A 57,519-nucleotide genomic window follows, 5' to 3' on the forward strand; every position below is an offset into this window, starting at 1 on the left:
CGAAGGCATAGCACGATGAGATCATTCCTGTTCGTTCCCGGCGACAGCGTCCGGAAATTCGACAGCGCCAAGAAGACCGCTGCCGACGCGCTGATTCTCGACCTCGAGGATTCGGTGGTGCCGGACCAGAAGGTCGCCGCGCGAGGCATCACAAGGCAGATGCTCGACAATCGCAACGTCGCGCAAAAGATCTACATCCGGGTCAACGCGCTCGACACCGGGCTGACGCTCGGCGATCTCGCCGCGGTGATGCCGGGGCGTCCCGACGGCATCGTGCTGCCGAAATGCGCCGGCGCCGCCGACGTCAACCATCTGGCGCTGTATCTCGACGCCTTCGAGGCGGCGTCCGGGCTCGACCAAGGTTCGACCCGAATCGTCGTGGTGGCGACCGAGACCGCCTATGCGGTGACCAAACTGTTCGACTTCGGTGGCGCCAGCCCGCGATTGTGGGGACTGATGTGGGGCGCCGAGGATCTCGCCGCCTCGCTCGGCGCCTCGCGCAACCGCACCGGCAACCGCTATCATGGCCCGTTCCTGCTGGCGCGCGATCTCTGCCTGATCGCGGCCGCGGCGGCCGGCGTGGTGGCGATCGACACCATCGCCACCGACATCGATGATCTGGCGGCGCTGAAGGACGAGGCTATCGCGGCGCGGCAGGACGGTTTCCTCGCCAAGGCGGTGATCCATCCCAAGCATGTCGACGTCGTCAACGCCGCCTTCATGCCGACGCCCGAGGAAATCGCCTGGTCGCGCAAGATCGTGCAGGCGTTCGCCGACAACCCGAACTCCGGCGCCGTCAAGGTCGACGGCAAGATGATCGACAAGCCGCATCTGCGCGCCGCTGTGAAGATCCTGGCGGTGGCGGAAAGCCGCGGGTAGTCTCCTATCGGGGCAATCAGAGCCGCCTCCACAGAAGTCCGTCATTCCGGGGCGCGAGAGCGCAGCTCGAGCGAACCCGGAATCTCGCCACAGACACGGGTGCATTCCCGCATAGCAAGATTCCGGGTTCGCACGCGGCTGGCGCCGCGCGCGCCCCGGAATGACGCGCGCATTTAACGCAGAGCGCCGCTCTGTGTCAGCGCGTCGATCTCGGACTCCGAAAAGCCCTGTTCGCGCAGAATCTCGGCGCCGTGTTCGCCGAGCCGGGGCGGGGCACGGCGAATCGAGGGCGGGGTCTTGCTCCAGGTCGCGGCCGGGCCGGCGACGCGGAGCGGGCCTTCGGTCGGATGCTCGATGGTCTGGATCAGCCCGACCGCGGCGAGATGCGGATCGTCGATCAGCGCGTCGAGATCGTGCATCGGCGCGAACGGAATGTCGGCGGCCTCGAACAATGCCATCCACTCCGCGCTACTGCGGCTCTGCATCATTTCAGAAAACCACTGATAGACGAAATCGTAGTTGCGGGTCCGCGCCGAGATATCCTTCAGCCGCGGATCGCGGGCCTCGACGTCGTGCAGGCCGACGGCATCGAAAAACACATCCCAATGCTTGTCGGTGTAGACCAGCGCGCAGAGATAGCCGTCGCTGGTGCGGTACGGCCGGCGATCCGGCGACAGCAGGCGCGAGTAGCCCGCGGGCCCGATCGGCGGTTCGAAGCTGCGCCCGGCCATGTGATCGCCGAGCACGAATTGCGCCATGGTCTCGAACATCGGGATCTCGATCGCCTGGCCCTCGCCGCTGCGGTCGCGATGCAACAGGGCGGCGAGAATCGCGTGGGTGGCGTTCAGCCCGACGATGCGGTCCGCCATGGTGGCGGGCGAGTAGCGCGGCTCGCCGGTGATCTGTCCGGTCAGCGCCGGCAGTGCGGTCATGCCCTGGATCAGATCGTCATAGGCCGGGCGGCCCGCATAGGGGCCGGTCTCGCCGAAGCCGTGCAGGCTGGCATAGACCAGCCGCGGATTGCGCGCGAGCAGGTCGTCGGCGGAGAGTTGCAGCCGGCGCATCGCCGCCGGGCGGACATTGTGGACGAAGACGTCGGCGGTGGCGGCGAGCCGCAGCAGCGCGTCGCGGCCGCCCGGCTGCTTCAGTTCCAGCGCGATCGAGCGCTTGTTGCGGTTGCCCTGCAGATACATTGCGCCCATCAGCGGATGCTTCATCGGCGCGGCGTAGCGCATCACGTCGCCGTCGGGGCTCTCGACCTTGATGATGTCGGCGCCGTAGTCGCCGAGAATCATGGTGGCGTAAGGCCCCATCATGACGCTGGTCATATCGATGACGCGGACGCCCGCGAGCGGACCGGCGCGGACGCCGGCCGCATCCGGAGCCGTCGTCATTTGCTCGCGGCGACGGCTGCAGTGAACGCTTTGAACACTTCGGTGCCCGGCTTGCCGCGCTTGTCGAGTTCCTTGGCCCAGTCGTCCGACACCTTCGCGAAGGCGTCGGCGAAGATCGCCTTGTCGGCGGGACCGAAATTGATCACCTTCATGCCCTGCGCCTTGATCTTGTCGGCAGCGGCCTTCTCGCCGTCCTCGAAGCGCTTGCAGGATTCCCTGGTGATCTGTTCGCCGGCGTCGGCCAGCGCCTTGCGGACGGATTCCGGCAGCGACTTCCACTTGGTGTCGCCGATCGAATAGGTGATCAGCGCGGTGCCGAAATTCAGCCCCTCGGTGCCGGACTTCAGCTGCTTGCCGAGGTCGTAGGACACCGCGCTCTGATACGAGAGGATGACGCCGTCGAGCGTGCCGCGGCTCAGCGATTCGTAGATTTCCGGCGCCGCCATCCGCACCGGCACGCCGTTGATCGAGCGCATCATCAAATCCATCGCGCCGCCGGCGGTGCGGATCTTCAGCCCTTCGAGATCCTTGGCGCTGGTGATGGCGCGGCTGTTGGCGAGCTGGATCTGGTAGGCGGGCAGTGCAATGGTCACCAGCGGACGCAGCTGATTGGGCGCGAACTCCTTGGTCTCCAGGATGCCGCCATTGTGCGACAGCTTGTAGAACGCCAGCGACCCCTGGCATTCGGTATCGTACAGGCCGGGCAGTTCGCTGACCGCTGTGAGCGGATATTTGTCGGACGCATAGGAGGGCACGATATAGGCGAGATCGGCGACGCCGGCGACGGTGAGCTGCGCCATGTCCTTGGCCTTGCCGAGCTGCTCGGCCGGGAAATGCTGGAAGGTAACGTCGCCGTTGGTCATCTTGGTGACCAGTTCGGTGAACGGCTTGCCTACCAGTTCATGGATCACGTGGCCGTTCGGCAGACTGTCGGCGAGCCGCAGCGTGATCTTCTCGGCCAGCGCGGGCTGCGCCAGGATTGCCAGCAGCGACGCGGCGGCAGTTGATGTGAGCAGACGGCGCTTCATGAGGGTCTCCCTGGATATTGTTTTGATAGTCAGTAGCCCATTTTCACCGGCAGCCACAGGATGATCTGCGGCCACACCACCAGGATGGCGATCGCGATCAGATGCGCGACGAAATGCGGGAATACGCCCTGGAAGACTTCGGCGACCGGCCGGCCGGAATAGCGCGCCACCACGAAACAGTTCAACCCGACCGGCGGCGTGATCATGCCGACCTCCGCGGTGACGATCTTGATGACGCCGAACCACAGCGGGTCGTAGCCGAGCGACTTGATCAGCGGCAGCACGATCGGAACCGTCAGCACCAGGATCGCGATCTGGTCCATGAACGAGCCGAGGATGATGTAGCCGAACAGGATCAGCACCAGGATGATCCAGCGCGGCATGTCGAGTCCGCCTACGAAAGCGACGAGGTTCTGCGTCACCTGGGTCAGGGTGAAGAAGTAGCCGAAGATCGAGGCGCCGAGCAGGATCATCGCGATCATGCAGGTGCCGTGCGCGGAGCGCAGTAGCGCCGAGCGCAGGCTTTCCGGATTGATCTTGCCCTTCCAGATCGCGAGGCAGAACGCGCCGAAGGCGCCGAGCGACGACGCCTCGGTCGGCGTCGCGATGCCCGAATAGATCACGCCGGTGACCATGCCGAACAGCAGCAGCATCGGGCCGACCACCTTGAGCATCCGGAATTTTTCCCGGAGCGGCACCGCGGGCGCGGCGGGCGCGCGGGACGGATCCTGCCAGGCCAGGAACCACACCGTCGCCATGATGGTGATGGTGACGAGGATGCCGGGAATCACGCCGCCGACCAGCAGCGCGCCGATATTGACCTCGGCGAGCAGACCGTAGATCACCAGCGCCACCGAGGGCGGGATCAGCATCGCCAGCGTGCCGGAAATCGCCACCACGCCGGCGGCCATTTTCGGCTCATAGCCCTGCTTCAGCATGGCGGGAAGGCTGGTCGCCGACAGCGTCGCCGCCGAGGCGGTGCTGGTGCCGCAGATCGCGCCGAAGCCGGCGCCAGCCAAAGCCGTCGCCATGCCGAGGCCGCCGGGGACGCGGCCGACCCAGGCGGCGGTGGCGCGGAACAGATCGTCGGCGATGCCGGAGACCAGCACGAACTCCGCCATCAGCAGGAACATCGGGATTGTGATCAGCTCGTAGGAGGTGACCGAGGACAACGGCGCGGTCTGCAGGATGCCGGACAGCATCGACATGCCGCCGATCAGATACAGGCCGAGCACGCCGGAACCGGCCATCGCGAAGCCGACCGGGGTGCCGATCGCGAGCAGCGCGAACAGCACCACCATGGCAAGGGTGAGGATCATTCGTAGGTTTCCGTGCTGGTGGCGTGCGAGGCCGGCAGATCGATCAGGCTGCGGCCGGTGACGAGCGAAGCGACGTGCGCCAGACCGTGCAGCACGAGCCGAAGGGTCAGCAGACCGGCGCCGAATGGCACCAGCCCGATCGACGGCCACATCGGCCATGGAATCGCCCCGGCCATCACGTCGCCGGCATTGAAGGCTTCGATCGTCCGCAACAGGCCGAGCCAGCCGATCAGCGAGAACACCACGATGCCGACCAGGCAGGTGACGATCTCGGTGACCCGGATCATGGTCGGCGAAAATCGCTGCTGCAAAATGTCGACGCTGACATGGGCGTTCCTGGCGTAGGCCTCCGACAGGATCAGGAAGAACACCCCGGCCATCAGATACAATGCGATCAGGTCGTAGGCCCAGGAGAACGGCCGGTTGAAGGCGTAGCGCATCACCACGTCGCTGAACACGATCACCATGATGGCGAACATGAACACCGCGACGATTGCCGAGGCGACCCTTTCGATCGCGTCGACCGCCTTGAGCAGCGCGACAATCACATCGACCTCCTTCGGGTGCGCTGACCGCGCGCCGCTGTTGAACTGGAATGATCGGCGAAACTATTTCGCAGGTATCGTGGCGACCAGCTCATCGAACTGCTTGAGTGCGTCACCGCCGTGCTTGCCACGACCGTCCAGGCCATCGGCCCAGGACTTTGCGACACCCTTCATCAGGCCACCGAATTTCGCCTTGGCTTCGGGCTGCAGCGCTTCGAACTTGACGCCGACGGCTTCCAGCTTGGTCTTGGTATCGGCCTCGGATTTTTCGACCGCCTTGCAGCCGGCCGGCACCAGTTCTTCCGCGGCGTCGACCATCGCCTTCTGCACGTCGGGGGTAAGCTTGGTCCAGGCGGCGTCGCTGATCGAATAGGCGACGACAAAGCTGCCGAAGCCGATGCCGTCGGTGGAGTATTTCACCAACTTGTCGGTACCGTAGGCGACTACGCTTTCGAGCGGAAACAGCAGACCGTCCATGGTGCCGCGCGACAGCGATTCATAGGCGTCGGGCGCGGCCATCCGCACCGGCACCGCGCCGATCGCCCGCAACGTCAGATCCTGCGCACCGCCGGTGGAGCGCAGTTTTAGGCCGGAGACGTCGGCGACCTCGTGGATCGGCGCTTTCACCGTCAGGATCCGATATTGCGGCAGGACCACCACCATCAGCAGGCGGATCTTGTTGCCGGCATAATCCTGGTCGGCAATGATACCCTGGCGCGCCAGTTTCCAATACGCCAGCGTGCCCTGGCAGGCATTGTCGAACGCGCCCGGCAGCATCGCCACTTCGGAGACTGGCATCTTGTCGGACGCATAGCCCGGCGCGACGTAACCGATGTCGACCACGCCGGTCTGCGTGAGCTTCAGCATGTCGGTGGCCTTGCCAAGCTGCTGGGCCGGATAATAATCGAACGCCACCGCACCGTTGGTGCGCTGTTTGACCTGCTCCATCCACGGATCGAGCAGCAGCGTGACCAGATAATGACCCTTCGGGAAGGAATCGGCGACCCGCAGCCGAACCGGCTCGGCGGCATTCGCTGCGCCGAGCGAGGCTAGCCACAATCCAAGAGCAGCCAAGGCTTGACCTGCGCGAACCATTCGATCCTCCCGTATGACGACCCGGCATCGCGGGGGATACGCCGCGGCTCGTGTTCACATTTGTGAACATCGTCGCACAAACTGAATGGGGTGGTCAAGACCGACGGCGCCGCGCGAACCCGGACGCGGCCGACATTCACCGCCTGGGAAGCGGGTTCACCATGCTGGTATTGGCGCATCGACAGCGCCCCGCGCCGGTCCCCGGGCATCGCCGGATTTTGCGGCAGGCCGGTTTAGGGACCAGCAGATTTCCAGTTGAATCCTGCCTGCTTGCAAGTGTGAAGAAGGCTTCGAAGGTCGGTCGAGCCACGCGATCGCGCGCGGAGCATCCATTGGCCACTCCGAACCGTTCGAGCACAGCGAAAAGGCTTGATGCAATTGCTGAAACGCTGTTTGAGCGCTGGCGATCCCGGCATGACTCGAACATGCGACCTACGGTTTAGGAAACCGTCGCTCTATCCGGCTGAGCTACGGGACCGGAGACCCGCGGCAACCGCGGGCGCTCGAGACAATTCATATCAGAGCAACCGGCCGATCGCTAGTCCGGCGGCCGCGCGGGCGCTGTCGCCTGGCTTGGGCTCGCGACGCCCCGGAGGCGCAACCGATACCGCAACATCTGCGATATCGATTTAGATGTTTCTTAAGTGGCCCTGACTAGCATCGCTCAATCCCGACCCTAGGGGCGTTGCCGTGCCAACCTTATTCACTCGTCACCTCGACCGCTTCCGTCGCGACGCGCGCGGCAACATCGCGGTGGTTTTCGCGTTCGCGCTGCTACCCGTGTTATCGGCGATCGGTTGCGCCGTCGATTACAGCCGGGCGGCACAGATCCGCGGCAAGCTGCAGGCCGCGGCGGATGCCGCCAGCGTCGGCGCGGTCGCCAAAACCGCGCCTGCCTTCGTCGCCGCCGGCGCAATGACCACCGACGGGCCGATCGCGGCCGGGGCAACCGACGCCACCACGATCTTCAATGGCAACCTGTCAGGCGAGTCCGGTTTCACCCTGAACAGCGTGACTGCGACGGTCGCCAAAGCATCGGGAGCGGTGACCTCGACGGTCCAGTTCTCGGCCACCGTTCCGACCACCTTCCTCGGCGTAATCGGCAAGCCCAACCTGACCGTCGGCGGCAGCTCGACCTCGACCGCGTCGATGCCGAATTACATCGACTTCTATCTGCTGCTCGACAATTCGCCGTCGATGGGTGTCGGCGCGACGCCGGACGACGTCGCCATCATGGTCAACAACACCCCCGACGCTTGCGCATTTGCCTGCCACGACCTCAACGACAACAAGAACTACTACAAGCTGGCCAAGCAGCTGAAGGTCACGACCCGGATCGACGTGCTGCGCGACGCCACCGCGCAATTGATGGACACCGCCGCCGCGACGGAGACCTACAACAACCAGTTCAGGATGGCGATTTACGACTTCGGCGCCTCGGCGCAGAGCGCGGGACTGAGGAACTTGTTCTCGCTGTCGGGCAGCCTAAGCAGCGCCAAAGCGGCGGCCGGCAACATCGACTTGATGACGGTGAACGGCCAGAACGACAACAACGACCAGGACACCGGCTTCACCGCCATCCTTCCCGCAATCAACAGCGCGATCAGTGCGCCCGGCGCGGGCACTTCGGCTGCACCGCTGAAATATCTGTTCTTCGTGTCCGACGGCGTCGCCGACGAACAAAATGCATCCTGTCTCAAGCCTACCAATGGCGCGCGTTGCCAGTCGCCGATCAATCCCGCGCTGTGCACGACAATCAAGAACCGCGGCATCAAGATCGCCGTGCTCTATACGACCTATCTCGCGCTGCCGACCAACGCCTGGTACAATAGTTGGATCGCGCCGTTCAATACCGGGCCTTACGGGCCCTCGCCGAACAGCGAGATCGCCAACAATATGCAGAGCTGCGCGTCCCCCGGATTGTATTTCGAGGTCAGCCCAACCGACGGCATCTCGGACGCAATGACCGCATTGTTCAAGAAGGCGATCGCCGACGCCCGGATCAGCAGCTAATCGCGCGCGCCCCTGATCTGCTGCGGCGTCAACCCGGGAGAACCTTTGCCGGCGGCCTCGGCTGCCCTGATCGGCGTTACCACGCGTTCCGACAACGGGGCACGCAGCCCCCGCCGCCGGCAACGGGGCACGCAGCCCCCGCCGCCGGGCAATCTCGACGATCACACCCTGCAGATAGTCGATCTCGGTGCGGCGGCCGCGCTGCAGATCTTCCCACATCGACGATCGCGCATTGCGATCGATCTTCATCGTGCCGCCGAGCTTCACCTTCCATTTGTAGAAGTTGGCGTCACTGACGCTTTACTTGCGGTACGGATCGGCGACCGAAGCGCCCGACTTCATGCTCCTTCAAAATCCCGATGATCCGCTCTTCCGAAAAGCGGCCGCGCTTCATGCTCTGGTCCTCGTCTTGGGCCAGAGCGAACTTCATCCTGGATTGGGCCGCGGGGGCAACGTCACCATAAGTGAGGGCGAATTCAGGCAGTCAGACCGTGCGGGGAATTGGGACACCCTCGGCTCAACCTGGCGTTGAGACCAACTTCGCTACTGTTGGCCACGCTGCATGCAGGACTGCACGTAGCCTTGGAGACCTCCGGCTTTTCCTGGAGCTAATCCCATTTGCTGTCCTTGCCGCTTGCATCGTTGCATTTTTGCGGCGGCTTGCGGATGGTTTCGACTGACGCACGAAAAGCGCGCGGGACCGGCAGGCAATTGTCGGCAGTCTTCGGCAAATGCAACCGAAGATGAGCATATCGACAGAATAACTAAGAAAGCTCGTGCAATCATGGTGGCTTCTCCTTTAACCAGTTGATTTGTCGGGCGTCAAATTCGTCAGCTCAAATTTCTCAGAATCGTCTATTAGGATCGCGAGAATTCCCTGGCCACACCAACTCCCAAATCGAACACATGGCGAGAGTGTCTTGTACTTGTAGAAAAAATACCAAGATAACAACTATTCAGCTGGAAGCGTCACTGACTTCCGCTCGAAAGGTTTGAAATCCGGATCATCCGTAGTTCGGGTTGTCCGCCGCGCAGCTACCCAGGACGCGGCCGAGCCCAAAATCTGAAACACCGAAAAGAACACGGCGATAACCACCTGCCCTGTAACCAGCGTCGGATCGTTCGCCAATTGAGTAAACAAACCGATCGACAGAACTTCGGGTTCAAGGCCTCCCCCTGGGCGAATGAAAGCGATACTCTTGGCTTCGGTGGTCACGCGGACGTCGAGACCAAATGAGTTCGACGCGTTCGGGAGGGCAAAGCCGACCCACGGAGCCCGGCCTTCCTGTGGACCACCGAGGGTCACGCGCGAGCCGGGAGGCACCGTGATTGAGGAAGAGGTCGCAGGATAAATCCGGGGCTCGCGGCGCGTGAACGGAACGGGGATGGCACGGGCGAAGATATCGATCGTTCCTTCAAGCAGGGTCCCAAAGCTCGGTCTTTCGCCGCTCGTCCATGGCCTGATCTCGGAGCCGATGTCCGCCAGTCCGTGGACGGGTAAGCGCGTCAATGCCTTGCCAGGACAGGCCTTTTTGCTCTTGTCATCGTCATCATCGTCTTTGGGAGCGACAAGCCTAATCCAAGTCGCTTTCTGAAGCGTTTCCGGAACAATCCCTTTGGAGATATCGAAAGCACCAATTGCTTTTCCGTCATCGCGCCGCAGCTCTATCGCGACCGGATCGGATCCGAATCTCTCATACGTGACGTTAGTTCCGGGCTCAGGCGTAATCACGCCTTCGAGGCATAGCGCGCGGGAGGTAGTCTTGGATTTGAGGACGCGATCTTGGGTCCCAAATCCTAGATCTGTCGCCGGCGCCTCGAAGGAAAGCGCATAGCCTCGTAGCGAAAGACGGGCCATTTCTGGAACAACGACCTTAAAGCTCATCGATTCCACCGTTGCGCTTAGCACAGCAATGGAAGGTACCGACGGCATGAAGTAGAGCAGAAACATCGAGCCCGCCACGATCGGAAAAATGGCCGCGATCCGGAACAGCAAAACAAACCGCCTCGCATCGTCCGGTGGATTTGTTTTGGCGCGGTGCTGCCAAATTCTCATTTGGTGGAACCGACCACACCGTAGAGCATGAGAGGATGGGTCTTGACAGCGATTTCTCCGGTCGATGCGGTTTCGCCGATTGACAGTTGGTAGGCTCCCGCCAAGATGTCCGGCGGAAGATCAATTCGGCACTCCTGGGTGAAACCAACCCGGACTTGGTCCGCCACCAATTCGCACAGAACTGGTTGGGTCAAGGCCTTACTATTCTGCCCCAACTGAGCACGAATTCGCGCGTTTCCGCCGTTCATTAGCACCACGAGTTGGCGTTGCCGGCTCCCCCCAACGTCGATGGCAAACAGCGTGCCGTCTTTCAGATTGTCGCATGACGTAGCGCTACGCGCCGATATCGCAATGTCTGAGGATTTGTAAGCGGTCAAAAGCTTTTCGTAGGCTGTCTTGGTTTCCAGTACCGGCTCCCCTCCGGCCCCGGGCACCAGCTTGTAGCGCGCTTCGGCGGAGTAACGCCCATCCCGCGAAATGTAACGGACGCAAAGAAAATCCTTGGCGCCTTGCGCAGAACCCAGCAGCACCCGGACACTTTTTGGATTGAACTCGGTCGCCTGCGACTGATAGCGAAGCCCAACGATCGACGCGCCCACTACCCCACCGCGCCAAGAGGCTGGCGGCCCATCGAGCAGCATCTCGCGAAATGAGCCCGAGCCGGCGAGCTGAAGCACACCGTCTTCACCCAATGCTGGCTCAACGAACGATAAGGCAGACGCAACGGAAACGACCAGAGCGGTCGTGAGCGAGGCAAACAACAGTTTGCGTCGTATTCGAAAGCTTGGCAACGGCATCAATCACTTCTCTCTCTGACGTTTCGCGAAAGTGGACCGACTTGCGTCAATTAGGAACGCAGTGCCTTTGAAAGCCTTTCAACTCGCTACCATCATCGATCACCTCCATCTCCGATGATGGTATATGGCGCCCAAAATAGCGGATGCGCGTAGGCAAACGCCGTCTTTCCTCCTGCTCCCAAGTGGCCTGGCCCATCGGCCAGCGCCATCATTGCCTGCCGAAGCGCCTCGCCTCGAGACAGCCTAGGGTTGTCATACTGACGCTTGAACAGGTCGGTAACCAACTGACGGGCCGATTGCGAATGAACCGACCAGTTCGTGACCAATAGCGCTCGGGTACCTGCGTAGAAGAATGCGCGACCGAGCCCCGAAGCGGCTTCGGCTCCAGCCCCGGCACCAGTGCCCGTGTTACATGCCGACAGGACGATCCAGTCGGCATCGAGCTTAAGCCCGAGAATTTCTTCCATTGTCAAAAGGCCATCACCTTCATCCCCCGTCACCTCAGGAGATGACAGCGCCAGCGCAGGTTGATTGAGACCGTTCAGTTCTCCAGGAACCAACCCGTGCGTGGCAAATGCGAGCACCTTGAACCCCGACAGGCTCATGGTCTTGACGAGTTTCTCATTCGCATTCTTTCCGAGATTGAGCGCTTTAGTTGGATCTGCCTCCAACGCTGCCGCAATCGATCTCAATTCCTCGGCCGTGTCCGGCAATCGCGGCAACATGGCCAAATCGGCGCTATTGACTCCATCGAGCTTCGGGCTGCTCCTCCGCTGCAAGGGCAATCCACGCATGACGGTGGTCGAGGCGTCAGCGACGATTACGCCTGCAGCCGGTGCTGTTGCCTCATCGAATTGAGCCTTGCTGAAGTAAGGGTCGCCGAATGCAACCAAACTTCCTCTGTCGGGGTTTCCAGCTGGAAGCTGGCGCAGCGTTCGAAGCGCCGTTACGGACGGGACAGACGTCACCGTGTGGGTTCGTGCTAGCCAGGCGACGTTCCGGTAGGACGAGAACAGCGGCTCGTCCGCCGCTGGAAGCTCGAAGGGCTCTGTCGGAAGCAACGACAATGGGAGCAGCCCAAGAGCACCATTGGTGACTACGATCAACGATTTGGCTGATTTCCACGCACCTTCAACCGGCTTCAGAAGGATCGAATAAAGCTCATGCGCAAGCGAAAGATCAAAGGGAGGAATATCGGAGATCATTGCCGCTTCTGGTTCAAGCGCCTCCCGCAGCTTGCGGATTCTGCTCTCGATGTCCCCCCCTGTCGCTCCGATGGTTGCGAAGGCCACAGAACCGGTCTTTGGGACTGCCCAGAGGAAGCCGTCGTTCTGACCAAAATAGAACGAGAGCAGAGCTTCGCCTTCTTTTAGTGTCGCTCTGACATCATCGATAGATGGAGACTTTGGGGACACGAGATCTGCATATGCTGGGAACCGCTGACCGATCTCCTGCCGAAATTTGTCGCGCGCACTCCGCAAGGCACCGAGCGATTTATTCAGTTCTAAGACGCCCTTTTCGTCGCGTTCGCTCGAAGGCAGAGATAGAACGTTGTTCAACACGCCAAGTTGGGCATTGATTTGCTTGCCGAGATCCTGTTCTCGTCGCACAACGTCTGCGAGAGCCGGATCGCTAGCTGCCCCGCGTACGCTTGAGGCCACGAGCGCCTGCTGTACGGATCGACCGCGGAGCGTGTCCGCGAGAGCAAACGTCTCACGCGCCACCGCTTCGGGAGCCTGCGTTTTGTCGCGCGCCAGAAGCGCAAAATAGGCCTCGACCACCGCCTGCAAGCGCTGACCACGGGCCGCAACCACCGTTGCGTCATCGTCGTCGGCGCTTTCCCGCGCTACCGACAGCAGGATCGGAATTGCTCCCCTGAACTCACGGATCGCGTCAGTATCGCGGCCAGCCTGCATCAATCCTACCGCCAAGAGACCGCGAGCCGCAGCAGCGTCGAAATGATTCTCGCCGACGCGCTCGACTTGGACGCGGACCAGCCTTTCGGCCGCATCAAGACCGGCTTTGATCTGTCCGGATGACAGCAATGTGAGGATTCGCGAGCCGTTCAAATCGAAATACTGCCGACGTTGAGGCTCCCAATCCGCCAGTATCTTATCCATCTCCACATACACATCGGCGGCTTCGCGCTGTTTGCGCTGGAGGTTCAAGACCCCCCCAAGTTGCAAGAGCAGACTCGCATTCGAAGGAGACGTCTGCGGAACGCCAATTTCGCGATTTACGTCGAGAGCCGCACGAATGAGCTTCTCCGCCTCTGGATATCGACCTTGTTCCAACAGAACAGCCGCCAGCCCGGAGATAAACCCTGGCGTAGCAGGATTATACTTCCCTCTGTCGCGTAGTCGCGACAATAATGCGCGTCGTGCATCGACCTCCGCTTCTGCAAGGCGCCCTTGACGTGCCTCAACACGCGCTTGGCTCAGAATGTTAATGTCGATCGCTTGGAGCAGCACGGTTTCGGGGGGAGGTCGATCCAAACTGAGCATCGCCTTCATACTGGCGCGTTTGCGCTGTTCGACGACTTTGTAGGAATTTTCAGCTTCTTTGAACCGACCTCGCGCTTCGGCGATCATGGCTTGCCCAAGTTCAACATCGGACTCCCATGCCTGGCCAAATCGGTCATAGCTCTTTCGCCAGCCCGGAAGGCCGCTCGTTCGCGCCTCCTTTATCAGTGCTTGGCTCCGCCGAATGACGGCCTCAGCCTGTGAAACATCACCCATCCGCAGCAGAATTTGCGCAATCAATCGGTTAGTACTGAACTGATAACCTTTGGCATCTTGGCCGGATTCTCGAACGTTGCGCTGGTGAATTTCTAACGCTTTCTTCGGATCTCCCGCAACTGAGTATTGGAGCGCGGCGAATTGCGTCACTGCCGCCAACATTCTGGGGTCCATCACCCCACGACCGACCTCAAGCGCTTTATTGGCGTCTGCGATCGCTTCGGCTGTTCGACCAAGTTGAGCACGAGCACTCCCGCGCTTGAAATAGAGTTTTGCCAATTCGTCGCGTGACTCGCCGCCAATTGGCAGCACGTTGGCTTCAGCTTTGCGTTGCTCGATTTCTCTTTCGTCAGGCTTTTCGCCGTCCAATATTACCGTGATGTCAGCGATCGTTCGCGGCGGCGCAACGAGCGACGCGGCAGAAGCTGATTCTGGACTGGAGCCGGAAGCCGAGTCTTTCGGAATTGCCATTGGGACATTGTCACGACCATTTGCGGCATTCAGCGCCGCCATGACACATGCCTTCACACGGGGGAATGCTCGTCCTCGGCACGCTTCAATACCTCCTCCTCCACCACGCAGGCAGTCCATGACGATCGGCTTTCCAACAGTCGATCGGCATTTTGCCATTGCAGCTTCCTTGCTGAGAGCGAGCGCGGGTGCAATCGGAAAGCTCATCAGCATTGTTGCTGCGAACGCAGCAACCAACACCCTGCGCGCAATTAGGAAAGGGCTCAGGGATCCTATTGGCATCTCCCCTCCAACAATTCTTATTTGCAATAACCGACCATAGCAGTCTGGCTCGGTACCTGTCAGGACTATCTGCGCGTCGCCGACGATCTCGAGGATGCTGCACCGCAACTTCGGGAATTTGAGTTTTCTTCGCCGGCATCAGCTGTTCAGAGAGACGGTTCGTAGTTCCCTGGTCAGGGTCCGGATGTGGCAGTAATGCCAATTCGTTTCCCCTGAATCTGTTTGATTTTCAGACAGCTGCGCGCACGTAGCCGCAGCTCATCTCGCCTAGGAGTTTCATTCAACGGCCCGTCTGTTTTCAGAATACCGATTTACCTTCGATTCGCTCGACTGGTTTTTCGGCCTTTGACCTTTAGCTCCGATTCATAGTCACTACAGGGAATCTCATGACCTAAGGGGGACGGCCGGTTCGTGCCCAACAATAGAGCCGACCACCAAAATCCAAAATGGACGGTCAGGCTGATGATCCCGGCCGTCCAGGGCTTCATCGTCAAGTCGATCAAGACGGCCGATGAATTCGAGGCCCGAAGGTTTGCCGAGGACCTCTGTTACCGGCTGGAGGGTGAGGCGAGACGACGCGAACCGATCAATTCGCCGACGTTACAGGAAGGCCTTCACCGAATGTGCCGGTGATGGGCCAAGTCTCTCGAACGGCCAAGCATGTGAACGGCATCGCCCGCAGGGTGAAGATCTGGGCTCTCCAGTATTTCGCCAAACTCACCATCGACCGTGTGACCGACTTGAAGCTCGCCGACTATGGCCCCGCTAGACACCTGGGAAAGGACCAATTCGTCCTCAACTACGGGCTTTGAGTTTCGACGGGGAGGTTTCGGACGTTTCAAGAGTGCACCCTTGCCAAGACAAGAGACCAGTCGGACAGGTCTTCGACCGCAAAATCTGATTCGCTCTGAGTTTACTGGCGCCCGCCTATGGTAAAACTCATTCCAATTCAACAACCTGGTATGAAGTAATATTTTCAGAAACCGTCGCTCTATCCGGCTGAGCTACGGGACCGGAGACCCGCGGCAGCCGCGGGCGATCGAGACAATTCATATCAGAGCAACCGGCCGATCGCTAGTCCGGCGGCCTTGCGCGGGCGGTCGCCTGGCGTGGGCTCGCGACGCAATCAACAGCGCTATCAGTGCGCCCGGCGCGGGCACTTCAGCGACGCCCGGATCAGCAGCTAATCGCGCGCGCCCCCGATCTCCTGCGGCGTCAACCCGGGAGAACCTTTGCCGGCAGCCTCGGCTGCCCTGATCAGCGTTACCACGCGTTCCGACAGCGGGGCACGCAGCCCCCGCCGCCGGGCAATCTCGACGATCACACCCTGCAGATAGTCGATCTCGGTGCGGCGGCCGCGCTGCAGATCTTCCCACATCGACGATCGCGCATTGCGATCGATCTTCATCGTGCCGCCGAGCAGAAGGTTGAACAGACCATCCGGCAACCGCAGCAGATGCGGGGTCCAGCCGGGCGGCAGCGGCGTCGCCGCCACCGGCCTAATGCCTTCCGCCTTGATCGCCGCCAGCCCCTCGGCCATCTGATCGGCGAACAGCCGCCGCCAGGATCGCTGCGCGAGTTGATCGCGCAGCGGCAGGCCGGACAGCGCGTTGAGCGCATTGTTCAGATTGACCAGCAGCTTGCCCCATTGCACGCCGACGATATCGTCCGATAGCCGCATCGCCAGGCCGGGCACGCTGAGGCGTGCGGCGGTGTCGGCCTTGTCGCGTTCGACAATGATATCGCCAGAGGTGGAGCGGTGATAACGACCCTCGCCCATGGCCACGACATTGAACGGCACCATGCCCGCCAGCACGTTGCGTCCCGGTAGCCGCGCACGCAGCGCGGCGACATTACCAATACCGTTTTGCAGACTGATGACGACGGCGTCGCCTGGCGCGTGCCGCGCAATTGCCTCGGCGATCTCGGCGGTGTCGGCGCTCTTGACCGTGACCAGCACGATCGCGGCGTCGCGCAGCATCGCGGGGTCATCGGAGAACTTCACTTGATCCGGCGCGATCAGCCGATCGAGCCCCTCGAAACTGGTCAGCCGCAGCCCGTGACTTTCGACCTCGGCAATCACCCGCGGGCGCGCCAGCAGTGCGACATCGCGACCCGCGCCGGCCAGCATTCCACCGACGAAACAGCCGATGCTGCCGGCGCCGGCGACACTGATAGTCCCGCTGTCGTTCATTCTTCACCCGCGCTGGTTCTGGGTCTGGTGATTAGCAGGGCAGAGGTCGGATTCCCATCCTGAATACCGCGGCCCGGAGTGCGCCTTGTAAACGTCATATGCCAGCCCTATGTTTTCGCCGGCTGGTGTCCTCAGGGAGATGAAGATGGGCTTGCTCGACATACTCAACGGCATGCAGAACGGCCCGCGCGGTCCGGCGGACCCCAACGACAAGAGCGGCGGGATGTCGAAGATCACAATGGCGATCCTCGCACTGCTTGCCTACAAGGCCTACAAACACATCAATAGCGGCGGCCAGCCGGCACCCGGCCCGGCCGGCAACCGGCCGATGCCGATGCCACCTCCGGTGAATGCCGGGTTGCCCGGCAGCGGCGGTCTAGGCGATCTGCTGAAGGGCGGCCTCGGCGGCTTGCTCGCGGGCGGCGCCGCGGGCAGCATTCTGAGCGGCGGGCTCGGCGATCTGCTCAAGCAGTTCCAGCAGAGCGGCCACGGCGACACCGCCAATTCATGGGTGGGTCCCGGGCCGAATCGGCAGATCGCGCCAAACGATCTGGCGAACGCGCTGGGCGCGGATCAGATCGAGATGCTGACGTCGCAGACCGGCCTGTCGCGCGAGGAGCTGTTCGAGGGCCTCAGCCAGCAACTCCCGGAAGTCATCGATCGGCTGACGCCGGATGGCCGGTTGCCGACCGAAAGCGAGGCGTCGCGCTGGATCTGATTCACGTCCGAATTCGTTGCTGATTGCCGCAATCTCAGGAAAGGACGACCGCCATGAGTGGCATTCTCTGGATCATCCTCGTCGGCTTCGTCGCGGGCATCATTGCGCGACTGATTTCTCCCGGCCCGAACAATCCCGCCGGTTTCCTGCTGACCACCATGCTGGGGATTGCCGGGGCGTTCCTCGCTACCTTCATCGGCCAGGCGATCGGGCATTACGGCCCGAATCAGGGTGCCGGCTTCATCACCGCAACGCTCGGCGCGCTGATCGTGCTGTTCATCTGGAACCGGCTGGTGGCCCGACGGATGATCTCTGATCCCGGTAACAGGTAAGCCTCTCAGTCGTCATTGCGAGCGAAGCGACGAAGCAATCCAGGAGCCGAGCGCCCGGTATCCCGGATTGCTTGGCTTCGCTCGCAATGACGGATTCAACCGCTCGCGCGCCGAACGCTCAGCCCACCAGATGCAATCCTGAATCCATCCGGACCAGCTCGCCGGTCATGTTGCTCGATTGCGGCGTTGCCAGGAAGCACACCAGCGCTGCGACGTCCTCGGCGGTCGATGCGACCTTGAGCGGCACCTTCGCTGTCACCATTTCGCGAACCTGCTTAGCCCCCTCGACGCCGCGGCCCTTGGTGAACCACGGCGTATCGATATAGCCCGGGCAGACCGTGTTGACGCGGATCAGCGGTGCCAGCGCGCGCGCCAGCGACAGCGTCATCGAATTCAGCGCCCCCTTGCTCGCCACATAGGCGATCGACGACCCAACGCCGCTGATGCCCGCGATCGACGAGACGTTCACCACCGCCGAGGCGCGGCCCGACGCATTGGCGCCGGCCTCCAGCAACGCCCGCGCGGCGCGGACCATCTGGAACGGTCCGATCGTGTTGACCGCGAACAGCCGCTGAAAATCCTCCGCCGACAGCCCGTCGAGATTGCCATGCGCCATATGCTTGGTGGTCCCGGCATTGTTGATCAGCGCGTCGAGCCGGCCCCATGGCGCCGCCGCCGCGACGATCCGCTTGCAATCGTCATCCTTGGAGACGTCGCCCTGCACCACGATCACTTCACCACCCGCGCTGCGGCAGGAATCGGCGGTCTGCTCGGCTTCCTTCTGGCTCGACGAATAATTGACGACGATCCGCGCACCATCCTTGGCCAGACTTGCCGCGGTGGCGGCACCCAGGCCGGACGCCGATCCGGTGACGATCACACACAATCCGTCCTTCGACATCTGCACTCCCTGCGGTGTTGTTTCGAGCTGACTTCGCCGTGACGGGAATCCACCATATTCGCTGCGAAGTCGAGAGCAAGTTTGGCAAAGCCCGCACTGCGGAATAAGTGCGCGAACGCCGCTCGCCGGCCGCGCCCGCATGCCCTCGCCGCAGGGCGATCTGCCGACAACGGCGCTTGTCATCGCGAGAGCTTTTCCGCATCATGCCGCGCAACAACAATGGCAGCACCCCATGCCCGGCAGCGATTTGCCGAATGAGATGTGCTTGTGCGAACGGGGAACGCGGTGACGGAGAGCGAGAATATTGTCGCCGAGACTGCGGAACGAATTTTCGCGGACCTCGCGGACGCGCAGACCATCAACGGCAGCAAGGACGGGGCCTGGAAGGGTCCGCTGTGGCATGCGCTGGCCGAGGCCGGGCTGCCGCTGAGCTGGGTGCCGGAGGATTGCGACGGCTCCGGCGCGTCACTCGCGGAAGGTTTTGGCGTGCTGAGCGCGGCCGGGCGTTCCGCGCTGGCGGTGCCGCTCGCCGAGACCATGCTGGCGGGCTGGCTGCTGGCGCAAGCGAAGATCGCCTCGCCCTCCGACACCATGACCGTTGCGCCGGCCAATCCGAAGGATCGCATCGCGCTGAATGCCGACGGCACGCTGTCGGGTCGCGCGCGCGGCGTTCCATTTGCCAAGGGCGCGCGATTCATCGCGGTTCTGGCGCACGGCGCCGATGGCATTGCGATCGCACTGGTCGCGATCGCGTCCTGCCGGATCGATCCCGGGCTCAATCTCGCCGACGATCCGTCCGACACCGTGATCTTCAACAACGCCAAGCCGCTGGTGCTGAAGCCTGCGCCGGCCGGCTTCGACCAGACTGCGCTGATGCTGATGGGGGCGGTGACGCGCAGCCTGCAGATCGCCGGCGCGCTGGAATCGATGCTTGAGATCAGCGTGCGCTATTCCAACGAGCGCGTCGCGTTCGAGAAGAAGATTTCGAAATTCCAGGCGGTGCAGCACAATCTGGCGAAGCTCGCGGGCGAGACTTCCGCGGCGCTGGCCGCCGCAAGTTCGGCCGCCGACGCCATCGCCAATGCGGAGGCGTTCGACGACGCGCTGTTTCTAGAAGCCGCCGCAGCGAAAATCCGTTGCGCTGAAGCCGCCGAAAAGGGCGCCGCAATCGCCCATCAGGTGCACGGCGCGATCGGCTTCACCCAGGAGCATATCCTGCATCGCTACAGCTTGCGGGCGCTGGCCTGGCGCGACGATTTCGGCCACGAGAGCCATTGGGGCGTTGAACTCGGCAAACTGGTCGCGGCGCGCGGCGCCGACGAATTGTGGCCGCTGGTGGCGTCGCGCTGATACGCCTAGAGGGACGAGACCAACATGACCGCAGCCCTTCGCTTCGATCCGATCCGCCTGCCGCCCGAATGCGAGGTGCTGCGCCAGGAAGTCCGCGCGTTTCTCGCCGACGAGATCGCCGCCGGCACCTTCGATCCGCACAAGCCGCAACGCGAAGACTCCGACGCGCCGGAATTTTCCCGCCGGGTCGGCGAGCGCGGCTGGCTCGGCATGACCTGGCCGAAGAAATATGGCGGCCACGAGCGCAGCTTTCTGGAGCGCTACGTGGTGACCGAGGAGATGCGGGTCGCCAACGCGCCGACCCGCCGCTTCTTCGTCGCCGACCGGCAAAGCGGCCCGGTGCTGCTGAAATACGCCCCCGAGCATATCAAGATGGATATCCTGCCGCGGATCTGCCGCGGCGAGGTGTGTTTCTCGATCGGCATGAGCGAACCGAATTCCGGATCCGACCTGTTCGCCGCCAAGACCAAGGCCACCAAGACCGACGGCGGCTTCCTGATCAATGGCAGCAAGATATGGACCACCTCGGCGCATATCGCCGACTACATGATCGCGATCTTCCGGACCTCGCCGTCGACCAAGGAAAACCGCCGCCACGGCCTGACCCAATTCCTGGTCGACATGAAAAGCCCGGGAATCAAGGTCAATCCGATCGCGCAGATGACGGGCCTATACGAATTCAACGAGGTGGTGTTCGAGGACGTGTTCGTTCCCGACGACCACATGCTCGGCGAGATCGACGGAGCCTGGAAGCAGGCGACCTCCGAACTCGCCTATGAACGCTCCGGGCCGGAGCGCTTCCTGGAAACCTACTACGTGCTGACTGAGCTAGTCCGCGCGGTGGGGCCGAATCCCGATAGCCGTGGCGCCGAAGGCATCGGCCGGCTGGTGGCGCAGCTGCACACCATGCGGCGGATGTCGGTATCGGTCGCCGGCATGCTGCAAGCCGGCCGCGAGCCGGTAGTGGAAGCCTCTATCGTCAAGGACATCGGCACGATCTGGGAACAGCAGCTGCCGCATCGGGTGCGGGAACTCGCAGCCTTCGTCGATTCGGATGCGTCGAATCACGCTACCCTCGACGAGCAATTGGCGTTCGCGATCAAGACCGCACCGAAGCTGACGATCCAGGGCGGCACCACCGAGGTGTTGCGCGGCATCATCGCGCGCGGACTCGGCCTGCGCTAGTGCCGCGGCAACGCGGTCGTAGCGGTAGCGCGCGGCGGCTGACACGACTTTCAACGACATGATGACCGGAGAGACCATGACCAGCTATAAAGACATCGGCGTCGAAACCAATGGCCACGTCGCCATCATCGAGATCCGCAAGCCGCCGTTCAACTTTTTCGACATCATGCTGATCCAGCAGATCGCCAATGCGCTCGACGAGATCGACGCCGATCCGGAAATCCGCGCCACCGTGCTGTGCGCGGAAGGCAAGGCGTTCTGCGCCGGCGCCGATTTCGGCGATCCGAAACGCAAGGAAACCGAGGCGGCCGCCAAGAGCGGCGATCCCGCCGACAATCTCGGCTCGATCGGGCACCTTTATACGGAAGCGGTGCGGATCTTCCGCGCCAAGAAGCCGATCGTCGCCGCGGTGCAAGGCGCCGCGATCGGCGGCGGACTTGGGCTCGCGGTGTCGGCGGATTTTCGCGTCACCTGTTCGGAGGCACGGTTCGCGGCGAATTTCACCAAGCTCGGCTTTCATCCTGGCTTCGGCCTAACCGTGACGCTGCCCGAACTCGTCGGCAAGAACAACGCCGAACTGATGTTCTACACCAGCCGCCGTCTCACCGGCGAGGACGCCTTCAAGATCGGGCTCGCCAATCTTTTGGTGCCGCAGAACCAGGTGCGCGCCGAGGCGCTGAAGCTCGCGCGCGAGATCGCCGAATGCTCGCCGCTCGGCCTGCTATCGACGCGGGCGACGATGCGCGGCGGTCTCGCCGACCGCGTCATGGCCGCCACCAAGCACGAACTCGCCGAACAGACCTGGCTGCGCGCCACCGACGACTTCAAGGAAGGCGTCAAGGCTACCGAGGAACGCCGCGTCGCGAATTTCAAGGGACGGTGAGGCTGCCCTCATGGTGAGGAGGCGCTGTTGCGCCGTCTCGAACCATGAGAGCATGCGGCCCATCCTTCGAGACGCGGCCCAACAGGGCCGCTCCTCAGGATGAGGTCATTTTCGTTGAAGGTCAGTCGTGGTCAGCACCACCAGCGCGTCGACGATGGTGACGCCTTCGCCGACCGGATGCACCAGCACCGGGTTGAGTTCGATCTCGGCAATCTGATCGCGAGCGGTCGATGCGAGCTGCGAGATCTGCGCGATCAGTTCCGCCAGCGCACCGACGTCCGCTTTCGGCGCGCCGCGAAAGCCGTGCAGCAGCGGCGCGGCTTTCAACCCGTCGAGCATCGCGCGCGCATCCGCCGTGCTGACCGGCGCCGGCCGCCAGACCACATCCTTGAACAACTCGGTGATGACGCCGCCGAGGCCGACCATGACCATCGGCCCGAACGTCACGTCCTGCAGGGTACCGATAATGATCTCGACGCCCTTGCTCGCCATCGGCGCCACCAGCACGCCCTGGATCGCTGCGCTGGGCCGATGGGCGCTGGCATTTGCCAGCAGCGCGTCGTAAGCGGCCAGCGCCTGCTCCATGGTTGCGATGTTGACGCGTACGCCACCTACCTCGCTCTTGTGCGCAATGTCGCGGGACTGGATCTTCATCACCAGCGGAAAGTCCGCGCCGGCCATCGCGGCGGTGAGCCCGGCCTTTTCCTCGACAAGAATCTCGTCCGGCAGCGCAACGCCGGCGGCGCGCAGCAATCGCTTACTGTCGTATTCGGACAGCGCGCCGCCTGACAAATGGCGCGACAGATCGAGCGGCGTTGACGGCGAAATCTCGGGCTCCGCCGATAGAATGAACCGGCTGTGCTGCACCAGTTGACGGAGCGCGACGGCGATATGGGTCAGACCCGACAGCACTACGACGCCGGATTCGGCGAGGCCCTTGCGGGCGAAGTTCGACGGCAACGTGTAGGAATAGAACACCACCGGCTTGTTCTGCGCGCCCATCAGCGGCGTCAACTCGGCAGCCTTGAACGGCATCCTCGTTTCGCTCGACAGCGAGATCACCACCAGGATGATGTCGATCTCATCGGAGGCGTCGAGCAGGTCGATGGTCTTCTGCAGCCCGCCGCTGTGCACCGCCTGCGCGGTGATGTCGACCGGATTGCGCGCAGAGCCGTAGGACGGAATCAGCGCGCGGATCGACGCCTGCAACGGCTCGGAGAGTTCGGGCACCTGCAGGCCCTGGGCGCAGACTGCGTCGGCGCCCCAGATTCCCGCGCCGCCCGACACCGTGACCACCGCGACCCGGTCGCCCCGCGGCAGCGGCGACGTGGTCAGCACCGCGGCGATAGCGACCGCTTCGTCGAGATCGTTGGAAACAATGAAGCCGTATTTGGCGAACACCGCGTCATAGGCCGCGGTCCATCCGGCCATGCTGGCGGTGTGCGAGGCCGCGGCGCGCTCGCCGGCGCCTGAGCGGCCGACCTTGGTGACGATCACCGGCTTGCCCGCTTCCGCGGCGCGCCGCGCCGCCGCCAGGAATTTCTCGGTGTCGCGAATGCCCTCGACAAACAGCAGGATCACGTCGGTCGAGGGGTCCTGCACCAGGTAGTCGAGGCATTCGCCGGCGCCAAGATCGGATTCATTGCCGGTCGAGATCACGTTGCTGAGCGCGATGCCCAGCGCACGGGCGCGGTTGTAGAACGCAAAGCCGATCCCGCCGGACTGCGCGACGATCCCGATCCGCCGCGTCGTCGCCAGCAGCCGCGGCGCATCCGGCTTGACGTCGACGGTCGGGCTGAAGGTCGCGGCGATCTGCTTCGGCTCGTTGAAAAACCCTTCGGCGTTCGGCCCCGAAATCCGCATCCCGGTCGCGCGCGCGAAGTCGGCGATCGCCTGCTGCATGGCGATGCCGTCGCCGCCTTCCTCGCCGAAGCCCGACGAAATGATCACCGCATTCGGTATCTTGGCATCGGCGCATTCGCGTAGCGCGCCAAGGACGGCGCGGGCCGGAATGATCACGATCGCAAGATCGATCGGCCGGCCGATTGCCGCGACCGAGGGATAGCAGGCCAAGCCGCCGATATCCGGATAGTTGGGATTGACCGGATAGATCTCGCCCGGAAATTCGTTCTTGCGCAGGAAATTCAGCAGCAAGCCCGGAATCTTCACCGGGTCGCGCGACGCCCCGATGATCGCAATACTGGACGGCGAAAACAACGAGTCGAGCGGATGCGTCACGCGACGAGCCGGAAGTCGACGCCGGCCAGCGCGAAAGAATCGCCGGAGATCTCGAGCCCCTTCGCCCGGGCGGCCTCACGAACGCGCGTCACGTCGCTCACCCTGAACGTCAGTGCAGTCATCGCGTCACGGCTGCCTTCGACGAAGTGAAATGTGCAATTGACTAACACGATCTCGGCGTCGCCATTGGCGCCCGTGGTTGCCGGGATCCCGACGATGCGGCCCCAATGCTGCGCGAGGTCGTGCGGATCGGGGCTTTGCATTTCGACCGCGACGAGTGCCTGCGTCACATCCTTGCGGATCGCCTGCTGCCAGTCGGGCCCGGCCGGCGGATAAGGGCCGAGGATGTCGTCGCTGCCCGCTGTGTGGTTGAACTCGATGAAAGCGGCGCGGCAATCGCGCGGATGCAGTTGCACGCCATGATACGGCGCGTGATCGATCACGTTGGCGATGCGGACGCCGAGCGCCTCAGCGGCGCGCCCGCGCGCGTCGGGATCGGCGCAGGAAAAAATCGCCATGTAGCCGCCACGGCCGCCGGTTCGTTCGATGAAGCGGCCGGCCGCGGTGCCCGGCTGTGTCGGCGCCACCACTTCCAAGAGCGTGGTGTCGACCGGCAGCAGCGCGTTCTCAAGGCCGTATTTGGCGACGTTACCGTCGCGGTAACAGATCCGCAGCCCCATGATCGCCGCGATGTCGCTCACCACCGGTTCGAGGCTGGGAGCGACCAGACAGATCTGGCGCAGCCGAAGCGTGTCGGTCATCTCACTGGCCCTGAAACACCGGCGCGCGCTTCTCCACGAAGGCGGCGGCGGCTTCCTTGTGATCGGCGGTGTCGCCGCAGCGCGAATGATGCATCGCCTCGGCGTCGAAGCAGGCTTCCAGCGACAGCTCCTCGGCATTGTTGATGTTGCGCTTGACGTAGCCGAGCGTCACGCTCGGCCCCTGCGCCAGCGACAGCGCCAACTGATGCGCTGCCGCGCCGACCTCGGCGTCGGGCACAACGCGCGTCACCATGCCGAGCGCCAGCGCCTCGCGTGCGCTCAGCACCGGCGAGGTCAGATAGAGTTCGCGCGCCTTGGCGCTGCCGAGCATCTTGGTCAGGAAATAGGTGCCACCGTAATCGCCGGACAGCCCGACCTTGGCGAAGGCGGTGGTGATCTTGGCGGATTCGCCGGCGACGCGCAGATCGCAAGCCAGCGCCATCGACAGACCGGCGCCCGCCGCGGCGCCGTCGATTTGCGCCACCACCGGCTTTGGCATCTGATGCAGGATGCGAGACACTTCCATGCCGCGCCGCAGATTGGCGAGCTTGGCCTCGAACGGCAGCGGGGCGCGGCTCTCCGCCATCGACTTGACGTCGCCGCCGACGCAGAACGTGCCGCCGGCGCCCTTGAACAGCACGGCGCGAACCTCATGGTCCTCCGCGGCGCGCCGCGCCGCTGCCACCAGGCCCACAACCATGTCGGCGTTAAGCGCGTTGCGACGGTCGGATCGGTTCATGGTGATGGTCAGCAGTCCATGCTCGAGATGCTGGAGGACAATGTCGGTCATTGGGATTTGCCTTCGTGATTATTGTTGTTGTGCAAATGCTGACTCAGAATCCCGTCATTGCGAGCGAGGCGAAGCAATCCAGGGGCTGCAAGCGAAGACTGGATTACTTCGTCGCAAGAGCTCCTCGCAATGACGTCGTTCCGCGCCCTACTTCTTCAGCAGCGGGCAGCGCGATTGCGCCAGCGGCTGGAACGCTTCGTCGCCGGGCACGGTTGCGAGCAGCTTGTAGTCGTCCCAGCGACCCTTCGATTCCGACGGCTTCTTCACCTCGAACAGATACATGTCGTGCACCATCCGGCCGTCTTCGCGAATCCGACCGTTCTTGGCGAAGAAATCGTTGATCGGCGTCGCCTTCATGATCTTCATCACCGCGGCGGCGTCGGTACTCCCTGCGGCCTTCACCGCTTTCAGATAATGCGTAACGGAGGAGTACACCCCGGCCTGGGCCGAGGTCGGCACCCGTTTGGTGCGCTCCATGAACCGCTTCGAAAAAGCGCGGGTCTCGTCGTCGAGATCCCAATAGAATGCTTCGGCGAGCAGCAATCCCTGCGCGGTCTCCAGCCCTACGCTGTCGATGTCGGTGACGAAGGCCAATAGCGGCGACAGCTTCTGCCCGCTCTTGGTGAGACCGAATTCGGCGGCCTGCTTGATCGCGTTGATGGTGTCGCCGCCGGCATTGGCGAGGCCGACCACCTTCGCCTTCGAGCTTTGCGCCTGCAGCAGAAACGACGAGAAGTCCGAGGTATTGAGCGGATGCTTGACGCCGCCGACCACCTTGCCGCCGGCCTTCACCACCACATTGGTGGTGTCCTTCTCGAGATCCTGCCCGAAGGCGTAATCCGCGGTCAGGAAGAACCAGGTGTCGAGGCCCTGCTTGACGGCGGCCAAACCGGTAGTGTTGGCCTGCGCGAAAGTGTCGAACACATAGTGCACCGTATAGGGGCCGCAGGCTTCGTTGCTCAGCCGGATCGATCCCGGTCCGTTGAACATCGCGATCTTGTTGCGCGCCTTGGCGATCTCGCCCGCCGCCAGCGCGGTGGCGGAGGCGGCCACGTCGATGATTGCCTCGACGCCCTGATTGTCCAGCATATCGCGCGCGATGCTGGCGGCAAGGTCGGCCTTGTTGAGATGGTCCGCGGCGATGATCTCGATCTTGCGGCCGAGCACCGAACCGCCGAAATCCTCCGCCGCCATCTTCGCCGCGGTCTCGCTGCCGGAACCGGTGATGTCGGCGTAGAGACCGGACATGTCGAGGATCGCGCCGAGCTTCAGTGGCGGCGCAGTTTGCGCGAGCGCCGTGGTGCCGGCCGTCAGCAACAGCGACGCAAGTAGAGCGGATCGGAGTCTTTCGACTTTCTTCATTGCTTCCTCCCGCGACCGGCGCTGCTTTGTCCGCGCTGCGCATCTGATCGTTGCGACGATCATGCCGCATCGAATCGCCAGCGGCAAGCGACGCGCTTTTTCCGCAAAGTGGAATGACCGTCAGCGAGTGCGGCGAACGCCGATCATGGCGTCGTTCACGTCAGCAGCCCCTTTCCTGGAACGTGATTGAGCTCCAGCCTGATGCCGTCGGGATCTTCGAACAGCAGCGAGTAATATCCCGGCGCCCACTGATCCTCGCGCGGCGCGCGGATGATCGTGGTGCCGATCGTACACAGAAAGCCGTACAGCTCGTCGACGTCGGCGCGTTCGCGGGCGCGGAAACACAGATGATGCAGTCCGGCACGGCCTTGTTCGAAGGCGGCGCCGGCGTGTTCCGGCGCGGGCGCGCGGATCGCAACGGCGGTGCGTCCGCCGACGCAGTAGAACGTCTGAGCGTCGTCGATCATCGGCTTCATGCCGAGAAATGACAGCAGCTTGCGATAGAACTCCCGCGAGCGTTCGAAATTCGCTGCCGTCAGAAAAATGTGCGCAATGCCGTTGACTTCCATCGGTGTCCCCTCCATGGCCTGCGCGGATTGTATCAGCCTATGATATTCGGCCGGCCGTGCGCCGCGCCAAGAATTTGATGCCTACGATGATGGTATCTCGCAACAGGCTGCTTGCGATGGCCGTGACATCCTGGGTCATCGCCGCGATCACCAATCGGGCGACAGCCGCGGGCTGCAGTTTTGCGCCGCAAGGCGAAGGCCGGGTCGCGGCGGTGCTCGATTCGCGCAGCTTCCGCATGCAGGACGGCCGCGAGGTGAAGCTCGCAGGCATCGAGCCGGCGACGACGCCGCGCGATGGTATCGCCGCATTGGCGGAGATCGTCGCCGGGCAGGAGGTGACGCTGCGCGGCGACAGCGACGCGCCGGATCGTTACGGCCGGCAGCTCGCCTTCGTGTTGGCCGGGTCCGAGGAGCGATCCGTGCAGGGCCAGTTGCTTTCCCGCGGCCAGGCGCTGGTCGCTGCCGACGTCGCGGCGGCCGACTGCAGGACCGAGCTGCTCGCAGCCGAGGCTAGGGCCAGGCTGGAGAAACAAGGAATCTGGGCGGATTCGACGGTCATAAAAAACGCCGAAAATCCGGGCGATATTCTGTCCCGGATGGGGCAGTTCACGCTGGTCGAGGGCCGCGTCGTGTCGGTGCGGCAAGCTGGCGCGACGGTTTATCTGAATTTCGGCCGGCGCTGGACACGAGACTTCACCGTGACTATTTCAAGGCGCATGTTAGCATCGTTCGAGGCGCAGGGGGTCAACCCTAAGTCCCTCGAAGGAAAGCGAATTCGGGTCCGTGGCTGGATCGAGGGGCGCGGCGGGCCGCGGATCGAGGTGCGACAGGTGGGACAAATCGAATTGGCGGGCGGGACCTAGCGACCTGCAGAGAGCAACAACCGTGACGGGAATTGAGGGACGGCGCAAGTCATCGAGGGGCCGCCGATTTTTGGCTGCGCCCATGGTGCTGTGCGCCGCTCTGACACTTGCCAGTTGCGGCGACCTGAGCCGGTTTCAGGTCGCCGCACCGTCGTCCGCCCCGGTGAAGCCGGCTCGGCCCGCAGCCCAGACCCCGGCCGCCGAACGCGAGCACGAGCGGATCCTCGCCTCCTATGGCGGCGCCTATGACGACCCGCGGCTGGAAGAGCTGATCACCAAGACGGTCGACCGGCTGGTGGCGGCGTCCGAGCGGCCGGATCTCGCCTACAGGGTCACCATCCTGAATTCCGGTGCCGTCAACGCCTTCGCGCTGCCGACCGGGCAGCTCTACGTCACTCGCGGACTGATCGCGCTCGCCAGCGACACCTCGGAATTGTCCTCGGTGCTGTCGCACGAGATGGCGCATGTGCTGGCCAAGCATGCCTCGATCCGCGAGGACCAGGCGCGGCAGGCCGCGATCGTGACCCGCGTGATGACCGACATGGGTAACGATCCGGATCTCTCGGCGCTAGCGCTGGCGAAATCCAAACTGACGATGGCGAGCTTTTCGCGGCAGCAGGAATTCGAAGCCGACGGGATCGGGGTGGGGATTTCGGCGCGGGCGCAATTCGACCCCTATGGCGCCGCGCGCTTCCTGACCGCGATGGAACGCAACGCCGCGATGAAGGCCGGCCGCGGCTCCGGCGACCCGCGCTCGCAGGACTTTCTGTCGTCGCATCCGGCGACGCCGGAGCGGGTTCAGAACGCCCAGGCGAACGCCCGACAGTACTCCTCGCCGCAGGGCGGCGAGCGCGACCGCGAGGCCTATCTCGCCGCGATCGACAACATCGTTTACGGCGAGGACCCGAGCGAAGGCTTCGTCCGCGGCCGGCGCTTCCTGCATCCCAAGCTCGGCTTCACCTTCCAGGCGCCGGACTCCTTCACGCTCGACAACACCGCGCAGGCGGTGATCGGCGTGCGCGAGGGTGGCAACCAGGCGATGCGCTTCGATGTGGTCAGGGTGCCGGCGGAACAAAGCCTCGGCGACTACCTGAATTCCGGCTGGATGGAGAATGTCGACAAGGCCTCGACCGAGGATCTGACCATCAATGGTTTCCCCGCGGCGTCGGCCGTCGCCCATGGCGAGCAGTGGCAGTTCAAGGTCTACGCGCTGCGGTTCGGCAGCGACGTCTATCGCTTCATCTTCGCCGCCAAGCAGAAGACCACCGAGAGTGATCGCAATGCGCGCGAGACCGTCGGCTCGTTCCGCCGGCTGACGCTGGATGAAATTCAGGCGGCGCGCCCGCTGCGCATCAAGATCATCACGGTGCAACCAGGCGACACTGTGGAGTCGCTGGCGCACCGCATGGCCGGAGTCGACCGGCCGATGGACCGGTTTCGTCTACTGAACGGGCTCGATGCCCATGCCACCGTGAAGCCACGCGACCGCGTCAAGATCGTGGTGGATTGAGCCGCAGCGAATCTGTAGCCCGGATGGAGCGCGGCGAAATCCGGGACGGACGTATAGGAAGCGCGGCCGCCGGAAACCACGGGGGTGTGGGTGATTGTCAGACCGTGGACAATTGAAGCCCTCCTAAGAGAGCCTTGTCCTTTAGTGGGGGAGCCCGGATTTGCTAGGGAGCCCCGTTTATTGACTTAAGGCGTGACTGCCCGAAAGCAGGCCTCGATATCGGTTCTAGCTTTTTCGACCTGTTTGACTAGATCCTGTAATTTTATCGCAAGAGGGTGCCTGCTACGATCCCAATTATATTGAGAGAAATCCTCCCCTTTGGGAATGCGCATGGCGGGTATCGAAATAACTACTGCGCTGAATCTTGAACACTGCTGACGGAAGCTGGCTATCACTTTCTCCGCCAGGGGCCGGTCACGTTCGGGCAAATTGCCCGCGATTTCCTTGATGTATGCTGACTGTTCATCAAAAGGACGTTTCACAACGGCTCTAACGCCTTCTGGCGTGTCGAGTTGGTCGGAAAGAATTATATCAAGCGGCGTGATTGTGGAAGCCAGCACGGCCGTAATCTTCTCTCTTACAAGTGAAAATTCTGCGTTGGACAGGTTCAGTCCCAGGTCTCTAACCTTCTGCGACAGAGTTTCTTGCTCGGCGTTGAGCGCGGCGACCTGTTTCTCCGCCACCGCCTTCTTGTCGGCAAGCTCGCGCAGGGTAGATTGCGCCGTGTTGACCGAGAGCTGAAGCTGCTGCTCCCGTAACTCCAATCCTGCTATCCGCTGATTGCGAATGGCCAGCTCGGATTGCAGATAGGAAACCAAAGCCTGCGATGTGGTGGAAAAGAAAAGTCCATAAATGGCAAGCGCAGCCAGCGCCAACGCGCATAAAGCCGAAATCCACTGCGGGACGTTTCCCCATTCGAGCTTCATAAATCACCAAAAAGAGTCCCCGAAGGGGCTAGCGTAAGGTGAGCGTTATACAAGCCTTCGTAATTCCCGTTCGGCGTTGCTGCATTGGAATCCTCTGAGATTATCAGGATGTATGCGAGCGCCCAGCAAAAAGCCCGGCCTTTCGGGCCGGGCTTTGAATAAGTTTGCCGTTGCCGGGGGACTTATGCTGCCTCGTCGGCCACCGCGGCGTCATCGCCATCGACGTCAGCATCGGCGTCCGATTCGGCCTCGGCCTTGGCGCCGCGGCGCGGGCTCTTGGCGAGCTGGCCTTCGACCTCCTTGACCGCCTCGGTCTCGGTGACGTGCTGCACCACCGCGATTTCCCGCGACAGCCGATCGAGCGCAGCTTCATAGAGCTGCCGCTCGCTGTAGGACTGCTCAGGCTGCGAGTCCGACCGATACAGGTCGCGCACCACTTCGGCGATCGCCACGATATCTCCGGAATTGATCTTGGCTTCGTATTCCTGCGCCCGGCGCGACCACATCGTCCGCTTCACCCGCGCGCGGCCCTTCAGGGTTTCCAGCGCCCGCTTCACCAGCGCCGGCTCCGACAGCTTGCGCATGCCGACATTGGCGACCTTGGCGGTCGGCACCCGCAACGTCATCTTGTCCTTCATGAAATTAATCACGAACAGTTCAAGCTTGGCGCCCGCGATCTCCTGCTCCTCGATCGCCAGAATCTGGCCGACGCCATGCGCCGGATAGACCACGAATTCATTGGTTTTGAATCCCTGGCGCTGCGTCAAAACCTTCTTCGGCTCCTCGACCTTCGGCTGAACCGCCACGGGCTTCGCCGCCGGCTTGGTCGCGACTGCGGGCTTGGCCGCAACCGGCTTGACCGCAGCCTTCGGCGCAGTCTTCGCGGCATCAGCCTTGCCAGGCGATTTGGCGGGGGCGGCCTTCGATACGGTCGCCTTCACGGCAGTCTTGGCAGTCTTGCTGGGCATTGCACTTCTTTTGTTTTTGGAGGACTTGAAGGCCGCAGCCTTGGAAGCTGAAGCCTTGGAAGCTGAAACTTTGGCAGCCGTAGCCTTGGTGGTGGTCCGGGTCTCTTTAACAGAAGTCCGGGAACGGCTTTTCGTTGCACCGCGGCTGGCCGCAGACGCAGTCTTCGCACCCTTCGAAACACTCTTTTTACGCGTTTTCTGTGACACAGCCTGCGCGTGGAGTTCCCACGCCCCTGTTCGTTGTTTTTCTCGGGAACATGTCCTGGCCGCAAACCGGCATGCCAAGAACTCGAATGTACCTATAATAGCACATTTCCCGCAAAAATCAATGATTTATGACGAATTGCGCATCCCCGTAATGCTCCGGGGCGCGACAAGATCGAACAAGGTTAAGCTGCTCGGAAGAACCGCCGGGTCACGAAAGAATCAATCGCGCGAAGAACTCAGTCGCCGGTGCCGGGCTCCGGCGAGAAGTACTTGTCGAATTTTCCGTCCTGCCCCTCGAAGTCCTTGGCGTCCGCAGGAGCTTCCTTCTTTTGGGTAATGTTGGGCCAAGTCTTGGAATATTCGGTATTCACCTCGAGCCATTTCTCCAGGCCCGGCTCGGTATCCGGCTTGATGGCGTCGGCCGGGCATTCGGGTTCGCAGACACCGCAATCGATGCATTCATCCGGATGGATCACCAGCATGTTGTCGCCCTCGTAGAAACAGTCCACGGGACAGACTTCGACGCAGTCGGTGTATTTGCACTTGATGCACGCTTCAGTGACGACGTAAGTCATCCAAGGCTCCGAGACAGTATAATTTTGAGCATGTGGGTAGCGCAGGAGGCACTCAGCCGCAAGTGACCTGCCGCTATTCTTGGCGTTCCTGCAATTCGGTATAAAGTACGGTTGCGCTGGACGCGTTTCCGCGCTTCTCGGCAAAACCCGCGACTCTGAGGATGCGCACCGTGCGATCCAGACCGACGGTGACGACGTCGCCGAGCTTCACCGAATGCCCCGGCGCTCGCTCGCGAACCCCATTGATCCGGACGTGACCGGCCTCGACGAGGGCGGCGGCGCTGGTTCGGGCTTTCACCACCCGGGCATGCCAAAGCCATTTATCGAGACGCTGGCGCTCCAAGCAACACCATTTCGTACGGCTATTGTGACCCACTCAGCCACGAGTCACAGCGCGGGACCACATTGCAACCGCGCCACCTCCACCACCAGTGCTAATCCTTGCGGTTGGCGGTGAGCTGTTCCTTCAATGCCGCCAGCTTGGCGAACGGCGAGTTGGGATCGATCGGGCGATCGCGTTCACGCGGCGGTGCGCTGCTGGCGACCTGGCGATGCGAGCTGCGGTCGCCGCCATTGCTGTCCCGTCCGCCCTTCGGCCCACTCTGGAACTTGTCCCGGTCCCTGCCCTTGCCCTGGAACCGTTCACGCGGAGGACGCGGTCTATTGTCCCTGGCGTTGCCGGAGTCCTGCGGTGCCGCGCCGTCGGCGGCGGGGGCGGTCTCGACGGCCCCCTCAGGGCGCGGGCGCCGGAATTCCGGCTTGCGATCGCGCCGTCCGCGATCCGGGCGGTCGCGCTTGGCCGCCTCGCCGGCCTCGCCTTCGCCGGCAGCCGCTGTGGCTCCCGGCTGGGAACGATCCTGGTTGCGGTAGCGGCTACGATCATGACGGGGGCGCTGCTCGTCCGAACGACCGCCGGGCCGCCAGACCTCGATCAACTCCGGCGCGGCAGCCACCGTCTCCGGCTGGATCGCGGCATCGGAGCTGACTTCGGCTGTTGAAATAGCTGCTGTATCAGTCGCTGCGGCCTGTTCGTGCTGGGGCGCTTCCGCCGCATCGGCCTCAACGGACGCTTCGGCCAGGGCGACGTCCGCTGCCGGCATGGTCGCCGGATCCGACTGCGCTTCGACTGGCGCTGTCGCGACAATCTCAGCCGGTTGCTCCGACTCGGCAACGCTCGCGGCAACAATTTCGGTCGCGTCATTGGTGATATCGGCGATATCGGCGGTCTCGATCGCAACCGCGGGCTCCAGCGCGATCGCGCCAGCCATGATCGCCAAGTCTTCGGCGGAAAACTCACTCTGAACCGGGGTTTCCGGCGTCGACGTCGCTACAGTCGCTGCCTCTGCCTTCGGCGGCGCCGGCGGCAGCGGCGGTTTCTTTTCCATGCGATAGCCGAGCGCACGCAGGATCGAGGCGAAATCCTCGCCCGCGGACCCGGTCAGCGACGTCATCGCCTGGGTGACGATAAAGCCCCGGCCGTCGAATGCGCTGGCCGGCTTTTCGCCAGAGGAGCCTTCGCGCCACGACAGCGCCGGGCGAATCAGGTCGGCCAACCGCTCCAGAATATCGACGCGAACGGCGCGCTCACCGCATTGCCGATAGCCCAGCGTGCGATAGGCATCGCGATCGAGCGACTTGTCGACCGGGAACGAGGTCCGGCCGGAGCCGGCCAGATGCTGCGCGCCGGACAGCGCCGACATGTCGACATTGTCCTGCTTCTGCGCCCACAGCAGCGACGCCAAGGCGCGCGCTGCCGGCTTCAACAGCGCTGGCATATAGATGTGATAGGCGCCGAACCGGATGCCGTATTTGCGCAAAGTGGCGCGCGAGGGCTGGTCGAGATCCTTCATCTCGGCCGCGATCTTCTGCCGCTCGATCACGCCGAGCGCCTCGATCAGCTGGAACGCGATACCGCGAGCGATGCCGATGACGTCCTCGGCCTTGGCGAGGTCGAACAGCGGCCCGAGCAGCTTTTCGATATGAGTCTTCAGCCACAGATCGAGCCGGGCCTGCACCGCGTCGCGCGGCGCCCCGGTCAGGCGGTCGTCGGCGACGATGCGCAAGCGCGGATGCAACACGTCGTCGGCCGCCACCAGCCTGGCCACCGCATCGCCGGTCCAGCGTACGGTACCATCGGAGGCCAGCACGAATTGTTCGTCGGGCGCGCTCGCCAATTTCTCGGCGCGGGCGTCGATCTCGCCGGCCAGGGCCTTCAGCGCGGTCGCCTGCAAGGCCTTCGCATCCGAGCCAGCTTCAGCGGCGTCAGGCGCGAATGTGAACCCGTCGAGGCGGCCAATGACATGGCCCTCCACGATCACTTCGCCAGTTTTACCAATTTCCGTATTCAACATCGTGTTTTCCCGCAGGCGGCGCATCAATACACTGGTCCGACGATCAACGAAACGCTCCGTGAGCCGTTCGTGCAATGCATCTGACAATTTATTTTCGACATCCCGCGAAATTCCCTGCCAATGTTCGGGGTCCGCGAGCCAATCCGGCCGATTGGCAACAAAGGTCCAAGTCCGGATCTGTGCGATCCGGCCCGACAGCGTGTCGATGCCGCCGTCGGTTCGATCCGCCTGTTCGATTTGGGCAGCGAACCAGCTATCCGGAATCTTGCCCCTTTGCATCAGAAAACCGTACAGCGTCGTCACCAGTTCGGCGTGCGCGGCTGGCGCGATCTTGCGATAGTCCGGAATCTGGCAGGCGTCCCAGAGCCGCTCCACCGCGGCGCCGCCATGGGCCATATCGCGAACATCGGCGTCGCGCGCAGCATGTTCGAGCACCCGCAGGTCCTCGGCGATCGGCGCGCGGGTCAGGGCCTCATGGGTGGGCGTCTCGGCTAGCGACACCTGCAGCGCGCCTAGCGAGGAAAAATCCAGCTTCGCATTCCGCCATTGCAGCATCTTGACGCTGTCAAAGGTGTGATTCTGCAACGCGTTGACCAGTTCGGGCTCGAATGGCGCGCAGCGTCCGGTGGTGCCGAAAGTGCCGTCGCGGGTGGCCCGGCCGGCCCGCCCTGCGATCTGCGCGAATTCCGACGGGGTTAGGCGGCGAAACTGATAACCATCATATTTGCGGTCGGACGCGAAGGCGACGTGATCGACGTCGAGATTGAGGCCCATGCCGACGGCGTCCGTGGCGACCAGATAATCGACGTCGCCGGATTGGAACATCGCCACCTGGGCGTTGCGGGTGCGAGGCGACAGCGACCCCAGCACCACGGCGGCACCGCCGTGCTGGCGCTTGATCAGTTCGGCAATGGCGTAGACTTCGTCGGCCGAGAACGCGACGATCGCGGTCCGACGCGGCTGCCGGGTGATCTTGCGGTCGCCGGCGAATTCCAACTGCGACAGCCGCGGCCGGGTGACGATACTGGCACCCGGCAACAACCGCTCGATGATGGGACGCATTGTCGCAGCACCCAGCAGCAGCGTTTCATCACGGCCGCGACGATTGAGGATGCGGTCAGTGAAGACGTGGCCGCGCTCGAGATCGGCGGCAATCTGGATTTCGTCGACCGCCAGAAACGAGACGTCAAGATCACGCGGCATCGCCTCCACTGTGGAGACCCAATAGCGCGCCTTGGGCGGCTTGATCTTCTCTTCGCCGGTGACCAGCGCGACCGCGCTCTCTCCTACCCGAGCCACGATCTTGTTGTAGACCTCGCGCGCCAACAGCCGCAGCGGCAATCCGATCACGCCGGAGGAATGCGCCACCATCCGTTCGATCGCCAGATGGGTCTTGCCGGTGTTGGTGGGGCCGAGCACCGCGGTCACACCGGCGCCGGGCGCACGACCGTTAGTAAACGACTCTGAATAGGAAGAAGCCATCTTATTGAGTTTCTGCGTCGGTTGCGGTCAGATCTGTTTCACTATGCGACGCATCCGAGGTCGCGGCTTAAGCTTTGGAACGAGTCCGGAACGAATCGCGCCCGAATCGGTGACTCGACACTCCCCGGTTTCGTTCACCGCAATATCTCGCGCCGGCTTGCCCCCGAGGCACCAGATCGGGTGACCTACGGTGCCAAGGTACGCAAAATCACGGCAACCGACCTGGCGACCATGCGTTCGGCGAATGCGCCGGGAGTCAACATGATTCCTTGGACGATCGGTTGTGACCTGATTGCCACGAACGACGCCGGAAGACGGCCACGGCGCCTGCTGGGTCTGCCGGGTCCGATGACAGTGTCTTCCTATTGGGTCTTGGAGGCCGATTTCGGCGGGCTGGCCGTGGTGACGAACTGGGTCGCTTCGAGCACTGCGTTGCCGAGTGGCGTCGGGATCTTGACCCTGAACGGCACCAGCACGCGGGTGCCGGCGATCGGCACCAGCCAGACTTCCATATTGCGTTGCTCGATCAGATATTTGATCGCGGCGCGGTCCGGGATGTAGCCGGAGATCGGCGTGAAATACAGCGCGCACACCACGGCGGGGCCATGATAGCCCTTGTCCGCCTTCACGGTTTCGATCCGCTTGAAGTCGAACTTCAAATCATAGCGCATCCGACCGTCGAAGACCGGCGTCGAGGCGTGGCAGGCAGCGGCGTTGACCGGATCGCCGGTGCCGGGCGCCAGCAGGAAGGATCCGGTCATCGGATCGAACACGCCAAGGCGGTGCGCCTCGACGACCGGGATGCGGTCGGCATCCACCGGCGGCTCCGGCTCGATCGCGGACTCCTTCACATTGCCGCCGACCAGCGTCATCCGGATCGATTCGGTCTTCTTCTTCGATGTGGTGGACGCGGCATAGCTCGTCGGCACCAACTGACCGTTGGTGATCCGGCCCTGCGACTCGCCGGTTCCATGGCCGCCGGAGAATACCTGCAACAGTCCGGAAGTGCCTCCGCTGGCCGACGCCGAATACTGATCGACGTCGATCTCAATCACCCAGGCGCCCTTCCCGATCGGAATTCCCGCCAGCGACGCCTCATAACGCGCGTCAAGGACGCCCTGCGCCACGGCCTTGCCGACCGGCGCCGCAAACCAGAGCGCAAGCGCCAGCACCGGAACGGCTCGCAGGGTCATTGGCAACTTGTGGGAACTGATCACTGACGGGCGGTCCTGCCTGGCACGCATCACGCGCGCCTCGATCGAACACATCATTTCGGTACCGAATGCGTCCTTTATATGATGCTATATGGTTGAGGGCACGGGTGAAACCGCTTTGACGCCGCGGCGGTGAGGCGGCCGGCGGGAGGTCTTGCCGAGCGGCGCGGCGCGGCTGGCAACTTGACGCTGGACGCCGTCCCGCTTATAGGTCCGCGGTTCCTGAAATGGACGTGATTTATAACCCCCGCGCCTGCTAGTGGGCCGGCGGGGATGACAGAGGATTTTCGCCATGTCCCGGCGCTGCGAACTGACCGCCAAGGGTGTCCAAGTGGGCAACAAGGTCAGCCACTCGAATATCAAGACCAAGCGACGGTTTCTGCCCAACCTGGTCAACGTCACCTTCCTGTCCGACGCGCTGGGCCGCCCGGTTCGGCTTCGGGTCTCGACCAATGCACTGAAGAGCGTCGACCATCGCGGCGGGCTCGATGCCTTTCTGCTGAAGGCCAAGGACGCCGAACTGTCGCAGAAGGCCGTCGACCTCAAGCGCGCGATCGCCAAGAAGAAGGCCGCCGAGCCCGCCGCCCCGATCGCCGTCGCGAGCTGAGACTTCGGCGCGACTGATCGATTGCTGAATTTCAAAGCCGGCCGGGTCGTAAGGACCCGGCCGGCTTTGCTTTGGGAGAGAACGGTCAGGAGTGTGAACGCGGTTCGATCAATGACCCTTAGTTGAAGACTGCCGGTACCCCCGTCGCGCCGAACTCGGCCTCCAATTCGGACTGCGCGCTGAGTTCTTCCTGTTCGACTCTCGCGCTTGGACAATCGCCAACTTCGCGCGGCTGTTTGGTTGCCTCGCAACACTGAATGCACCGACGAGAAGTCTCGCCGCTCCTTTCCGGAGCGAATCGTCGGGCAACCTGCGATTATCAAGTACCTATGCCGGTGGCTGGTATGCAGAAGTGCAGCGATTGCAGCGCACCTAGGTAGTGATACGGAGGTTGCGAGCGTCGCTCAGAGTCCGGAACCGGACCGACAAAATGAACGCTATCCTCGTAGAATTACCCAATCATCGTATTGCGACCGGCAGCGGTGAGTGAGAGTGAGTTGGACTCTCTCCTGTTCTATTGGGGAGCCGCCCATGAATGAAGATAATCTGGACGAGAACCTGAAATTGTTCCGGCAGCTGCTGTGCGGTGCTCTTCCCGATGAGGAGCGCCGCGTGCTGACGCAGTTGATCAAATGTCTCGACGCGCAGGAGCGCACCGAGGTCAAGCGAGCCGAGCCCGCAGAGGCGTTGAGCTGACCCCGTGGACCGGCACGAGTAGCCCGAAGGCGCATTAGCGTTGCACTCGAGAGGAACCGTCGTGCGGACTCAGGAAGCGGCAATCTCTCGAATATTGCGCTGAGCCGCCGATCGCCTTGACCTGCATCGTATAGCTCAGTTTCGCCGGTACTTGCGACTTCGGCGGGAATTTCAGCGTGGTATGGCCCTGGCTCGGCCCGCGCGAACTGACCAGATAGGCATCCACCACGCAGGCGATCGGGCGGTCGCACTCGTTCTGGAAATTCATGGTAAAGGTGAATTTGCGGCCCTCCTCGCGATAGTCCGTGGAGACATCGGCGATGCACTGCGTCGCCGACAACGGACTGGCCTCCTCGGCAGCCAAGGTTGGTGCCGACTGCAGCGGCATAACGGCGGCGATCGTAAGAAGCGACTGCAAGAACGGCCGTATGGACACCTCCGGCATCGATTTGCTCCACGGTTGCGACGGTATTTGGTCGCACCGCAGCATGGGCGGGTTCGATCGCAGCAGCCCGAAGTGCGGCCAGCCCGCCCCACAACGCCCGTAGTTCTACCAAGGACACATCGTTCGTCGAATCACGTAGTTTAACGAGGCGAAGGGTGATCTGATCGGTTGCACACTGGCGATCTCCAACCGGCCGCAACGGCAAACCGCAAGATGCAGGCACCACCCAACAGCGAACGCGGCGCCGATGCCGGCGCCGCCGCCTTCGGAATGCGATCCGCCGCAGCGGACGGTTTCCTGTGGCCGAAGACGCCCGCTTTCGTCGGATATCCACGATGAAGCTTTCCACCAGGCTGGCGTTGGCGATGATCGCGCTGGTGTTGGTGACCACCGCGTTGCTGGGTATCCTGAACTACCAGAGCATCATTGCCCTGCTGATGCCTCGCGCGCTGGAGCGGCTGCAGGGCCAGGCGCAGTTGACCGCGCTGGTGATGGATGCGTCGCTGCGCGGGGTCCGCGCCGACGTCCAAAGCGGCCAGGTTTCGGAGGCGCTGCGCAGCCTGATGATGGCCCGGCTGGCAAATCCGAAGCAGGAGATGAGCGCCCTCGAAAACGACTGGCGCCACAGAGTGGGCTTTCGTTTCGCTTCGGAACTCGCCAGCAAACCGGACTATGCAATGGCCCGCGTGATCGGCGTTGCGGACGGTGGCATGGAAATCGTGCGGGTCGATCGGCTGGGTCCGGAAGGCGCGATCAGGATTGCGCCGCCGGCGCAATTGTCGCGCCGTGGCGACCGCGACTATTTCATCGAAGGCATCGCGACACCGGCCAACCAGATTCACGTCTCGAAAATCAGGCTGAACCGAACGGACACCGGGCTTGAGGTGCCGCAAGTCCCCACGCTTCACGTCGCCGCCCCGATCCATCAACCGGACGGGGCGCTATTCGCCATGCTGGTGATAAATGTCGACCTGCGTCCGACGATCGCCCGGCTCCGCGCCCGCGCGGTCGACGGCAACGAAATCTACATGATCAACGAGGACGGCGACTATCTGGTACACCCCGATCCGGCGCACGAATTCGGCTTCGATCGCGGCACCCGCTACCGAGTCCAGGACGAGTTCCCGGCTTTCGCTCAGATATTGCACGACCCCGATGCGAAATCACAGCTGGTCGATGACCGCGCCGGCCGACGCTACGCGGTCGGATGGGAATGGGTACAGTTCGCGGGGGGCCCCAAGGTTGCGGTGATCGAAACCAGACCTTTCTCGGCCTTCATGGTGGTGCGGACCGCCGTGCGCAATTCGACGCTGCTCGGCGGCGCCGCCGCGCTGCTGCTCGCGATACTGATGGCGGTGCCGCTGGCGCGCTCACTGACCCGGCCGCTGGTCAGGATCACCCGCGCGGTCGAGGGGTTTTCCCGCGGCGAACCGGTCGCGGCAACCGCGGGCGGCGGTCGCGAGATCAACGTGCTGGCAGAGGCGTTCAACCGGATGGCTTCGGAGTCGCAGCGTAAGGCGGCGGCGCTCGCCGAGGAAATCGAACAACGCAGCCGGCTCGCCGACGTGCTCAACAACACCATCGACAACATGGTTGATCCGGTGCTGGTGGCGGATGCCAATGGGATGGTGATCCTCACCAATCCTGCGGCACGAAATCTGTTCGGGCAACTTTCCGGGGTCGGCGTTCTCAACACCACGCGATCATTCGACCGCTTCTATTCCGACGGCACACCGTTCGGACCGGACGATTCGCCGCTGCTGCGCGCGTTTCGCGGCGAGACCATCGAGAACCTCGAATTCATCGTGCGGCCGATCGGATCCGACCGCCGCTGCTATCTGGTCGCCAATGGCCGGCCACTGCGCAGCGAGACCGGAAAGCTGCAGGGCGCGGTGATGGTCTATCACGACATCACCCAGACCAAAAAGAGCGAGGAGGCGCTGCGCCAAAGCGAGCAGATGGCGCGGGCGATCGTCGATAGCGCGCTCGATGCCTTCGTCCAGATCGATCCGGTCGGTGCGATTCTGGAATGGAGTCCGCGGGCCGAAGCGATGTTCGGCTGGTCGCGCGACGAGGTGATCGGAAAGAACATCGGCGATCTTATTCTGCCCAAGGAGCAGTTCCGCGAAGGCGCCGCCGAATATTCCCGCTTTCTTGAATCGATCGGCCACGGCAGGCCCGGCTACCGGGTCGAGATCGAAGCCATCCGGCGCGACGGCTCGCCGATCCCGGTCGAAGTGGCGATGACGGCGCTGCGCCGCGACGACGGCTTCATCACCAACGCTTTCATGCGCGACCTCACCGACAAGATCGTTTCCGACGAGCAGTTGCGACAGTCGCAGAAAATGGAATCGATCGGACAATTGACCGGCGGCATCGCCCACGATTTCAACAATATGCTCACCGTGATCACCGGCACCATCGACATTCTCGGCGATGGGGTGGCGGACCGCCCACAACTGGCGGCGATCGCGCGACTGATCAGCGAGGCCGCCGATCGCGGCTCGGAACTGACCCGGCTGTTGCTGGCGTTCGCGCGCAAGCAGCCGCTGCGACCCGACGACACCGACGTCAACGCGCTGTTGAGCGGGCTGGAGAGCCTGTTGCGCTCGGCGCTGGGCGAACATATCGAAATCGAGTCGGTGTTGCAGCCGGGGGTCTGGCCGATCTTCGTCGACCGTGGCCAGCTCGATTCCGCGCTGGTCAATCTGGCGGTCAATGCCCGCGACGCGATGCCGGATGGCGGCAAGCTCACGCTGGAGACCTGCAACGTCGTGCTCGATCAGGAATTCGCCCGACGGATGGGCGGGGTCGACGAGGGCGCTTATGTGATGATCGCGATCACCGATTCCGGCTCCGGGATTCCCGAAGAGATCCGCGACAAGGTGTTCGATCCGTTCTTCACCACCAAGGAAGTCGGCAAGGGCACCGGGCTCGGGCTCAGCATGGTCTACGGCTTCATCAAGCAGTCCGGCGGCCACATCACGCTTTACAGCGAAGTGGGACTGGGCACCACGTTCCGGATCTACCTGCCGCGTGCCAAGGCCGAGCCGGAGCGGATCGCGCCGGTGGCGCCCGAGGCCGCGCCCGTTGGCGGGCACGAAATCATCCTGGTCGTCGAGGACGACGCGCTGGTGCGCAACTACGTGACCTCACAGCTCAAGAGCCTGGGCTATACCACGCTGTCGGTCGCCAACGCCGCCGCCGCGCTCGCGATCAGCGACAAGAACGTGGCGTTCGATCTGCTGTTCACCGATATCGTGATGCCCGGAAAAATGAACGGCGTGCAGCTCGCCGCCGAGATGGCGAAGCGACATCCGAGACTGAAGGTGCTGTACACGTCGGGCTATTCCGAGAACGCGCTGATCCACAATAACCGTCTGGATGCCGATGTTCTGCTGCTCAGCAAACCGTACCGGCGGAACGAACTGGCCCGCACGGTTAGGCTGGCGCTGTCGGCGGATGCGTTCGAACCGGAGCGCTGGCAAGCGTAGCGTCGAACCGGAAACTCACCGACATGACCCGGTCGTCCTCGACATCATAGGCCGCCTACTGCCCGAAACCTCCCGGCACGAGATCGGCGATCGAATAGCGGAGGCGGTCGCGCAGCTCGCCCGCGGCGTTGATCCGGTCTCCGTATCCAACCCGCTTCGAGAAGTTCCGACGACCTGACGGGCCGCCGGGTTCACTCCTCGAGCAGCGTGAATTGCAGCAGCAGGGTGCGCTGGATCATCGAAAAATTGTCGTCCGAAACCATGGTCAGCACGGTGCTCCCGTCGGCATCGACATGGCTGTCGAGACCTTCCATATTGTCGATCTCGTAGCCGAGATCGGCGTTGAAGATCGCGCCGCCATCGATGATCGCACCCGGCGCAAGCGTGCTCAGCGCGATCCGCCGGATCCGGATTCCGACCCCGGCGAGCCACGAGAATTTCCGCTCCAGCAGCAACAGGTCTCCCGACGGCAGCAGCATCGCATCGCTGATATCGAAATTCTCGGTACGACGCACCGCGAACTGCCCCGGCGTCTTGCCGCCGATCAGGAAGCCGACGATATTGCCGTCGGCATCGAGGCCGCGTTCCGAAATCGCGATCAGGGTGCCGGGGAGCTTTTGGCCCTTCGGCACGAACACCAGCGATTCGACGCCCTTGTTGTGCGGCAGTTTGCGCAAGCCCGGCGGCACCGCGATCGGCTCGCCCAGCGCGCGGACACCGTCGCGGCCGAAATCGAATTTGACGATTTGGTTGACCCGCTCGATCCCCACATAGGCGGTGCCGCCGTCGAAGGCGAGCGACTCGGTGTCGTACCAGCCACGCTTCGCCAGCGGCTTTCCGTCGGCGCCGAGCATCGACGCCGCTTCGACCTCGGCGAGGCCGGTCATCTCGCGGCCGGCATAGACGATACGGCCGGTGAACCAGGTGCCATGATCGCTGATCGCGATGAAGCTCTCGCCCTTCGGGTCGAGCCGCAGCGCTGATAACCCGCCGAAGCCGCGAAACCCCGAGGTCAGCACCAGCCCGCTGCGAAACTGCAGCGCACCGAACCGCGCATGGGACGGGTCGCGCAGATCGAACGATGCAATCGGCTGCGCCCTCACCTCGATCGCAGTCGGCGCCGGGGCGGTGAATTGATCCGGTGCCGCCGGCTTCGCCGATTGTTGCGTTGCGACTTGCGCCACTGCCGGCATCACGACGAGCGAGAGTCCAACGACACCGAATTCGAGCAGGCGGCGGCGGGAGAGAGGCGACGGAGAAGGCGCCCTCATGGTCGTGAGGAGGCGCAGTTGCGCCGTCTCGAACCATGAAGATGAGTGGCCTCGTCCTTCGAGACGCGGCCAACAGGCCGCTCCTCAGGATGAGAGGCTACACTTGGCCGGGTCATGCTCTTCGGCAATCCTATGAATGCAATCGCCGCCGCCGTCCCGGCGCGGGCGGGGCACCGGCAGTCTCGCTGAACAATTCGGCGAGCTTCTCGGTGATGGCGCCGCCGAGTTCCTCGGCGTCGACGATGGTGACGGCGCGGCGGTAGTAGCGCGTGACGTCGTGACCGATGCCGATCGCGATCAATTCCACCGGGGAGCGGGTCTCGATCTCCTCGATGATGTGGCGCAGATGGCGTTCGAGATAATTGCCGGGATTGACCGACAGCGTGGAATCGTCGACCGGGGCGCCATCGGAAATCATCATCAAGATCTTGCGCTGCTCGGAGCGGCCGAGTAGCCGCTTGTGCGCCCAGTCCAGCGCCTCGCCGTCGATGTTCTCCTTCAGCAGCCCCTCGCGCATCATCAACCCGAGATTCTTGCGGGCGCGACGCCACGGCGCGTCAGCGGACTTGTAGATGATGTGACGCAGATCGTTGAGTCGGCCGGGATTCGCCGGCTTGCCGGCGGCGAGCCACGCCTCGCGCGATTGCCCGCCCTTCCACGCCCGCGTGGTGAAGCCGAGAATCTCCACCTTGACGCCGCAGCGCTCAAGGGTTCGCGCCAGGATGTCGGCGCAGGTCGCCGCCACGGTGATCGGGCGGCCGCGCATCGAGCCTGAGTTATCGAGGAGCAACGTCACAACGGTATCGCGGAAGGTCGCTTCCTTCTCGCTCATGAACGACAGCGGATGGAACGGATCGGTGACCACGCGCGACAGCCGCGCCGGATCGAGCACGCCCTCTTCCAGATCGAAATCCCAGGCGCGGTTCTGCTGCGCCATCAGGCGGCGCTGCAGCCGGTTCGCGAGCCGCGCGACGATGCCCTGCAGATGCGCCAGCTGCTTGTCGAGATAGCTGCGCAGCCGCTCCAACTCGTCGTGATCGCAGAGATCCTCGGCGGCAACGACCTCGTCGAATTTCGGCGCGAAGGCATGATATTCCGGGCCGCGCGGCTCGTTATTGCCGCGCGAATTCGGCCGCGTCGCCTCGCCCGGGGTCTCGTCGTCGCCGAGTTCGCCGTCGTCGAATGTGTCGGAAGTCGAGGCCTGCGCGCTCTCCATCGCGCTGTCGCTCATCTCGTCGCTGGAGGCTTCGGCCTGCTCGGCGCTCATCTCCTGCGCGGCGTCGCTCTCGGGCGAGCCCTCGGCGCCGGACTGATCGTTCTCGCCTTCCTGATTGTCGTCCTGGTTGTCGTCCTCGTCGGCGTCGGTGTTGCGCTCGTCGCCGATCTCCAGCGCCTGCAACAGATCGTGCACCGCGTCGCCGAACTTGGTCTGGTTCTCGGCGAAGCGGTCGAGCAGGTCGAGCTTCGGGCCGATCTTGTCCTCCAGAACCGGACGCCACAGGTCGACCATCTTCTTCGCGGCGGCGGGCGGCGCGAGCCCGGTCAGCCGTTCGCGCACCAACATCGCCAGCGCATCCGCCAGTGGCGCGTCGGCGCGGTCGGTGATCTCGTCGAACTTGCCGCGATGGAAGTGATCGTCGAGCATCGCGGTGAGGTTTTTCGCCACGCCGGCCATCCGCCGGGCGCCGAGCGCCTCGACGCGGGCCTGCTCGACCGCCTCGAACACGCCGCGCGCCTGCGGATTGCCCGGCATCAGCTTGCGATGCACTTTCGGATCGTGGCAGGCGAGCTTCAGCGCGATCGAATCGGCGTGGCCGCGGACGATCGCGGCATCGCGCTTGCTCATCTTGCGCGCCGGTTCGGGCAGCCGGGCCTTGCCGGGCGACAGGCCGGGCCGCTCGGCCGCGAAGGTGACTTCCAGCTCGGGCGCCTTGGCGATCGCGCGCAGGCAGGAGGTGACCGCGCGCTTGAACGGCTCGGTCGGGCTTTCCTTCGATCCGGTGCGGAATTTAGAATTAGTCGTCATCGCAGCGTGAACCTCTTTTCCTTCTCCCCTTGTGGAAGAAGGTGGCACGGACGAAGTCCGTGCCGGATGAGGGGGCCTTTGCGGCGAGAGGCAACACCCCTCACCCGCCTTCGCTTCACGAAGGCACCCTCTCCCGACAAGGGGAGAGGGAGGAATCTCAGCTCATCGCGACGTTGACCGAGCTCTCCGCCAGTTCGGCATTGAAGCAGCGCTGATAGAACTCCGCGACCAGCGGCCGCTCCAGCTCGTCGCATTTGTTGAGGAAGGTGACGCGGAACGCAAAGCCGATGTCGCTGAAGATCTCGGCGTTCTCGGCCCAGGTGATCACGGTTCGCGGGCTCATCACCGTCGACAGATCGCCATTGGCGAAGGCGTTGCGGGTGAGGTCGGCGAGCCGCACCATCTTGTTGACGATGTCGCGGCCTTCCGGATTGCGATAGTGCTTGGCCTTGGCCAACACGATTTCGACTTCCTCGTCGTGCGGCAAGTAGTTCAGCGTGGTGACGATCGACCAGCGATCCATCTGGCCCTGGTTGATCTGCTGGGTGCCGTGATAGAGCCCCGAGGTGTCGCCGAGCCCGATGGTGTTGGCGGTGGAGAACAGCCGGAACGCAGGATGCGGCTTGATCACCTTGTTCTGGTCGAGCAGCGTCAGCCGGCCGGAGACTTCCAGCACGCGCTGGATCACGAACATCACGTCCGGGCGGCCGGCATCGTATTCGTCGAACACCAGCGCGACGTTGTGCTGCAACGCCCAGGGCAGAATGCCGTCGCGGAATTCGGTGACCTGCTTGCCGTCGCGGACCACGATCGAATCCTTGCCGACCAGATCGATCCGGCTGATATGGCTGTCGAGATTGACGCGAACGCAGGGCCAGTTCAGCCGCGCGGCGACCTGCTCGATATGGGTCGATTTGCCGGTGCCGTGATAGCCGGTGACCATGACGCGGCGGTTCTTGGCGAAGCCCGCCAGAATGGCCAGCGTGGTGTTGCGATCGAATCGGTAGTCGGTATCGACGTCCGGCACGTGCGGATCGACTTCCGAATAGGCCGGGACTTCGAGGTCGCTGTCGATGCCGAAAACCTGCCGCACCGACACCTTCATGTCGGGCAATCCGGCTGGCTCCTGCGCTGTGGTCATGGCGGCGGTCATCAATCCTCCGTGGTCTCGGACGCGCCCGAAACCCTATTTCTGTGGCGGCTGCGGTTGAGTGCGAATTTGAACCTAGCAGAGAGCCGCGACCGGCAGAAGCCCGCCGCGCGATCAAAGTTCCGTTGTGTTTTCATTCAGATAGGTGCGAGCAGCGGTTTTTGGAGGGCTGCATTGCGAATCGCTGGCCCCGACTGGCAGGTTTCCAAAGCTGGAACTCCAAGGAACGGCCGAGCTTATCTGCAGACAACGTCGTCGTCCCGCCGATGCAAAGATCACCCCAAAGGATTCCGGTGAGCGCATTTTTCGAGCATTTGATCGGATTGGCGTCGGCGCATGCCGGGCTGGCCTATCTCATGATCTTTCTCGCCGCACTGCTCGAAGCGGTGCCGGTGCTGGGTTCCGTGATTCCCGGATCGACCATCATCCTGGCGCTGAGCGCGCTGATTCCCGGCGGGCAGCTCAACGTCGTGCTCGTCCTCGCGGTGGCGGTGGCGGGCGCCGTGATTGGCGACGGCGGCGCCTACTGGATCGGGCATCGCGAGCAGCGCCGGATTCTCGGGGTCTGGCCGATGTCGCGCTATCCGTTGCTGGTCGCGCGCAGCGAGGCGTTTTTTCTGCGCTACGGCGCCTGGGCGGTGTTCTTCGCCCGCTTCGTGGCGCCGGTCCGCGCCTTCGTGCCGATCACCGCCGGTGCGCTGCGGATGCCGCCGGTCCGGTTCTTCGCGGTCAATATCCCGGCAATCCTGCTCTGGGCGCCGGCCCATGTGCTGCCTGGGGTGATCGCCGCGACCGTGCTGGAGAAACCGGGCGCCCTCGGCCCGCATCACCTGCTGCCGGTGCTTGGCGGCGCGGTAGCGACAGTGTTGCTGGCGCTGTGGGCATTCCGACGGTGGCGTAACGCCCCGGCCGAACTGCACGCCTCAGGATGAGGGCTTCGCGCGCCGCAGCGGCCGCTGAAACGCCGAGGCGATGGCACCGACCGCCAGCGTCACGGCCGAGACGTTCAGCGCATAGCTCAGGCTCCCCATCGCGTCGGTGATGGCGCCGACCGCCAAGGGCCCCAGCGTCTGCCCGATTCCGAACGCGATCGTCATCGCGGCGATCGCGCCCGGCCAGGCCGGCTGCGGATAGTTGAAGCGCACAAAGGCGGTGGTCGAAGCCACCACCGCGAAGAACGACACCCCGAACACCAGCGCCGAAGCTGCCAGCAGCCCGACCGACATCCCGAACAGCGGCATCGCAGCGCCCAGCGCCAGAACGCCGAGAATGATCGCGGTCGAGACCCCGCCCTGGTCGCGCGCCATCACCCGGCGCCACACCCAGGGCGTGACGAAGGCGCTGGCGCCGATCAGGCACCAGAACGCGCTCTGTGCCGCGGCGCCGCCGCCGGCGTCGCGCACATAGGCAATCATGAAGGTCATGTAGGCGATATAGCCGGCGCCGAACAGAAAGTAGCCGCCGAGATAGACCGCCACCGGCGCAATCGCGAACCGGGCCGGCGTCGACGTCGACATCCCGGCATCGGTGTCGATTGCGATGGTCAGCAGCGGCACCGTCATCGCCGCCGACACCAGCGCCAGCACCAGCCAGACGATCCACCACGAGCCCGGCCCGAACCCCTGCAGCAGGAACGGCGCTATCAGCCCCGAGGCCAAAATGCCGAGCCCCGGCCCGGCATAGAACAGGCTGAGCAGAAACCCCGACCGCGCCGGCTGCGATTGCGCGATCGTGGTCGCCAGCGCGCCGCCGGCGACGAAAGCCAGCGCCGCGCCCACGCCGGCCAAGAGGCGCGCGAAACTCAGCAGCACGAAATTGCCCGACAGCGCGCACAGCGCCAGCGACAGCACGCAGGCCAGCGTTCCGGCGCGCAATACGGCGGACAGCCCGAACCGGGTCGACAGCCGCGAGGTGATCAGCGCGCCGACCAGATAGCCCGCAGCGTTGACCGTATTCATGAAGCCGGCGGCGGAATACGACCACACCAGCGCGTCGCGCATGTCCGGCAGCACCAGCGAATAGGCGAAGCGGCCGATCCCAAGACCTACCGTGGGTGCCAGCGACAGAACAAGGATCAGGCGCGCGGGATGCGCGGGCGCGTCGGTGCGATCGATCAGGGTCAAGCGTTTCTCCCGGGTGCATTGTGGCAGCCTATGCGCCGCAGGCGCAACGGGGTAGGGCGCAACGGTGTCTTGCCAATCCCGCAACGGCGCTTTAGCACTCCGCGCGCGCATACTTTTACACGTCATGCCCGGCCCTGTGCCGGGCATCCACGCCTTCACAGCAAGCCCAAGGGCAGCCGTGGATGGCCGGGACAAGCCCGGCCATGACGCATGATGAGGACCTGACCATGGCGACCCACAAGCTGCTTCTTCTCCCCGGCGATGGCATCGGTACCGAAGTGATGGCCGAGGTGACGCGGCTGATCGACTGGCTCAACGCGGAAGGCATCGCGCATTTCACGACCGAACACGGGCTGGTCGGCGGCGCCGCCTATGATGCTGACAAGGTCGCGATCACCGACGCCACGATGGCGCTGGCGGAAGCCTCCGACGCGGTGATCTTCGGCGCGGTCGGTGGACCGAAATGGGACGCGGTGCCGTATGACGCCCGCCCCGAGGCCGGCCTGTTGCGGCTTCGGAAAGATCTCGGCCTGTTCGCCAATCTGCGCCCGGCGGTGTGCTACCCGGCGCTGGCGGATTCCTCGAGCCTGAAGCGCGAGGTGGTCGAGGGGCTCGACATCATGATCGTGCGCGAGCTCACCGGCGGGGTGTATTTCGGCGAACCGAAGACCATCACCGACCTCGGCAACGGCCAGAAGCGCGCGATCGATACCCAGGTCTACGACACCTACGAGATCGAGCGGATCGCCCGCGTCGCCTTCGACCTGGCGCGCAAGCGGCGCAACAAGGTCACCTCGATGGAAAAGCGCAACGTCATGAAGAGCGGCGTGCTGTGGAACGAGGTGGTGACGCAGGTCCACGCCCGCGAATTTCCGGACGTTCAGCTCGAACACCAGCTCGCCGATTCCGGCGGCATGAATCTGGTGAAATGGCCGAAGCAGTTCGACGTCATCGTCACCGACAACCTGTTCGGCGACATGCTCAGCGATATCGCGGCGATGCTGACCGGCTCGCTCGGCATGCTGCCCTCTGCCTCGCTCGGCGAGCTCAACGCCAAGACCGGCAAGCGTAAGGCGATGTACGAGCCGGTGCATGGCTCGGCTCCCGACATCGCCGGCAAGGGTGCCGCCAATCCGCTGGCGATGCTGGCCTCGTTCGGGATGGCGCTGCGCTATTCGCTGGATCTCGGCGGCCTCGCCGACCAGCTCGACGCCGCGATCGCCGCGGTGCTGGCCAAAGGCCTGCGCACCGCCGATATCAAGTCCGAGGGCACCACTGCGGTCTCCACCAGCGAGATGGGTGAAGCTGTCGTCAAGGAAATGCAGGCGCTGCAGGTCTAGCTAAGCGGGAACAGCCCAAATGTCCAACTTGGCGGCTCCGCGTCGAAGCTCCTTGATGGGAACGTACTCGTTCGAATTCCAGAACGAGTGGATCGCCTCCAAGGACGGAAATTCGAACAACGCGATCCCGCCAGCATCGCCTTCGAGCCGCTCGGCCTTGCCATTCCTGAGGCTCTTGCCGCCAAATTTCTCGATCAGGGGAACGACCGCGTCACGATAGGCCGCATAGGCTTTATCGTCGCTAATCGTGACCTGGACGATCATGAATGCCGGCATCATCGCCTTTCCGCTACCGCGGCGATGGGTCGAAGATCTCCGCCGCTTCCATTCGCGTAAGAGAAATGCCCGGCAGAGCCGGGCATTTTGGGGCATCAATACAGCGGGAACCGCTCCGGATAGCCGCCGAGATCCGAGGGCGGGTTCAGCGGCGAGCGATCGAGCGGCCAGTTGCGGTTCTCGCGGGCGAACGAATAGCCCGGCGGGAACGCATAGTCGCTGAAATGGCGGTCGCCCGGCAGCACTTCGACGCCGGCGTCAAGCCAGGAGCGCTTGGTGACATAGACCCGGGTGCGCGGGCCGACCATGTAGGACGAGTTCGGGCCGCGGGCGCCATAGGCGGCCTGGTCGCGGGTCGGATATTTGCGCTTGGCCGCGTTGGCCTCGGTGGCGTCGAGCCCGATCGCCACAACGGCGGCCGCCGCAAGCAGCAGCGCGAGCTTTCTGGCGGCAGATCCGTTCGCGGAAAGCAATTTCAGGGTCATCATGTCCTCATGGGCCGTCTGACAGTTCGGATTGCGCTCCTTTTAGCCGTCGCGGCACCGCAGCCACAAGGTCAATCCGGCCACACCCGCCGACAATAATGCCGGCGCGCGGCAAATGTTGCATCAAATCCAGCGTCTTGGCTCGGTTTGGATCAGAAGCCGCCGCGCAGCCGCGGGTTCTGCGCGCCGGTGACCCAGTCCGCCGAATTCGCCGGCTGCGCCAGCGTCGCGGTGCAGGCGCCGCGGCGAAGTTCGGCATGCGCGAACACCTCCGCCAGCTTCGGATCGTTGCCTGCGGTCAGCAGCACCAGCCGGCTCAACATGCAGCCGATCGCGGAACGGCGCTGCGGCAGGGTATCACCCTGGCACGACCAACCGGAGATTCGCAGATTGGCGTCGTCGAGGCGCTTGAGGAAACCCAGACAGGTGCTGGCCTGGCCGGTGCGATCGGCGAGGTCGAGCAGCGTCACCGGTCCGAACTTGCTGTCGATCATGCCCGCGGCCTCGACCGCCCGCATCCCGTCCGGGTCCATCCGCGCCGCGATCTCGGCCGCCGGCGGTCCGCTTTGGCTCGATTCGCCGCCCAGCCGGTAGATTTCCAGCTCGGCGACCGGCTTCTCGCCGGGCGCGGCCCAGCGCAGGATGTCTTTGCGGCCGCCTTCCGGATGCCGCAGGATTTCGTAAGTTTCTGATTTGCCAGATGAATCGAATTGACTGACGGCGAAGGCGGGATGCGAACGGTCGGCCGGACTCCAGCCCGGCTTGGCCACCGGCTCGGTCGCCGCGCCCACCGCCACATTGGTCAACGGATTGGCGGCAAACGCCACGACCAGTCCAATCAACGCCAGCCCGCCGACATAGGCCAGCATCCGCACGACGGCGTCCTTGCACTCGTCGGCAAAGCTGCGCAGCGCCGGGTGAATCCGGGCCTGATTGGGGACAGCACGGCGGGCCGGAATCCTACGCATTCACCAAGCTCTGACAGGGAGTAAAGTTGTGCTGGAAGCGTTTCTCGCATAGAAGCGCTGGCTCTTCCCTTTCCGCCAGTTGCGGAGGCGGAGCATTTTTCTTCGGAGAGTGAACGATGGGTTACAAAGTCGCGGTGGTCGGTGCGACCGGCAATGTCGGGCGCGAAATGCTCAACATTCTGGACGAGCGCAAATTCCCCGCCGACGAGGTGGTGGCGCTGGCGTCGCGCCGCAGCATGGGCGTCGAAGTGTCCTATGGCGACCACACTCTGAAATGCAAAGCGCTCGAGCACTACGATTTCAGCGACGTCGACATCTGCCTGATGTCGGCGGGCGGCGCGGTATCCAAGGAGTGGTCGCCGAAGATCGGCGCCCAGGGCGCGGTGGTGATCGACAATTCGTCGGCGTGGCGGATGGATCCCGACGTGCCGCTGATCGTGCCCGAGGTGAATGCCGCGGCGGTCGCCGGCTTTGCCAAGAAGAACATCATCGCCAATCCGAACTGCTCGACCGCACAGCTCGTGGTCGCGTTGAAGCCGCTGCACGACAAGGCGGTGATCAAGCGCGTCGTGGTGTCGACCTATCAGTCGGTGTCCGGCGCCGGCAAGGACGCGATGGACGAATTGTTTTCGCAGACCAAGGCGGTCTACACCAACAGCGAATTGATCAATAAGAAATTCCCGAAGCGGATTGCCTTCAACGTCATCCCCGAGATCGACGTGTTCATGGAAGACGGTTTCACCAAGGAAGAGTGGAAGATGATGATGGAGACCAAGAAGATTCTTGATCCCAAAATCAAGCTGGTGGCGACCTGCGTCCGCGTGCCGGTGTTCGTCGGCCATTCCGAATCGGTCAACATCGAATTCGAGAATCCGATCTCGGCCGATGAAGCCCGCGACATTCTGCGCAACGCGCCGGGCTGTCTGGTGATCGACAAGCACGAGCCCGGCGGCTACGTTACGCCCTATGAGGCGGCCGGCGAGGACGCCACCTATATCAGCCGCATCCGCGAGGATGCGACGGTGGAGAACGGCCTGGTCCTGTGGTGCGTGTCGGACAATCTGCGCAAGGGCGCGGCGCTGAACGCGATCCAGATCGCCGAATGCCTGATCAACCGCAAGCTGATCACCGCGAAGAAGAAGGCGGCGTAACGCCGGTAGCGACCTGGCCGCTGCGCTGGGCTTTGCAATCCGGCACTTCCCTCATGGTGAGGAGGCGCGCAGCTCCGTCTCGAACCATGAGAATGTTCTGCGGCGTTGAAGCGGCTGAGCATGCCTCATCCTTCGAGACGCGGCCGAAGCCGGCCGCTCCTCAGGATGAGGATCAGCGCGGGACGGCGCGTTCGCAGGACGAACTTGAAGCATCGGAATGTCAGGGGGGACGCGATGACGGACGAGCCGGCGACCTACAAACCGAATCCGACGCTGAAGCGCGTCGAGAACGGCTTCGAGGCGGTGCTGTTCAACAGCCGCTGGCTGATGGCGCCGTTCTATCTCGGCCTCGTCATCAGCCTCGCGGTGCTGCTCTACAAGTTCGGGCTACTGCTGTTCGAATTCATCCTGCACGCGCCGTCGGCGAAGGAATCCGACATCATCCTCGGCGTGCTGTCGCTGATCGACGTCTCGCTGACCGGCAATTTGATCCTGATCGTGGTGTTCTCCGGCTACGAGAATTTCGTCTCGCGGATCGATCCCCGCGGCCATCCGGACTGGCCGGAGTGGATGACCAAAGTGGATTTCGCCGGGCTGAAGCAGAAGCTGCTGGCCTCGATCGTTGCAATCTCGGCGATCCAGGTCTTGAAGGCGTTCATGAATATCGACGCCGCGTTCGACGCGCAGAAGATGGGCTGGCTGGTCGGCGTGCATCTGGTGTTCGTGGTCTCGACCCTGGTGCTGGCGCTGTCCGACCGCTGGGGCGGCGACCATGGTAGCGCAGGCAAGGACGCACACTAGGCGTCGGTCCCGCCGCGACGCTGGACCTCCCGCTCACGCGGTCGGCAGGACCGGGCGGAATTCCTTCGCGGTCTGATCGAGCACGGACAGCGAGCCCTCGGCGACGCCGAAATAGGCGCCGTGCAACTGCAATTTGCCGCGCTCGACCAGGATGCTGACGCAGGGAAAGGTCATCAGGTTTTCCAGGCTGCGGAACACCGCGGCCTTCTCGATCCGGGTGACGAAGTCCTGCATGGTTTCGCTGTCGCGGCGCTCCACCACCTCGCCGGGCTTGACGAACATCGACATCCAGCGGCCGATGAAATCGCCGGGCGACAGCGGCGCGGCCTTGTCGACGAAGGCGCGGATGCCGCCGCATTGGGCGTGGCCCAGCACCACGATGTGCTTGACCCGCAGCACCTGGACGGCGAATTCCAGCGCCGCCGAGACGCCGTGGGTGCCGCCGTCCGGCGCATAGACCGGCACCAGATTGGCGACGTTGCGGACCACGAACATTTCGCCCGGGCCGGCGTCGAAGATCACCTCCGGCGACACGCGGGAATCGCAGCAGCCGATCACCATCACCTCGGGCGATTGCCCGCGCTCCGACAATTCGCGATAGCGCGCCTGTTCGGTCGGCAGCCGCTGCGAGGTGAAGGTTCGGTAGCCGGAGATCAGATGGTTCGGAAACGACGTCATGATGATTCCCTTGGAAGGCCCTCTTGGGCGGCTTCGGGTTCTGCCCGGGATAACCATAGCCCGCGGCCGGGAACAAGCCTTTCGGCGGCGGTTCCGAGATGATATCGCCTCACGCTGAAAGCCTGAAGGGATGACGCCATGATCCGTCCGCGCCGCAGCCTGTTGTTCATGCCGGGTTCTAACGCCCGCGCGCTCGAAAAGGCCCGGCTGCTGCACGCCGACGGCATCATCCTCGACCTCGAGGATTCGGTGGCGCCGGACGCCAAGGGTGTCGCGCGGGTCCAGGTCGCCCAGGCGATCGCCGCCAAGGGGTTCGGCAAGCGCGAGGTGCTGGTCCGGATCAACAGCCTGGATTCGCCGTGGTGGATCGACGACCTCGGCATGGCCGCCAAGGCGAAGCCGGATGGCATCCTGGTGCCGAAAGTCTCCAGCGTCGCCGACCTCACCGCGATCGCCGACCGCCTCAGCGACATCAACGCCGATATCGCGCTGCGGGTCTGGATCATGATCGAGACTGCGCGCAGCGTGCTGCATGCCGAGGAGCTGGCGGCGCAGAGCCACGATTCCGAGATGCGGCTGGCCGGCTTCGTGTTCGGGCCGAACGATTTATCGCTGGAAACCCGGATCCGGATGCTGCCCGGCCGCGCCACGATGCTGCCGATGATCACCCATTGCATGCTGGCCGCCCGCGCCCATGGGCTCGCCTTCCTCGACGGGCCCTATAGTGACATCGCCAATATCGAGGGCTTCGCCCATGAATGCGCGCAGTCGCGCGACCTCGGCTTCGACGGCAAGACCCTGATCCATCCGGGACAGATCGACGCCTGCAACGCTACCTTCACGCCGCCGGCCGCCGACGTCGACTATGCGCGCAAGATCATCGCGGCATTCGAGCGCCCGGAAAACGCCAATCGCGGCGCGATCCAGCTCGACGGCCGGATGGTGGAGCGACTGCACGCCGAGATCGCGCGTAAAACCATCGCGATCGCCGACGCGATCGAAACGATGGGACATTAATCAACAGGAAGCGGTCGCTGTTCTTACCCTCCCCTGGAGGGGGAGGGTCGCTCGCGTAGCGAGCGGGGTGGGGTGACACCGCCGAGGTTCGGTCATTCTTCTCGACGAAACGCAGACGGTCGCGAGCGTCGCTGTCGATGGACCCCGCGATCAAGGTTGCAGCGAGTCCGGCTGCGCCGACACCCCGCCCCGGACGGCTTCGCCGTCCGACCCTCCCCCTCCAGGGGAGGGTGAAGATACCTTACGCCCAGGCGCGCTCGGTCTTCGCCTTGGCCTCGTAACTGTCGATCGAGGCTTTCTTTTCCAGCGTCAGGCCAATGTCGTCGAGGCCGTTCATCAGGCAGTGCTTGCGGAACGCGTCGATCTCGAACTTCACGGTGCCGCCGTCCGGCCCGCGGATTTCCTGCTTGGCCAGATCGACGGTCAGCGTGGCGTTGGCACCACGCTCGGCGTCGTCGAACAATTTGTCGAGATCGGACTGCGTCACCCGGATCGGCAGCACGCCGTTCTTGAAGCAGTTGTTGTAGAAGATGTCGCCGAACGAGGTCGAGATTACGCAGCGGATGCCGAAATCCAGCAGCGCCCAGGGCGCGTGTTCGCGGCTCGAGCCGCAGCCGAAATTGTCGCCGGCGACCAGGATCTTCGAATTGCGATAGGCCGGCTTGTTGAGGATGAAATCCGGGTTCTCGCTGCCGTCGTCGTTATAGCGCTGCTCGGAGAACAGGCCCTTGCCGAGCCCGGTGCGCTTGATGGTCTTCAGGAACTGCTTCGGGATGATCATGTCGGTGTCGACATTGATGATCTTCAGCGGCGCCGCGACGCCTTCCAGCGTGGTGAACTTGTCCATAGGCCTGTTTCCCAGATTGAGGGCGGGTTTTAGCGCGGCAAAGTCCGATGGCAAAGCCCCTTTTGCGCTGGCCTAATCCGTCACCTGGGCCTCGATCGCCTCCATGTCGTCGTCCGACAGCCCGAAATGGTGGCCGATCTCGTGAATC

At 63.5% G+C, this 57,519-nt stretch carries 49 protein-coding genes, 1 tRNA gene and 1 pseudogene (1 of these 51 running past the window's edge); 17 read left to right on the forward strand and 34 right to left on the reverse strand.

Annotation, left to right across the window (positions count from 1 at the left end; genetic code table 11):
- Nucleotides 1-15: 15 nt before the first annotated feature.
- Nucleotides 16-879 (forward strand): CoA ester lyase, encoded by an 864-nt coding sequence (locus HXX15_RS06610; protein WP_296513929.1) that lies wholly within the window; start codon nt 16-18, stop codon nt 877-879.
- A gap of 173 nt (nt 880-1,052) precedes the next feature.
- Here HXX15_RS06610 and HXX15_RS06615 read toward each other — a convergent pair whose 3' ends face one another.
- The 6 genes from HXX15_RS06615 to HXX15_RS06640 all read right to left on the reverse strand — a co-directional run bounded on the left by HXX15_RS06615 (nt 1,053) and on the right by HXX15_RS06640 (nt 6,738).
- Nucleotides 1,053-2,273: a CoA transferase gene (locus tag HXX15_RS06615; protein WP_296513932.1), complete on the reverse strand. Its 1,221-nt coding sequence runs from the start codon at nt 2,271-2,273 to the stop codon at nt 1,053-1,055.
- A complete protein-coding gene (gene dctP / locus HXX15_RS06620; protein WP_296513934.1) occupies nt 2,270-3,301 on the reverse strand; it encodes a TRAP transporter substrate-binding protein DctP in 1,032 nt (343 codons plus the stop codon). Before dctP (HXX15_RS06620) ends, HXX15_RS06615 begins: the two co-directional genes overlap by 4 nt.
- A gap of 29 nt (nt 3,302-3,330) precedes the next feature.
- Nucleotides 3,331-4,620: a TRAP transporter large permease gene (locus HXX15_RS06625; RefSeq protein ID WP_296513936.1), complete on the reverse strand. Its 1,290-nt coding sequence runs from the start codon at nt 4,618-4,620 to the stop codon at nt 3,331-3,333.
- On the reverse strand, nt 4,617-5,168 hold the full coding sequence (locus HXX15_RS06630) for a TRAP transporter small permease (RefSeq protein WP_296513938.1): 552 nt from the start codon (nt 5,166-5,168) through the stop codon (nt 4,617-4,619). Before HXX15_RS06630 ends, HXX15_RS06625 begins: the two co-directional genes overlap by 4 nt.
- 60 nt (nt 5,169-5,228) lie before the next feature.
- Complete coding sequence (gene dctP, locus HXX15_RS06635) at nt 5,229-6,260, reverse strand: TRAP transporter substrate-binding protein DctP (RefSeq protein ID WP_296513940.1); 1,032 nt, start codon at nt 6,258-6,260, stop codon at nt 5,229-5,231.
- A 401-nt stretch (nt 6,261-6,661) separates the two neighbouring features.
- Nucleotides 6,662-6,738 (reverse strand) — tRNA-Arg (locus HXX15_RS06640).
- Between the two features lie 212 nt (nt 6,739-6,950).
- Between HXX15_RS06640 and HXX15_RS06645 the strand changes: the two genes are divergently transcribed.
- Entirely contained in the window at nt 6,951-8,273 is a 1,323-nt protein-coding gene (locus HXX15_RS06645; RefSeq protein WP_296513942.1) for a pilus assembly protein TadG-related protein, read from the forward strand.
- On the opposite strand, the pseudogene HXX15_RS06650 reads toward HXX15_RS06645, so the two are convergent.
- From HXX15_RS06650 to HXX15_RS06670, 5 genes and pseudogenes are all read right to left on the reverse strand, one after another.
- Nucleotides 8,270-8,534 (reverse strand): annotated as a pseudogene (locus tag HXX15_RS06650) (ketopantoate reductase C-terminal domain-containing protein); the annotation flags it as partial. The gene HXX15_RS06645 and the pseudogene HXX15_RS06650 overlap by 4 nt on opposite strands.
- Before the next feature lie 691 nt (nt 8,535-9,225).
- Nucleotides 9,226-10,329: a hypothetical protein gene (locus HXX15_RS06655; RefSeq protein ID WP_296513944.1), complete on the reverse strand. Its 1,104-nt coding sequence runs from the start codon at nt 10,327-10,329 to the stop codon at nt 9,226-9,228.
- Nucleotides 10,326-11,126 (reverse strand): hypothetical protein, encoded by an 801-nt coding sequence (locus tag HXX15_RS06660; RefSeq protein WP_296513945.1) that lies wholly within the window; start codon nt 11,124-11,126, stop codon nt 10,326-10,328. The genes HXX15_RS06655 and HXX15_RS06660 overlap by 4 nt, the downstream gene beginning before the upstream one ends.
- Before the next feature lie 92 nt (nt 11,127-11,218).
- A complete protein-coding gene (locus HXX15_RS06665; RefSeq protein WP_296513947.1) occupies nt 11,219-14,548 on the reverse strand; it encodes a CHAT domain-containing protein in 3,330 nt (1,109 codons plus the stop codon).
- Nucleotides 14,549-15,800: 1,252 nt separating this feature from the next.
- Nucleotides 15,801-16,811 carry a 2-dehydropantoate 2-reductase gene (locus tag HXX15_RS06670; protein WP_296513950.1) on the reverse strand — a complete coding sequence of 337 codons (1,011 nt, stop codon included), beginning with the start codon at nt 16,809-16,811 and terminating at the stop codon, nt 15,801-15,803.
- Between the two features lie 145 nt (nt 16,812-16,956).
- Here HXX15_RS06670 and HXX15_RS06675 point away from each other — a divergent pair, with 145 nt between their 5' ends.
- Both HXX15_RS06675 and HXX15_RS06680 read left to right on the forward strand, forming a co-directional pair.
- The gene (locus HXX15_RS06675) at nt 16,957-17,529 is read left to right on the forward strand and encodes a YidB family protein (RefSeq protein WP_296513952.1); all 573 of its coding nucleotides are present in this window, start codon (nt 16,957-16,959) and stop codon (nt 17,527-17,529) included.
- A gap of 53 nt (nt 17,530-17,582) precedes the next feature.
- Nucleotides 17,583-17,861 (forward strand): GlsB/YeaQ/YmgE family stress response membrane protein, encoded by a 279-nt coding sequence (locus HXX15_RS06680; RefSeq protein ID WP_296513954.1) that lies wholly within the window; start codon nt 17,583-17,585, stop codon nt 17,859-17,861.
- Between the two features lie 118 nt (nt 17,862-17,979).
- Here HXX15_RS06680 and HXX15_RS06685 read toward each other — a convergent pair whose 3' ends face one another.
- Entirely contained in the window at nt 17,980-18,762 is a 783-nt protein-coding gene (locus HXX15_RS06685; protein WP_296513956.1) for an SDR family oxidoreductase, read from the reverse strand.
- Between the two features lie 285 nt (nt 18,763-19,047).
- Between HXX15_RS06685 and HXX15_RS06690 the strand changes: the two genes are divergently transcribed.
- The 3 genes from HXX15_RS06690 (at nt 19,048) to HXX15_RS06700 (ending at nt 22,180) form a co-directional block, all read left to right on the forward strand.
- Complete coding sequence (locus HXX15_RS06690) at nt 19,048-20,112, forward strand: acyl-CoA dehydrogenase family protein (protein WP_296513958.1); 1,065 nt, start codon at nt 19,048-19,050, stop codon at nt 20,110-20,112.
- A gap of 24 nt (nt 20,113-20,136) precedes the next feature.
- Entirely contained in the window at nt 20,137-21,297 is a 1,161-nt protein-coding gene (locus HXX15_RS06695) for an acyl-CoA dehydrogenase family protein (RefSeq protein ID WP_296513960.1), read from the forward strand.
- A 76-nt stretch (nt 21,298-21,373) separates the two neighbouring features.
- Nucleotides 21,374-22,180 carry an enoyl-CoA hydratase/isomerase family protein gene (locus HXX15_RS06700; protein WP_296513961.1) on the forward strand — a complete coding sequence of 269 codons (807 nt, stop codon included), beginning with the start codon at nt 21,374-21,376 and terminating at the stop codon, nt 22,178-22,180.
- 105 nt (nt 22,181-22,285) lie between these two features.
- Here the strand turns inward: HXX15_RS06700 and HXX15_RS06705 are convergent, their stop codons facing one another.
- The 5 genes from HXX15_RS06705 to HXX15_RS06725 all read right to left on the reverse strand — a co-directional run bounded on the left by HXX15_RS06705 (nt 22,286) and on the right by HXX15_RS06725 (nt 27,900).
- A complete protein-coding gene (locus tag HXX15_RS06705) occupies nt 22,286-24,418 on the reverse strand; it encodes an acetate--CoA ligase family protein (RefSeq protein ID WP_296513963.1) in 2,133 nt (710 codons plus the stop codon).
- Nucleotides 24,415-25,179, reverse strand: coding sequence for a hypothetical protein (locus HXX15_RS06710; protein ID WP_296513965.1), 765 nt, complete (start codon nt 25,177-25,179; stop codon nt 24,415-24,417). Before HXX15_RS06710 ends, HXX15_RS06705 begins: the two co-directional genes overlap by 4 nt.
- A 1-nt stretch (nt 25,180) precedes the next feature.
- Nucleotides 25,181-25,969, reverse strand: coding sequence for an enoyl-CoA hydratase (locus HXX15_RS06715; protein WP_296513968.1), 789 nt, complete (start codon nt 25,967-25,969; stop codon nt 25,181-25,183).
- Nucleotides 25,970-26,116: 147 nt separating this feature from the next.
- Nucleotides 26,117-27,331, reverse strand: a complete 1,215-nt coding sequence (locus HXX15_RS06720) for an ABC transporter substrate-binding protein (protein ID WP_296513970.1) — start codon at nt 27,329-27,331, stop codon at nt 26,117-26,119.
- Nucleotides 27,332-27,486: 155 nt separating this feature from the next.
- Entirely contained in the window at nt 27,487-27,900 is a 414-nt protein-coding gene (locus HXX15_RS06725) for a VOC family protein (RefSeq protein ID WP_296513973.1), read from the reverse strand.
- Between the two features lie 116 nt (nt 27,901-28,016).
- On the opposite strand from HXX15_RS06725, the gene HXX15_RS06730 reads away from it, so the two are divergent.
- Together HXX15_RS06730 and HXX15_RS06735 are read left to right on the forward strand one after the other, a co-directional pair.
- Entirely contained in the window at nt 28,017-28,763 is a 747-nt protein-coding gene (locus HXX15_RS06730; protein ID WP_296513975.1) for a thermonuclease family protein, read from the forward strand.
- 82 nt (nt 28,764-28,845) lie between these two features.
- On the forward strand, nt 28,846-30,273 hold the full coding sequence (locus HXX15_RS06735) for a M48 family metalloprotease (protein ID WP_296514876.1): 1,428 nt from the start codon (nt 28,846-28,848) through the stop codon (nt 30,271-30,273).
- A 185-nt stretch (nt 30,274-30,458) separates the two neighbouring features.
- On the opposite strand, the gene HXX15_RS06740 is transcribed toward HXX15_RS06735, so the two are convergent.
- The 6 genes from HXX15_RS06740 to HXX15_RS06765 form a co-directional block, all read right to left on the reverse strand.
- Nucleotides 30,459-31,199: a hypothetical protein gene (locus HXX15_RS06740; RefSeq protein WP_296513978.1), complete on the reverse strand. Its 741-nt coding sequence runs from the start codon at nt 31,197-31,199 to the stop codon at nt 30,459-30,461.
- Nucleotides 31,200-31,381: 182 nt separating this feature from the next.
- Nucleotides 31,382-32,374, reverse strand: coding sequence for a CarD family transcriptional regulator (locus HXX15_RS06745; protein WP_296513980.1), 993 nt, complete (start codon nt 32,372-32,374; stop codon nt 31,382-31,384).
- A 236-nt stretch (nt 32,375-32,610) separates the two neighbouring features.
- Nucleotides 32,611-32,949 carry a ferredoxin FdxA gene (gene fdxA / locus HXX15_RS06750; RefSeq protein WP_296513982.1) on the reverse strand — a complete coding sequence of 113 codons (339 nt, stop codon included), beginning with the start codon at nt 32,947-32,949 and terminating at the stop codon, nt 32,611-32,613.
- 73 nt (nt 32,950-33,022) lie between these two features.
- Complete coding sequence (locus HXX15_RS06755) at nt 33,023-33,292, reverse strand: RNA-binding S4 domain-containing protein (RefSeq protein WP_296513986.1); 270 nt, start codon at nt 33,290-33,292, stop codon at nt 33,023-33,025.
- A 91-nt stretch (nt 33,293-33,383) separates the two neighbouring features.
- Entirely contained in the window at nt 33,384-36,782 is a 3,399-nt protein-coding gene (locus HXX15_RS06760) for a helicase-related protein (protein WP_296513989.1), read from the reverse strand.
- A gap of 362 nt (nt 36,783-37,144) precedes the next feature.
- A complete protein-coding gene (locus tag HXX15_RS06765; protein ID WP_296513992.1) occupies nt 37,145-37,975 on the reverse strand; it encodes a DUF3108 domain-containing protein in 831 nt (276 codons plus the stop codon).
- 313 nt (nt 37,976-38,288) lie between these two features.
- On the opposite strand from HXX15_RS06765, the gene rpmB reads away from it, so the two are divergent.
- On the forward strand, nt 38,289-38,603 hold the full coding sequence (gene rpmB, locus HXX15_RS06770) for a 50S ribosomal protein L28 (RefSeq protein WP_296513995.1): 315 nt from the start codon (nt 38,289-38,291) through the stop codon (nt 38,601-38,603).
- 531 nt (nt 38,604-39,134) lie between these two features.
- Nucleotides 39,135-39,299, forward strand: a complete 165-nt coding sequence (locus HXX15_RS06775) for a hypothetical protein (protein ID WP_296513997.1) — start codon at nt 39,135-39,137, stop codon at nt 39,297-39,299.
- 34 nt (nt 39,300-39,333) lie between these two features.
- Here HXX15_RS06775 and HXX15_RS06780 read toward each other — a convergent pair whose 3' ends face one another.
- A complete protein-coding gene (locus HXX15_RS06780; protein ID WP_296514000.1) occupies nt 39,334-39,744 on the reverse strand; it encodes a hypothetical protein in 411 nt (136 codons plus the stop codon).
- 335 nt (nt 39,745-40,079) lie between these two features.
- Here HXX15_RS06780 and HXX15_RS06785 point away from each other — a divergent pair, with 335 nt between their 5' ends.
- A complete protein-coding gene (locus HXX15_RS06785) occupies nt 40,080-43,238 on the forward strand; it encodes a PAS domain S-box protein (protein ID WP_296514004.1) in 3,159 nt (1,052 codons plus the stop codon).
- 191 nt (nt 43,239-43,429) lie between these two features.
- Here the strand turns inward: HXX15_RS06785 and HXX15_RS06790 are convergent, their stop codons facing one another.
- The 3 genes from HXX15_RS06790 to cobS all read right to left on the reverse strand — a co-directional run bounded on the left by HXX15_RS06790 (nt 43,430) and on the right by cobS (nt 47,688).
- Nucleotides 43,430-44,431 carry an esterase-like activity of phytase family protein gene (locus HXX15_RS06790; protein WP_296514006.1) on the reverse strand — a complete coding sequence of 334 codons (1,002 nt, stop codon included), beginning with the start codon at nt 44,429-44,431 and terminating at the stop codon, nt 43,430-43,432.
- A 208-nt stretch (nt 44,432-44,639) separates the two neighbouring features.
- Nucleotides 44,640-46,535 (reverse strand): cobaltochelatase subunit CobT, encoded by a 1,896-nt coding sequence (gene cobT, locus HXX15_RS06795; protein ID WP_296514008.1) that lies wholly within the window; start codon nt 46,533-46,535, stop codon nt 44,640-44,642.
- A gap of 157 nt (nt 46,536-46,692) precedes the next feature.
- Nucleotides 46,693-47,688, reverse strand: coding sequence for a cobaltochelatase subunit CobS (gene cobS, locus HXX15_RS06800; RefSeq protein ID WP_296514011.1), 996 nt, complete (start codon nt 47,686-47,688; stop codon nt 46,693-46,695).
- A gap of 290 nt (nt 47,689-47,978) precedes the next feature.
- Here cobS and HXX15_RS06805 point away from each other — a divergent pair, with 290 nt between their 5' ends.
- Nucleotides 47,979-48,617 (forward strand): DedA family protein, encoded by a 639-nt coding sequence (locus HXX15_RS06805; RefSeq protein WP_296514014.1) that lies wholly within the window; start codon nt 47,979-47,981, stop codon nt 48,615-48,617.
- On the opposite strand, the gene HXX15_RS06810 is transcribed toward HXX15_RS06805, so the two are convergent.
- Nucleotides 48,609-49,808 carry a YbfB/YjiJ family MFS transporter gene (locus tag HXX15_RS06810; protein ID WP_296514016.1) on the reverse strand — a complete coding sequence of 400 codons (1,200 nt, stop codon included), beginning with the start codon at nt 49,806-49,808 and terminating at the stop codon, nt 48,609-48,611. The two genes, HXX15_RS06805 and HXX15_RS06810, sit on opposite strands and share 9 nt — an antisense overlap.
- Nucleotides 49,809-50,035: 227 nt before the next feature.
- Here HXX15_RS06810 and leuB point away from each other — a divergent pair, with 227 nt between their 5' ends.
- A complete protein-coding gene (gene leuB / locus HXX15_RS06815; RefSeq protein ID WP_296514878.1) occupies nt 50,036-51,148 on the forward strand; it encodes a 3-isopropylmalate dehydrogenase in 1,113 nt (370 codons plus the stop codon).
- Here leuB and HXX15_RS06820 read toward each other — a convergent pair whose 3' ends face one another.
- The 3 genes from HXX15_RS06820 to HXX15_RS06830 form a co-directional block, all read right to left on the reverse strand.
- On the reverse strand, nt 51,149-51,424 hold the full coding sequence (locus tag HXX15_RS06820; RefSeq protein WP_296514018.1) for a DUF1330 domain-containing protein: 276 nt from the start codon (nt 51,422-51,424) through the stop codon (nt 51,149-51,151).
- Nucleotides 51,425-51,519: 95 nt separating this feature from the next.
- Nucleotides 51,520-51,909: a hypothetical protein gene (locus HXX15_RS06825; protein ID WP_296514020.1), complete on the reverse strand. Its 390-nt coding sequence runs from the start codon at nt 51,907-51,909 to the stop codon at nt 51,520-51,522.
- A gap of 152 nt (nt 51,910-52,061) precedes the next feature.
- On the reverse strand, nt 52,062-52,877 hold the full coding sequence (locus HXX15_RS06830; RefSeq protein WP_296514022.1) for a hypothetical protein: 816 nt from the start codon (nt 52,875-52,877) through the stop codon (nt 52,062-52,064).
- 116 nt (nt 52,878-52,993) lie between these two features.
- Between HXX15_RS06830 and HXX15_RS06835 the strand changes: the two genes are divergently transcribed.
- Complete coding sequence (locus tag HXX15_RS06835) at nt 52,994-54,028, forward strand: aspartate-semialdehyde dehydrogenase (protein WP_296514025.1); 1,035 nt, start codon at nt 52,994-52,996, stop codon at nt 54,026-54,028.
- A 234-nt stretch (nt 54,029-54,262) separates the two neighbouring features.
- On the forward strand, nt 54,263-54,829 hold the full coding sequence (locus HXX15_RS06840; RefSeq protein WP_296514027.1) for a TIGR00645 family protein: 567 nt from the start codon (nt 54,263-54,265) through the stop codon (nt 54,827-54,829).
- A gap of 33 nt (nt 54,830-54,862) precedes the next feature.
- On the opposite strand, the gene HXX15_RS06845 is transcribed toward HXX15_RS06840, so the two are convergent.
- Entirely contained in the window at nt 54,863-55,507 is a 645-nt protein-coding gene (locus HXX15_RS06845) for a carbonic anhydrase (protein ID WP_296514030.1), read from the reverse strand.
- A gap of 138 nt (nt 55,508-55,645) precedes the next feature.
- Between HXX15_RS06845 and HXX15_RS06850 the strand changes: the two genes are divergently transcribed.
- Nucleotides 55,646-56,524, forward strand: a complete 879-nt coding sequence (locus tag HXX15_RS06850; protein WP_296514033.1) for a CoA ester lyase — start codon at nt 55,646-55,648, stop codon at nt 56,522-56,524.
- A gap of 241 nt (nt 56,525-56,765) precedes the next feature.
- On the opposite strand, the gene leuD is transcribed toward HXX15_RS06850, so the two are convergent.
- Together leuD and HXX15_RS06860 are read right to left on the reverse strand one after the other, a co-directional pair.
- The gene (gene leuD, locus HXX15_RS06855) at nt 56,766-57,371 is read right to left on the reverse strand and encodes a 3-isopropylmalate dehydratase small subunit (RefSeq protein WP_296514035.1); all 606 of its coding nucleotides are present in this window, start codon (nt 57,369-57,371) and stop codon (nt 56,766-56,768) included.
- Nucleotides 57,372-57,443: 72 nt separating this feature from the next.
- Nucleotides 57,444-57,519, reverse strand: the 3' portion of a protein-coding gene (locus HXX15_RS06860; protein WP_296514038.1) for a metallopeptidase family protein. It continues 326 nt past the right edge of the window; the window shows 76 of its 402 coding nt (coding positions 327-402); the start codon falls outside the window, past its right edge — the gene reads right to left on this strand; the stop codon is at nt 57,444-57,446.

It is taken from the genome of Rhodopseudomonas sp., from assembly GCF_013377015.1.
Lineage (GTDB): Bacteria > Pseudomonadota > Alphaproteobacteria > Rhizobiales > Xanthobacteraceae > JARJEH01.

Excerpts from the sequence above, each read along its gene's own strand:
- HXX15_RS06610 (WP_296513929.1), top strand. The coding sequence starts at position 16 with ATGAGATCATTCCTGTTCGTTCCCGGCGACAGCGTCCGGAAATTCGAC.
- HXX15_RS06615 (WP_296513932.1), bottom strand. The coding sequence starts at position 2,273 with ATGACGACGGCTCCGGATGCGGCCGGCGTCCGCGCCGGTCCGCTCGCG.
- dctP (WP_296513934.1), bottom strand. The coding sequence starts at position 3,301 with ATGAAGCGCCGTCTGCTCACATCAACTGCCGCCGCGTCGCTGCTGGCA.
- HXX15_RS06625 (WP_296513936.1), bottom strand. The coding sequence starts at position 4,620 with ATGATCCTCACCCTTGCCATGGTGGTGCTGTTCGCGCTGCTCGCGATC.
- dctP (WP_296513940.1), bottom strand. The coding sequence starts at position 6,260 with ATGGTTCGCGCAGGTCAAGCCTTGGCTGCTCTTGGATTGTGGCTAGCC.
- HXX15_RS06655 (WP_296513944.1), bottom strand. The coding sequence starts at position 10,329 with ATGAGAATTTGGCAGCACCGCGCCAAAACAAATCCACCGGACGATGCG.
- HXX15_RS06660 (WP_296513945.1), bottom strand. The coding sequence starts at position 11,126 with ATGCCGTTGCCAAGCTTTCGAATACGACGCAAACTGTTGTTTGCCTCG.
- HXX15_RS06665 (WP_296513947.1), bottom strand. The coding sequence starts at position 14,548 with ATGCTGATGAGCTTTCCGATTGCACCCGCGCTCGCTCTCAGCAAGGAA.
- HXX15_RS06670 (WP_296513950.1), bottom strand. The coding sequence starts at position 16,811 with ATGAACGACAGCGGGACTATCAGTGTCGCCGGCGCCGGCAGCATCGGC.
- HXX15_RS06675 (WP_296513952.1), top strand. The coding sequence starts at position 16,957 with ATGGGCTTGCTCGACATACTCAACGGCATGCAGAACGGCCCGCGCGGT.
- HXX15_RS06680 (WP_296513954.1), top strand. The coding sequence starts at position 17,583 with ATGAGTGGCATTCTCTGGATCATCCTCGTCGGCTTCGTCGCGGGCATC.
- HXX15_RS06685 (WP_296513956.1), bottom strand. The coding sequence starts at position 18,762 with ATGTCGAAGGACGGATTGTGTGTGATCGTCACCGGATCGGCGTCCGGC.
- HXX15_RS06695 (WP_296513960.1), top strand. The coding sequence starts at position 20,137 with ATGACCGCAGCCCTTCGCTTCGATCCGATCCGCCTGCCGCCCGAATGC.
- HXX15_RS06700 (WP_296513961.1), top strand. The coding sequence starts at position 21,374 with ATGACCAGCTATAAAGACATCGGCGTCGAAACCAATGGCCACGTCGCC.
- HXX15_RS06710 (WP_296513965.1), bottom strand. The coding sequence starts at position 25,179 with ATGACCGACACGCTTCGGCTGCGCCAGATCTGTCTGGTCGCTCCCAGC.
- HXX15_RS06715 (WP_296513968.1), bottom strand. The coding sequence starts at position 25,969 with ATGACCGACATTGTCCTCCAGCATCTCGAGCATGGACTGCTGACCATC.
- HXX15_RS06720 (WP_296513970.1), bottom strand. The coding sequence starts at position 27,331 with ATGAAGAAAGTCGAAAGACTCCGATCCGCTCTACTTGCGTCGCTGTTG.
- HXX15_RS06725 (WP_296513973.1), bottom strand. The coding sequence starts at position 27,900 with ATGGAAGTCAACGGCATTGCGCACATTTTTCTGACGGCAGCGAATTTC.
- HXX15_RS06730 (WP_296513975.1), top strand. The coding sequence starts at position 28,017 with ATGGCCGTGACATCCTGGGTCATCGCCGCGATCACCAATCGGGCGACA.
- HXX15_RS06735 (WP_296514876.1), top strand. The coding sequence starts at position 28,846 with ATGGTGCTGTGCGCCGCTCTGACACTTGCCAGTTGCGGCGACCTGAGC.
- HXX15_RS06740 (WP_296513978.1), bottom strand. The coding sequence starts at position 31,199 with ATGAAGCTCGAATGGGGAAACGTCCCGCAGTGGATTTCGGCTTTATGC.
- fdxA (WP_296513982.1), bottom strand. The coding sequence starts at position 32,949 with ATGACTTACGTCGTCACTGAAGCGTGCATCAAGTGCAAATACACCGAC.
- HXX15_RS06760 (WP_296513989.1), bottom strand. The coding sequence starts at position 36,782 with ATGGCTTCTTCCTATTCAGAGTCGTTTACTAACGGTCGTGCGCCCGGC.
- HXX15_RS06765 (WP_296513992.1), bottom strand. The coding sequence starts at position 37,975 with ATGACCCTGCGAGCCGTTCCGGTGCTGGCGCTTGCGCTCTGGTTTGCG.
- rpmB (WP_296513995.1), top strand. The coding sequence starts at position 38,289 with ATGTCCCGGCGCTGCGAACTGACCGCCAAGGGTGTCCAAGTGGGCAAC.
- HXX15_RS06775 (WP_296513997.1), top strand. The coding sequence starts at position 39,135 with ATGAATGAAGATAATCTGGACGAGAACCTGAAATTGTTCCGGCAGCTG.
- HXX15_RS06780 (WP_296514000.1), bottom strand. The coding sequence starts at position 39,744 with ATGCCGGAGGTGTCCATACGGCCGTTCTTGCAGTCGCTTCTTACGATC.
- HXX15_RS06785 (WP_296514004.1), top strand. The coding sequence starts at position 40,080 with ATGAAGCTTTCCACCAGGCTGGCGTTGGCGATGATCGCGCTGGTGTTG.
- HXX15_RS06790 (WP_296514006.1), bottom strand. The coding sequence starts at position 44,431 with ATGCCGGCAGTGGCGCAAGTCGCAACGCAACAATCGGCGAAGCCGGCG.
- cobT (WP_296514008.1), bottom strand. The coding sequence starts at position 46,535 with ATGACGACTAATTCTAAATTCCGCACCGGATCGAAGGAAAGCCCGACC.
- cobS (WP_296514011.1), bottom strand. The coding sequence starts at position 47,688 with ATGACCGCCGCCATGACCACAGCGCAGGAGCCAGCCGGATTGCCCGAC.
- leuB (WP_296514878.1), top strand. The coding sequence starts at position 50,036 with ATGGCGACCCACAAGCTGCTTCTTCTCCCCGGCGATGGCATCGGTACC.
- HXX15_RS06820 (WP_296514018.1), bottom strand. The coding sequence starts at position 51,424 with ATGCCGGCATTCATGATCGTCCAGGTCACGATTAGCGACGATAAAGCC.
- HXX15_RS06825 (WP_296514020.1), bottom strand. The coding sequence starts at position 51,909 with ATGACCCTGAAATTGCTTTCCGCGAACGGATCTGCCGCCAGAAAGCTC.
- HXX15_RS06830 (WP_296514022.1), bottom strand. The coding sequence starts at position 52,877 with ATGCGTAGGATTCCGGCCCGCCGTGCTGTCCCCAATCAGGCCCGGATT.
- HXX15_RS06835 (WP_296514025.1), top strand. The coding sequence starts at position 52,994 with ATGGGTTACAAAGTCGCGGTGGTCGGTGCGACCGGCAATGTCGGGCGC.
- HXX15_RS06840 (WP_296514027.1), top strand. The coding sequence starts at position 54,263 with ATGACGGACGAGCCGGCGACCTACAAACCGAATCCGACGCTGAAGCGC.
- HXX15_RS06845 (WP_296514030.1), bottom strand. The coding sequence starts at position 55,507 with ATGACGTCGTTTCCGAACCATCTGATCTCCGGCTACCGAACCTTCACC.
- HXX15_RS06850 (WP_296514033.1), top strand. The coding sequence starts at position 55,646 with ATGATCCGTCCGCGCCGCAGCCTGTTGTTCATGCCGGGTTCTAACGCC.
- leuD (WP_296514035.1), bottom strand. The coding sequence starts at position 57,371 with ATGGACAAGTTCACCACGCTGGAAGGCGTCGCGGCGCCGCTGAAGATC.